The organism is Rhodococcus sp. 05-2255-1e, from assembly GCF_002259025.1.
Taxonomy (GTDB): Bacteria; Actinomycetota; Actinomycetes; order Mycobacteriales; family Mycobacteriaceae; genus Rhodococcoides; species Rhodococcoides fascians.
In genome coordinates, this window is sequence record NZ_NOZE01000051.1 from 1 (window position 1) to 50,359 (window position 50,359).

A 50,359-nucleotide genomic window follows, 5' to 3' on the forward strand; every position below is an offset into this window, starting at 1 on the left:
CGCAACGTAGCCGCTGAGCAGTACCGGTTTGCGACCGAATCTGTCGGTGAGCATGCCGCTGAGCGGGAAGGTCGCACAGGCCAACGCAATTGCGATCGCCGATGTCCAGTAGACCGAGTCCTTGGAGAATCCGAGGTCGTTGATCAGGTACACGCTGAAGTACGTCAGACCGATGTAACCGGATCCGTTCATCGCGATCGCAATTGCGTTGGCCTGTGCGACCTTCCCGCTCAGCGGCATGCTCACCGACAGATTCGGTCGCAAACCGGTACTGCTCAGCGGCTACGTTGCGTATGTCGCCATTGCGTTGCCGGTGTTCATGATCCTCGGTGCGACGTCGTCGATCATCGTGGTGGGCTGTGTGTACTTCGTCTACATGGTTCTCAACGGAGTCGTGCAGGTACCCGCGTTCCCACTGTTCACCGAGCTGTTCCCTCGGGCGGTTCGATACACCGGAGTGTCGTTGGGCTTCAACATCGGCACCATCGCCGCAGGCGGAACGGCACCGTACGTCGCCGCTCAACTGGTGGAGTCGACCGGCAACGCCATGTCACCCGCCTACTGGGTCATGGGTGTCTGCGTGATCGGCGTACTCACGGTGCTGACCATCAAGGAAACCGGACGCGAGAAACTCCCGGTGTAGTGCGGCGTAGATGCCGGCCGTAGTTCGAGACTCGCCCCACCACGTGCACTCGGCGTGGTGGGGCGTCCCGCGTGTGTGGGGTCGAGGACGCGCCGACCGGGGTGACAAACGCGAGCGCACTTGCCAGATGCGCGCAGAATAGCGACGTGATCGGTGTCTACTTTGTGCGCGTCTGGCAAACGCGCGCGCGTTTGCGGAAACGGGGGCCGCTACCCCAGTATTCCGCGTTCTTGCGCGAATGCTAGATATGGATAGACAGCGCTACGGAGCGCAGAGGCGACGCACGGCGGCTTCGATTTTCGACGCCCGACGCTGAATTTCGGCGTCGTCGGCAGGCTCGCAGTGCAGGCTCGGCGCGGTCATCCACGCCGAGGTGATGCCGAACATCATGGTGATCAGATCCTCGACGGTGAAGGCGTCGGAGATCAGTCCGTCTCGCTGGGCGTCGGCCATGGCCCTGTGTCGCTCGGCGATGACCGAGTGGATGTCGTCGGTGCCCGAGGTCGCCATACCGCCCTGCAGCTGAGTCCACAGCAGGAGGCGGTGCTCCTCGGGATGCGCAGCGAGGTGCAGGTATTCGCGCGCTGCGTATCCGCCGAGGTCGTCGACGGCGAAGGGCACTTCGTCGATGAACCGCGCGAACCCGTCCTCGACGACGGCCCGGAACAGGGCTTCTTTGTCGCCGAAGTAGGCGTACAGACGTTCCTTGCTGGCCTTGGCAGCGGCCGCGATCCGATCGACGCGGGCCCCGGCCAGCCCGTGTACCGAGAACTCGTCCCGGGCGGCGACGACGATGCGGGCGCGGGTCGCACTGGCGTCAGGTTTCATGGCGGTCACCATACCCCAACCAACTAGTTCGTTTGACTATTGGTTCTGGGTCGCCTACCTTTTTGCTCGGGACATTTTTCGTGCCCAGAATCAACGAGTACGAGTGGGGTAGAAACATGTCGCAGCTCTCCGAGCGCGAAGCGCCGGATCTGAATCCGAACTACGAGCGCCGATGGCTGGTGCTGTGCATCGTCGCCATCACGCAGCTCACGATCGTGCTCGACGGCACGATCGTCAACATTGCGCTGCCGCAGGCTCAGCTGGATCTGGGCATCAGCGACAGCAGCCGCGCCTGGGTCATCACCGCCTACGCGTTGTCGTTCGGCGCACTCCTGCTGCTCGGCGGACGCATCGCCGACTACTGGGGACGCAAGCGCTCGTTCATCGTCGGCATGGCAGGCTTCGCCGTTGCCTCCGCTATCGGCGGACTCGCTCAGGAAGGCTGGCAGCTGTTCATCGCGCGCGCCGGCCAGGGTGTGTTCGCTGCGCTGCTCGCCCCGGCAGCACTGGCCATCCTGACGGTGACGTTCACCGACACCAAGGAACGCGCCAAAGCGTTCGGCGTCTTCGGCGCCATTGCCGGTGGCGGCGCAGCGGTCGGCCTGCTCCTCGGCGGAGTGCTCACCGAATACGCGAACTGGCGCTGGTGCCTGCTGGTCAACATCCCGGTCGCAGTGTTCGCCATCGCCGCAGCGGTGCCTCTGGTGAAGGAGAGCAAGGCTCACGGAGACACCCGCTACGACCTGCCCGGCGCGATCCTCATCGCTCTCGGTCTGGCCTCGCTGGTCTACGGCTTCACCGAGGCCGAAGACGGCTGGGCGACGGTACCCACCATCTCGTTCATCGCGCTCGGCCTCGCTCTGCTGGCCGCGTTCGTCGTGGTCGAGTCCAAGTCCGCCAACCCGCTGCTGCCGTTGAGCGTGTTGCTCGATCGTGATCGCGGTGCCGCGTACATCGGCTCGGCCGTCATCGGCGCTGCTCTACTCGGTGGCACGTTGTACCTCACGTTCTACTTCCAGATCGTGCTGGAGATGAGCCCGGTGATCGCCGGCGTCGCGTCGCTGCCGATGACCGGCGGCATTTTGATCACGGCCGCGCTCGCTTCTGCACTCGTGCCGAAGATCGGACCCAAGCCGCTGATGGCCGTCGGTCCGGTCGTGTCCGCAGTCGGCCTGCTGCTGCTGACCCAGATCGGCGTCGACACCTCGTACTTCACGCACGTCCTGCCGGGCGTCGTACTTCTCGGTCTCGGCCTCGGTCTGCTGATGGTTCCGATGCAGAACGTCGCACTGATCGGCGTTCCCGATCACGACGCAGGTGCCGCATCGGCGCTGATCAACGCCACCCTGCAGGTCGGTGGTGCACTCGGTGCTGCGGTGTTCACCACCGTCTACACCTCGTCCAAGACCTCGTACCTGGCCGAGAATCCGGCACCGACTCCGCCCGCCGGAGTTCCCGCGGAAGCTCTCGCCGGACAGGAAGTGCCCAGCGACGAGATGTTGGCCGCGCTGCCGGAGCCGATCCGCAACTTCGTGCTCGCGACTATCGACCACGCGTTCTCGGCCGAGGTCTCCGGCTACGCCTGGGCATTCGGTACCGCCGCGATCCTCGTCGCGCTGGTGAGCCCGGTCGTGTTGCTGCTCGTCCGCGCGAAGAAAGACGACCTGCCCGTCGGCGACACCCCGGTACACATCGGATAACGCAGGCAAGAACCGAGAACCCCGCTGCTCAGCCGTCGAGCAGCGGGGTTCTGCTCTTCGAAGGCATCGTCAGTCCGGGTCGATCGCTTCGGCCTGCGCGGTGAGCAACATGTGCAGCAGCTCGGGAGGCAATGCCATCGGAGGCATCGCGCCGAGGGTGATGGAGTTGTCGGAATCGCCGTTCAGCTCCTCCACCTCGTCGTGCAGGCTTTCCATCTTCTCGTCCAGTGTGTTGGCCGTCTCGGCGGCCTCGGTCAGTTCCGCCAACAGGGTGGGCGGAATCTGGCCGCGGTACTTGTAGAAGATCTTGTGCTCGAGGCTCGCCCAGAAATCCATGGCAATCGTGCGGATCTGGAGTTCGACCAAGACCGGTTGGACGCGATCGGACATGAACACCGGAATTTCGACGATGAGGTGTAAACTCTTGTAGCCGTTGGCTTTCGGGTTCGCGATGTAGTCCTTGACCTCGACGACTCGAACGTCGGTCTGACTACTGAGCATGTCCGCGATGCGGTAGGTGTCGGAGATGAAGCTGCACGTGATGCGGACACCCGCGACGTCGAAGATGTTCTCGCGAATGGCGTCGAGCGTCAGTGCGCACTTCTTGCGCTGAGCCTTGTCGACGATGCTCTCGGGCGTTTTGAGTCGCGACGAGACATGCTCGATGGGGCTGTAGCGGTGGATGTGGGTGAATTCCTGCTTCAGGATGTTGATCTTGGTGATCAGTTCGTCGATTCCGAACTTGTAACTCATCATGAAGCGGGTGAAATCGTGCCTCAGCTGCACCAGGTCGACGACGGCGTCACTGTTGCTCATGCCCCCGATTGTCCACGATCGCCGGACGTGACCGCGCCGCGCGAGAATCGAAGCTGGCGTCGCTGCACGTGGCACCGAGTTCTGGGGTGAACCGCACGAGATTGCAACTCTGGCACTGATGGGTACGGTGATGCCCCCGCTCACACGAGCAAGCACGTGAACCCACCAATACCGAACCGGCGACAAGCGGATGGCCGTTGGTGCAGTGAGTAGGTGCTCGTTCTGCCCACCGATCGCCGACGCGGTAGAGCGACCCGGCAACCGGGTCGGTGTCGCGCTCGTCGGATGCCATCGCGCGCAACCGCCTTCGACACTGTCTACCGCCCGATATGGACCGCCCGAAGTGGCTCCGCTGGCCGCATCGCCAACTCCGGGGGCCCGCTCAGACTAACAGAAATCGAACGTATGTTCTAACGTGGATGTCAAAACCACGTCTTGCGGCCACCGACTGCGCGCCCCATCGAACCGAGCAACGTCAGAACCGCGCCGACGACCACCAGAATGATGCCGATAGTCGTCAAAATTGAAATGCCGGCGAAATAGCCGATGAGGGCGAGGATGATTCCGAGAACGATCATGACTACTCCTGGTGCCAAAGTGAGCCCACTATCGACGAATTGTCGATGGGACCGAACCTACTCGGGCGCGTGGACGATTGCTCACAATTGTCGCTATTTTCCGGCATCCACTTTCGCCGCGAGGAAAGCCTCCGGATCGATCAGATCCGCCTGCCCCACGATCGATCCCAGATCCGCGATGCGCTCGATCCCGGTGAGCACCATCTCCTCCTCGACGGTGCCCTCGGCGTAGCCGTAGTAGCAGGTCGACGTGGTGTGGTTGTGGTCCTTGTCGATGCGGTTGGCGCGGCCCTCGATCTGCCTGATGTCGATGGGTGTCCACCGAGGATCGTGAATCAGCGTCACGCGCGGTGCGAGTGTGGAGACCGTCCCCTCCGGGAGCAGTAACTCGTTGGTGTGCAGGTTGATCGCGCTCGTGGTGGTCGAGACGATGACCGACGCGTCGCCGGTTTGAAAACGGCGGATCGACGCCTCCTGCTGGGGACTGCTCATGCTCCCGTCGACCACGGCGACCTCGAGCCCCTCGTCTCGAAGTGTCTGGGCCAGAGCAGCGACCGACTCGCGGTAGAACATCGAGACGAACACCTGATTGCCTGCCTTGACCCACGTCCGGACTTGATCCGCAGACGCGGGAATGCGCAGGTACGAGCACTTCTGGCGAAATCGCAGCGTCGCCGCACGGGTACTCGGATTCTTCTGCAGCACTCGCTTTCCGCCGACGGCCTTCCAGATCGGCAGGCCGACTTCCTTGCGGTAGTCCACCCACGCCGAGTTGTACAGCCGCTTCTGCGCGGCCGTGAGTTCCTGACCGAGGGGCTCCCGCGGAGTCGGTGGGGACGGCCGCGAAATAGACCACGGCACAGCGCCTCCCGACAACCAGCCGTGCACAGACGCGATGTCGCGGGCTCGCGTCGTCGCGTCCTCGGGCTCCCACCGCCACGTGGTCAACCCCGTCGTCGCCTTGCCTGCCTTGACGGCGAACCCGGATTCGATGAGGAACTCCGCCCACTTCATCGTCACGGCATAGCCGAGATACTCGTCGTCACCGAGGATTTCGACGCCGCGGCTGCGTTCCACGGCACGGGCCATGTACGCGAAATGCAGCGGCTGATAGCCGGGAGTGGCAGACATCCACACGACGGATCGGGCCGCCTCCTGATATCGCCACAGAATTTGCGACTGCTGCGACTCGATGTTCATCAACGCATGCGATTCGTCGGCGATCACCACGTCGATGTCGAACCGCAGCTCTCCCAGCGAGATGGTCCGCTTGTTCTGCGTCCGTTTACGTTTGCCCAGATCGGTCTCGGGGGGAACCGACAGCAGTTTCTTGGTGGACTGATAGGTGATCAGCAACCAACGCTTGCGGTCGGATGGTTCGATGTCGGCCTCGCTGTCTGCAATGGTGCGACGCCACCCCGGCAGCGCACCCTTGGGTGCCACCACCAGAACCGTGCCGATCTCGGCGGCCGACATCTGCCGCACGGCCTCGCACACGGCCAACGTCTTACCCAGACCCGTCGAATCCATCTGCGCGAAGTACGGGAAGCCGGCGTCGAGCGCGGCCAGATGGCGTCGGACCGATTCGAGTTGGGTGTCGCGAGGCTGCATCGCCCGTTCGCGCACCTCTTCGTCGCGCCAACTGTCGTTCGCGTCGTCCTCGAGCCACCGCTGCAGGCTGTACGGCATCGACTCGTACGGCTGCAGGTACTCGGGCAATTCGGTTCCGTAATACGCGAACACGCGCGGTCCGGGGTACCAGCGCGCTCCCGCTGCGCCCGCCGCGGACCGATCCTCGAACGGCACGTCCAACACCCACACGCGCTCGCCGGGATCGGGCACCCGAAGATCGGGGGCGGCGGACTTACGGGGCGAGGTCTTGCGCGGGGCTGCTCTCTTGCGAGGTGCGGCCTTCTTCGGCGCAGCTTTCTTCGCCGCAGGCTCACCGTTCTTCGCAGCCGCGAACTTTCGCGCAGCGCTGCTCTGCCCGGCCTTGACGGTGCGGGCAGTGGTGGATCGGGCAGTGCGTTTACGAGGTGGCATCGGATCCAGTCTGTCGTACGGTGTGCACGAACACCGTAAAGGAGCCCTGTGACATACCCGAACGACCCGCGCGCCGTAGTTCTCGTCCACGACCGGGACCCGTCCCTGGCGCGTCGCGATATCGGCACCCTCGCCGCCGAATTGCGCACCAGGGGTTTCCTGTTGGACGTGCACTCCTTCGACCACAGTCCCGATGTCGCACCACCGACGCTGTCCGACGCGCAGGTGGTCGTGGTCATGGGCTCACCCGACGCCGCGTACGACGACACGCTGACCTGGCTCGCGCCGGAGATCGCGTACGTGCAGCAGGCGATCGATGCGCAGGTCCCGGTTCTGGGTGTGTGCTTCGGCGGCCAGTTGCTTGCTCGCGTGCTCGGCGGATCCGTCCGCAAGTCCGAGTACCCCGAGTACGGATTCGTCGACGTCGAGACGTCCGATCCCGAGCTCGTCGCTCCGGGTCCGTGGATGGAATTCCACGGCGACACGTTCGTCGCGCCGCCGGAGGCCACGGTCATCGCCCGCAACGCGGCTGCGCAGCAGGCCTTCGTCTGCGGTCCGCACCTCGGGTTGCAGTTCCACCCCGAGATCGACCTCGACACCTACGATGCGTGGGCGGCCGCGTGGGACCGCGACGGCGTCGAACATGCGGTGGACGTGCACGAGATCAGGCAAGACATTGCCGACTCCGAAGCAGCAGCTCGCAAGCGGTGCTCGGCCCTGCTGGACGCATTTCTCGCCCGATCCTCGGCGGTGCCCCGGTAGGGTCGAACGATGACCGAGGCCAGGCCCAGCAACTTCAGCGATCACCAGCTCGGCATCTACGCCGCCGGAATGTTCGCTCAGCAGACACCGTCGATCACCACCAACCTGGCAAGGCTGGAGGACCAGGCTGCCGAGAAGCTCTCGCCTGAGGCGCTCGGCTACATCGTCGCCAGCGCAGGAAGTGGCTCGACGGCGCGGGCGAACCGGGCCGCCTTCGACAGGTGGGCCATCACGCCGCGGATGCTGCGCAGCTCGGCCTCGCGTGATCATGCGTGCACCGTGCTCGGCACCGACATGCCTGCACCGCTGCTGATCGCTCCGGTGGGTATTCAGACTCTCGCCCATCCCCACGGTGAACTCGCGACGGTTCGCGCGGCTGCGGAACTCGGTGTGCCGTACATACATTCGACGCAGGCCTCGCATTCCTTCGAGCAGATCGCCGAGGCGGGCGGAGATGCGCCACGCTGGTATCAGTTGTACTGGCCGACGGACGAATCGGTACTGCTGAGCTTCCTGCAGCGTGCGAAGGACACCGGATTCACCACGTTGGTGCTGACGCTCGACACGACGTTGCTGGGCTGGCGGCCTGCCGATCTCGACCGCGGGTACCTTCCGTTCTTGGCCAACCTCGGAATCGAGAACTATCTGAGCGATCCGGCGTTCCAAGCCGGACTCGCTCAGCCCGTCGAGGAGAATCCCGTTGCGGCCGCGATGCATTGGGCGCAGATGTTCCCCAATCCCGGCCTGTCGTGGAAGAACCTGGCGTTCCTGCGCGAGCATTGGGACGGCCCGATCGTGCTCAAGGGCATCTGCACCGTCGGCGACGCCCGACAAGCGGCCGCCCACGGAGTCGACGGCATCGTCGTCTCCAACCACGGTGGACGTCAGATCGACGGTGCCAGGCCGTCTCTCGACGCATTGCCGTCCATCGTGGATGCGGTCGGTGACGAACTGACGGTCCTGTTCGATTCGGGTGTACGGACCGGCGCGGACATGGCCAAGGCGCTGGCGCTCGGTGCCGATGCGGTTCTTCTCGGCCGCCCGTTCCTCTACGGTCTCGCCCTCGGCGGGCAGGAGGGTGTTGCGCACGTATTGCGTTGCCTGCTGGCCGAATTCGACTTGGTGACCAGCCTGTCCGGCCATACCGGCGCGGGCGAGCTCGGTCGCGACTCGATCGAGGCGTCCTGATGGAGTGGACGAAGCACGCCATCTGGTGGCACCTGTACCCACTCGGCTTCACCGGTGCGCCGGTGCACGGCTGGGACGGTGAGTCGCAAGCGGATCTGCATCGGCTGACCAGAATCGAGAAGTGGCTCGACTACGCCCTCGAACTCGGCGCGTCGGGCATCGCCCTCGGTCCGATCTTCGAGTCGGAGAAGCACGGCTACGACACCGTCGACTACTACCACGTCGACGGTCGGCTCGGCACCGACGAGGATATCGATTCGCTGATCGCTGCGGCGCATTCCCGCGGTCTGAAGGTGATGTTCGACGGCGTCTTCAACCATGTGGCGCAGAGCTTTCCGAAGTTCCGTGAGGCTCTGGCCGAGGGCCCGGACTCCGAGGCCGCGGGGTGGTTTCACCTCGACTGGTCCGGGGACGAGCCGACGCACCGCAACTTCGAGGGCCACGACGAATTGGTCGCACTCAACCACGAGAGCCCGCACGTGCAGCAGTACGTCGTGGACGTACTGTCGCATTGGCTGGACCGCGGCGTCGACGCCTGGCGACTCGACGCGGCCTACGCGGTACCGCCGCGTTTCTGGGCCGCGGTGCTGCCGAAGGTTCGCGAGAAGCATTCGGACGCATACTTTCTGGGCGAAGTCATCCACGGTGACTACGACCGGATCGTCTCGGCCTCCACGTTGGACTCGGTTACGCAGTACGAACTGTGGAAGGCGATCTGGAGTGGGCTGAGCGAGAAGAATTTCTTCGAGCTCTCGCATGCCCTCGAGCGCCACAACGGTTGGCTCGACGCCTTCGTGCCCGCCACGTTCGTGGGAAACCATGACGTCAGTCGCATCGCCAGCGTCATCGAGGACGAGCGACATCTGCTGCACGCGTTGGTGGTTCTGTTCACCGTGGGCGGTATGCCGATGATCTACTACGGCGACGAGCAGGCGTTCCGCGGTATCAAGGAAGATCGGGTCGGCGGTGACGACGAGGTCCGTCCCGAATACCCCGACACCCCCGAGGATCTCGCCCCGTACGGCTGGCCCGTCTACCGAGTGCATCAGGAGCTGATCGCAGTTCGGCGTCGCAATCCGTGGTTGTACTCCGCGCGCACCGAGACGCTCGAGCTCACCAACACCGCGCTGCTCTACCGCGTGTACGCGGACGACAATTCGATGACGGTGGCGCTCAACCTCGGCGACGACACGATCGACTACCCGGCCCAGGGCAGTGAAGTACTGGCCGGAGAAGCGAGCCTGAACGACGGACGGGTAAGCGTTCCTCCCCACGGCTGGGCTGTCATCGGCTGATCGCTGCATACGGCTGTATTCGGCTATCTACGTCGAGCGCAAGAAAGCAGTAGAGAGACCTACAGGTACAGTCGACCGCGACACGGGGTGCCCGTCAGGGCTGAGATCACACCCGTCGAACCTGATCTGGTTAGGACCAGCGAAGGGAATGTCGTGACGTTTCGGTATTTCCTGTCCCTCGCGACGGTCCCGACCTCGAACGAGAGGCGATGCACGTGAAGATCGACGAGCAGACAGTGTTGGTCACCGGCGGCGGCCGCGGACTGGGAGCATCGATCGCCGCGGCGTTCGCCGGTGAGGGCGCACGTGTGGTGATCGACTACCGCGCCAGCAAAGAGGCAGCGGAGGCGTTGGCGGACAGGCTCGGCGACCGTGCATTCGCGGTTCAGGGCGACGTGACCGACGAGAGCGCGGTGGCCTCGGTGTTCGACTCGGCCCGTGCGCATTTCGGCACCCCGATCACCACGGTCGTCAACAACGCGCTGGCCGACTTCTCGTTCGACGGGGATGCTCGACCGAAGGCCGACACCATCACCTGGGATCGGTTCGACGCTCAGCTACGAGGCAGCGTTCGCGCGGCGCTGCTCACCACGCAGGCGGCCCTGCCGGGAATGCGTGAGGCGGGCTTCGGCCGAATCATCAACGTGGGCACCAACTTGTTCCAGAATCCGGTGGTGCCGTACCACGACTACACCGCGTCCAAGGCCGCCCTGCTCTCACTGACGCGTACGTTGTCCGCGGACCTGGGGGCGGACAACATCACCGTCAACATGGTGTCGGGCGGACTGCTGCGCACCACCGATGCCAGTGCCGCGACCCCGGCCGAGGTGTTCGACTTCATCGCCGCCTCGACCCCGCTGCAACGCGTCACCACGCCCGAGGAGTTCGCCGATGCTCTGTTGTTCTTCGCCTCGCCGTGGGCGCGGTCGGTGACCGGTCAGAATCTCGTCGTCGACGGCGGCCTGGTCAAGAACTGACATGCACCTCAACGCGTTTCTGTACGGCTGCGGACATCACAGCGCAGCGTGGCGGCATCCCGATTCGCGAGTGGAGGACCTGGGCAACATCGCGTACTACGAGGAACTTGCGCAGCTGGCCGAACGGGGCAAGTTCGACGCGGTGTTCTTTGCCGACGGGCATTCCGTTCGCGATCCGGCCGGCGCCGGAACCTGGTTTCTCGAACCGATCACGGCGCTGTCGGCCATGGCCAGAGCGACCACGCACATCGGTCTCGTCACCACGGTGTCGTCCACGTTCTACACCCCGTTCCACGCTGCACGCATGTTGGCGTCGCTCGATCACATCAGCGGCGGACGGGCCGGCTGGAACGTCGTCACGTCCATGTTCGACGCCGAAGCACGCAATCACGGAATGGACGCCATCCCGGCTCGCGAGGAGCGCTACGCGCGCGCCGAAGAATTCGTCGATACTGCACTGGCACTGTGGGATTCGTGGGAGCCCGATGCCTTGACGCTCGATCGCACGGGGATGTACGCCGACCAGGCCAAGGTGCATTCGATCGACCACGACGGCAAACACTTTCGAGTCGACGGCCCGCTGACGGTGCCGCGGTCGCCGCAGGGCAGGCCGGTTCTGTTTCAGGCCGGGGCGTCGGGCCCGGGCCGCGACCTGGCGGCGAAGTATGCCGAGGCGATCTACGCCGTCGCCTACGATCTCGTTGCCGCGCAAAGTTATTACGACGACGTGAAGGCGAGAATCGATCGAGCCGGTCGTGGCAGCGCGGCAGTGGGCATCATGCCGGGTTTGGTGACGTACATCGGGTCGACGATGGAGGAGGCTCGTCGCAAGAAGGCAGAGCTGGATCTGCTGCTGCCCACCGACCAGTCGCTGGCGATGCTGTCCACCTTCACCGGACAGGAATGTGCCGCATGGGAACTCGATGCTCCGGTGCCGTCCCTACCACCTGCGGCCGAGTTCACGGGACCGCAGGGTCGGTACGAGACCATTCTGCGCATCATCGAGAAGGATCGCCCCACCGTGCGTCAGTTGCTGGGCACCCTTGCGGCCGGCGGTGGGCATGCCACGATGATCGGCACGCCGGATTCCATTGCCGACGAGATGGAATCGTGGATCGGCCGCGGTGCCGATGGATTCAACCTGATGTGCCCGCGCTACCCGGACTCACTCGCGGACTTCGTCGAACACGTGGTCCCGATCCTGCAGCAGCGCGGCCTCTTTCGATCCGAATACACGTCGTCGACGCTGCGCGGTCACCTGTCCAGCTGAGCGGTTTGTCCGAAGACCCCACGATCGACGAACGCCACGAGGGCGTCGAGACCGCCCTCGGGCGAGCCCTGCCACAGCCGCGCGAAATTCTCCGCCGCACCGCTGATCAGCATCGCGGTGGTGGCAGGAGGTGCCGGAAGCTCGACTCCTGCTTTCTCGAATGCGCTGAGGCGTTCGACCCAGGGCTCGAATTGGACCTGCGTGAATCGCTGCATCCGTTCGGCGAACTCGGGACTCACCAGTGCGGCGTCTCGAAGCGCATCGATCACAACCCGGTGCCGTGTCAGCAACTGCCAGAAGACCTCCAGATGCGGACGCATGGTGGGGTGATCGCGAGCGGACGGATCCTGCGCCGCGACGATGACGTCGGCGTCTTCACCGATCTGTTCGGCGAGGGCCAACAGCAGCCCGTCCTTTCCCGAGTAGTGGTTGTAGAACGACCCTGCGGCCCGGCCTGCTTCCCGGGTGATGTCGACGATCTTGGTGTTGAGATATCCGGACCGGGCGAAGACGGCGCGGGCGGCATTTTCCAACTCGATGCGAGTCTGCTCGGCCTGTTGAGCGCGACCAGTGGTTGCCACCGCGGTTCCCCTTCCTGTTGACACCTCAGCAGTCAGGCTACACACTGAATCATGATTCAGTGAATGACCATTCGTCGAAAGGGCCGGACATGAAGGCAGCAGTTCTGACCGAGTTCGGGGTGCCGACGTACACGGACCACGGCAACCCAGCACCTGCGGAGGGTTCGGAGGTGATCGACGTGGCGGCTGCAACGCTCAATGCCGTCGACATCGTCATTGCCGCCGGTACCCACTACCTCAGTCCTCGGTCGCTGCCGACGGTCATCGGCATCGAAGGCGCGGGTACCACGCAGGACGGACGCCGCGTCTACTTCTCGCCCGCGCTCTCGCCCCACGGTTCGATGGCTGAGCAGGCTTTGGTCCCGACGGCTTCGCTCATCGAACTACCCGACGGGCTGGATTTCTCGACCGCCGCGACACTGGGTAACGCGGGTCTGGCCGCGCTGATGCCGCTGACCCATGGGGCTCGAATGACGCCGGGGGAGAACGTCGTGATCCTCGGTGGCACCGGGGTGGTCGGGCGCCTCGCCGTACAGGCCGCGCGACTGCTCGGCGCAGGCTCGATCACGGTCGTCGGACGTGACGAGCACGCCCTCGAATCCACCCGTGAACTAGCGGCCACGGCCACGGTTGCCATCGGCGACAACAGTGTCGACGAGCTGAGCTCTGCTATTCGGCGGGCATCCTCCGGAGCCGATGTCGTTGTCGACTATACCTGGGGCACAGTCGCTCTCGCGGCACTGCAAGCCGGTAACCGTCTCGTTCGACTGGTGCAGATCGGTGACCGAGCCGGGGCCGACATCACCGTCCCGGCGCAACTCATGCGTTCGCTCGGAGCAACCATCGTCGGATTCATGCCGCTGCACTACGGACGGAGTGTCACCTCGCAGGCGTATCGCACCCTCGCCGACTGGGCCGTCACCGGGCAGATCGCAGTGGAATACGAGAATGTGCCATTGGCAGAGGTCGCAAGTGCATGGGAGCGAGCCCCACGCACCCGTCACAAGCTGGTACTGGTCCCCTGACTCATCAGCCCTTCAGCCCGTCAGCCCAGCGAGTCGATGAATTCCGTTGTCAATCGCGCGATGTCGTCCGCATGCGAGATCGGCGACCAGTGACCCGCCGGAATGTCGTTGCGCGTGAGGTTCTTCACCCACTTGCCGGTGTCGTCGTAGTGGTACGGACGCACCGCGACGTCCTCGGTGTTGACGATGAGGTGAACGGGGATGTCGATGTACCGATCGCGCGGATTGGTCAGCAGTGGAATGATGTTGGCGCGGTACAGCTTGGTGCCGTTGGTTGCGTCCGACCACAGTGTGGGGTTCTGGGTGACGAGCTTCGGATCGACGCCCGAGAACTCCTGGAGGAATGCCGGCCAGCCCTTGGCGAACTGTCGCTTGATGCGCAACGTCGACAGGCCGGGGATGTGGAAGGTGACGGTGTACCAGGACGCTCGGGTCTGGGCGAGAACCTGCTTGATGCCGGCAAGAGTGGGACGACGCAGCCGCGACTGCGACCACTTCCCGAGGTGATCGAGGTTAGGTCCCGAAATCGATGTGTACGAACGGATTCGATCCTTCGCCTGGGGCTGGGCTGCGGCCTCCCAGACCTCGACGGCACCCCAGTCGTGTGCGAGCACGTGAACGGGAGCGTCGGGACTGACCGCATCTGCCACGGCATAGAAGTCCGCCGCCAACCGGGCCAACTTGTACGCCGACTGCTCGACCGGCACCGTGCTCTCGCCGGCTCCACGCGAGTCGTAGCTGATCACCCGAAAACGGTCTTCGAGTTGCGGCACGATGTGGCTCCACAGTTCGTGAGTATCCGGCCACCCGTGAACGAGGACGATGGGTTCGCCGTCGGGGTTTCCGCTCTCGAACACCGCCAGCCGAATGCCTTCGTTGACGACCGTCGTACGGACTGCGTTGCTGCTCACTGTCTTTCCGTTCTATAGATCGAGTACGAGACGACTGCTGCGTGCGCGGGAGACGCAGATGAGCATGTGGTCGCGCTGCTCTTCCGGGGTCAATCGCGATTCCAGATGTTCGGGCTCGCCGGACAGCACCCGCACCTTGCAGGTACCGCAGAAGCCCTGTTGGCACGAGTACGCGATATTGGGCTTCTGTTCCTTGACTGCGGTCAACACGGAGGCATCGGCAGCCACGTCGAGCACAGCGCCCGTGCTGATCAGCTGCACCTCGAACGGTGTGCCATCGAGGATCGGCGGCGGACCGAAGCGCTCGAAATGCAATGCGGTGGCAGGGCACTGGCGGAAGTCGCGGCGGACGGCGTCGAGCATGGGGGTAGGGCCGCAGCAGTAGACGGCACCGCCTGCGGGCGCGCGCTGGAGCAGTTCACCCTCGGTGGGGTACCCGTGCACGTCGTCGGTCCGGACGAACACGCGATCCGATTCCCAGCTCTCGATCTCGTCGAGAAAAGGCATCGTGTCCCGGGAGCGACCGCAGTACACGAACTGCCAATCCATCCCGAGAATCCGTGCGGCACGGACCATCGCGATGATGGGGGTGATGCCGATGCCGCCGGCGACGAACAGCGCGCTGCCCTCGGCGACGAAGGGAAAGCCGTTCCGTGGGCCACGTACGGTGACCTCGGTTCCGGGCTCGAGTGCATGCATCTCGATGGATCCACCTGCGCCGGTGGGGATTCGGCGCACGGCGATCCGGTAGCAACTGCGGTCGGACGGATCGCCGCACAGCGAGTACTGTCGACGGCGACCCGACGGCAGATGTAGATCGAGGTGGCAGCCGGGATGCCAAGTCGGCAGCTGCTCCCGCGTCGGCGAGGCGAGAGTCAGAGCGGCGACGTTCTCGTCCTCGGCGATGATCTCGCGGTCGACGACCACCAACCGCAGCGCGGAATCGGGATTGTGGCCGGCTACCGCGTCGTCGTACTCCTTGCCGGCAGTCGCATGCATGTAGCCGTTGAGGAACGTTCCGAGCATCTGCATCGAGCGATCGGCGCGAGGGCGTCCGCGCAGATCCGGTGGCGCGTCCTTGGGTAACAGCCGCGGAACGCGACGCGTCGAGAGCTTCACCGCGCCGCAGCCTGCGCGGCCGGGGACGACGCCAGGTAGCGCACGGCCTGAGCCGTCGAGCCTTCCTGGCTCGGGTGATACGACTTCTTCAGGTAGCGAGACATACTGCGGCCGACGTGCGTCAGCGCCGGCAGCGTGCCGCGGCGAACAGACTTGCGCCACAGGGCCGATCGGGGCTTGCGGACCGACTTCGGGGCGCTCTGCAGCTCGGGGTCGTTCTTCATCAGGAAGATGATGCCGCGCATCCAGATGTACCCCATCAACGGAACGACCACGACGAACGTGCGCAGGCGACGTACCTCGCGCTTGTCGAAGTAACGAAGGGTGTCGTACGCAACCGAGCGGTGTTCCACTTCCTCGGCACCGTGCCACCGCAGCAGATCGAGCATCGTCGGATGGATGCCGGCTCGGTCCAGACCGTCGGCATTGAGTACCCAATCACCGAGGAACGCCGTCACGTGCTCGATGGCCGCGATGAGGGCCAGCCGCTCGACGAGGTTGTTCTTCGATCGCAGACTCGTCACCGAATCCGATCCGAGGACCTTGCCGAAGGCCCATTCCATCTGATCGGTGAACGGAGTGGGGTCGAGTCCGTTGTTCTGCAGATGCACGAGGACGCCGGTATGAGCCTCGGCGTGTACGGCTTCCTGCCCGATGAAGCCGATGACGTCGTCGCGCAGCTTCTCGTCGTCGATGTAGGGCAGGGCCTCTTTGAACGTGTCGACGAACCAGTGTTCGCCGGCCGGGAGTAGTAGATGCAGCACGTTGAGGACGTGCGTGGTGTACGGATCGCCGGGGACCCAGTGCATCGGCAGATCGCTCCAGTCGAACTTGACGTTCCTGGCCTGAAGCATCACTTCGCCCGGGTCCGATGCGACGGCGTTGCGCTCGTTCATCGAGTCGACCTCCTCCACGTCCGCGATGTGGCCGCTGCCACAGTGCGCGACTTAGTATAAACATCGGTTACAGGTAAAAGGAACCATGTCGGTAGACAGTGAGAGACTTGTGCGATGACCGACCCCTCCCCAGAGGCTGTTCCCCCGAGCAGCGTGCCCGTGGCCTGGCCCACCGAGTGGCCCGTCGATGTGCGTCGAATCGCGGACGCCACAGTCGATGCCCTTGCTGCTGTCGTGGCGCAGGATCCGATCGCGTTCGACGAGGCCGTCGAACTGTTGGACCGCTCGGACGCGGCCAAGGCCGGGAACGTGCATGCGGAGATGGTACGGAGTTTGCTCGAAGAGGTATACAGCGATGGCTTGACCGGGGAGAACGTCCAGGAAGTACTCGGCCGAACCGTCCGCGGAGCCGAGTGGCTTCCGAGCGTGGACATCGCCGGATTCGTCGAAGTGCTCACCGGCGCGCTGGGTGTGACGGACGTCGACGAACAGTCACGTTCGCGGCCGCGGCCCGCACATGCCCTGTTGGTGGTGGCGGATCTGCTCGCAGTTCGTCGAAGCCGCGCCGAGACGTATGTGCGCCGCGCACTGGCCGAAATCCACCGCGCCCAGACGGTGGAGATGCCCTAGTGAGATCTTCGCCTGTATTGCTTGGACGCTAGAGAGGCGAAGAAAGCCCTACCAACGCGAGGGGTGTGTCGAGCTCGCAGTTGTGCAGGCAATGAGGGCGTTTTGGCCTACACGACTGCGAACTCGGCACTGGGTTGGGGCTATCGATGCAGCAGATTGGCCCCGGCGATGATGGCCCGGATCGACGACAGGGTTGCGTCGAGCTCGATGGACATCGACCATTCGCGGCGACCGTCGTGCTCGGCCAGGACGAAGGTGGCGGTCTCGTCGCCGATGCGCTGCTGGTGGAACGAGAGGATCTCGATGCGGAATCCGGCGTCGTGGAGCATCGACGTCAACGCCTCGATCGGTCCGTATGTTGTTGTGGCACAGGCGAAGATGGTGTCACCGATACCGAAGGTGGCGTCGAACGACATCTTGCCCCCGGTGGCCCCAGTGCCGGACCACGAGCCCAGCCGAAGAGGGCCGGTGGTGGGCGAGAAGCGGTCGACGAAGGCCGTCCACGACATGTGTTGCCCGGAGATCTCGTCGCGCATCGTGCGCGGCAGGGCGCAGCCGAAGCGGGCATGGAACGGATCTGTGGCGAAAGTCGAAGCAAGTGAATTCATGAGGGTGGTCCTGGCGAATGTGAAGGGAGGACCGAGAGAGCACGACGACCCGCAGCGAGGGGTCGGTCCGAATCAGACCCCGCTACGGCGGCGTACTACGAGAATGCGCTTCACGGAGCCGACAGTAGCCCCGGCCTCGGGCGTCCCGCAAGTATCGAACGAATACGGATCTCTAGGACACGAGCTAGATGTCCGCATATATGGCACGATTCGTTGTAACTTTGGCCCCATGGACCCCGTGCGTAACCCTTACGCTCCCGGCGCAGGCCAGCGCCCACCCGAGCTCGCCGGTCGAAAGAAGCAGCTCGACGCCTTCGATGTCGTCCTCGAACGCATCACCCGCGGCAGACCGGAACGCAGTGTCGTACTCACTGGGCTGCGCGGCGTCGGCAAGACGGTGCTGCTCAACCACCTCCGATCCGCGGCCATCGCGCGCGGCTGGGGCACCGGCAAGATCGAGGCTCGCCCCGACCAGGAACTGCGCCGGCCCCTGTCGTCGGCGCTGCACATGGCGGTACGCGGCATCGCGGCCTCGCATCGAGACCCCGAACGCGTCGACGAGTTTCTCGGCGTCCTCAAGGCCTTCGCGCTGCGCGCCACCGCGGACAAGGGGATGCGCGAACGGTGGCAACCGGGCATCGACGTCCCGGCGAAGACCGGCCGCGCCGACTCCGGTGACATCGAGATCGACCTCGTCGAACTGCTGCTCGACGCCTCCGCGCTGGCCGGGGACGTAGGTGTGGGTATCGCCATCTTCATCGACGAGATGCAGGACCTCGGGCCCGCTGACATCTCCGCACTGTGCGCGGCCTGCCACGAACTCAGTCAGGACACCGCGCCGCTGATCATCGTCGGGGCCGGACTACCGCACCTACCGGCTGTGTTGTCGGCATCCAAGAGTTACTCCGAGCGCCTGTTCAGCTACCACCGAATCGGCAGGCTCGAGCGAGCCGCAGCAGACCTCGCGTTGATCGCGCCGGCCGACCGCGAGGACGTCGAATTCACCCCCGAGGCACTCGACGCGCTGTACGCAGCCGCCGACGGCTACCCCTACTTCGTGCAGGCCTACGGCAAAGCGACGTGGGATCTCGCCGCCGACAGCCCGATTTCCGCCGAGGACGTGCGTGTTGCCGCTCCGACAGCAGAGGAGGAACTGGCCGTCGGATTCTTCGGTTCGCGCTACGAACGCGCGACGCCCGCCGAACGCGAATACATGCGCGCGATGGCCGAACTGTCGGTGGACGACGGTTCGGTGCCGACCTCGGCCGTGGCCACCGAGCTCAAACGCAAGCCGGCGTCGCTGTCGCCTGCCCGCGACGGCTTGATCAAGAAGGGCCTGATCTACTCGGCCGAGCGCGGCACGATCGCGTTCACGGTGCCGCATTTCGGGCGCTACCTGAGAGCGCAAACCGACGAGCCCGCCGCGGTCTGAGGCGTCGACCCTACGACTGCGCTCGCGCCCCGGTCAGCTTCTCGAGGCGGCGGACCGCTGTGCGATCGGCGCGGTCGACGTTGACGAGGCTCGAGTCGCCGTCGTAGAAGTCCATGAGGCGCTGATCCATCACCTTGCGCCACAAGGGCGGAACCATCGAGCAGAAGATCATCACCGCGTATCCGGCCGGGAGTTGCGGGGACTCGTCGACGGTTCGTAGTGCTTGGTAGCGGCGTACCGGATTCGCGTGATGGTCGCTGTGGCGTTGCAGGTGGTACAGAAACAGGTTGCTCCACAGGTGATCGCTGTTCCAGCTGTCGCGGTGCGAGGGCTTGGCGTAGCGACCGTCCGGACGCCTGGTGCGCATCAGGCCGTAGTGCTCGAGGTAGTTCGCTGCCTCGTACAGGACGATGGCGATGGCGGCCTGAATCAGTAGGTACGGCAACACGATCCAACCGAACACTGCGATCAGTACCCCGAACAGAACGATGCTCATCGCGGCCGCGTTGAAAAGGTTGTTGCGCAGCGTCCACGGTGTCGAGCCCGACCGCGCGAGTCGACGGGTTTCGAGATCCCAGGCCGAATGCAGACCGTGGATCATCGTGCGTGGCAGAAACTTCCAGAACGATTCACCGAATTTCGCCGACGCCGGATCCTCGGGGGTGGCGACGCGCAGATGGTGGCCGTGGTTGTGCTCGACGTAGAAGTGGCCGTACAGCGTCTGCGCCAGAGTGACTTTGGAAAGCCACCGCTCGACGTTCTCGCGCTTGTGCCCCAGTTCGTGCGCGGCATTGATGCCGACGCCGCCGACGACGCCCACAGTGACGGCCAGACCGATCCTCTCCGGTGTGCCGAGTGGGCCGTGGGCCCACAGGTAACACGCGGCCACCAGGCCGGCGTATTGCAGCGGCAGGAACAGGTAGACGCACCACCGGTAGTACTTGTCCTTGTCGAGTGCTGCGAGAGCCTCGTCGGGTGGATTGCTGCGATCGACGCCCGCGAACTTGTCGACCAGGGGCAGCGCGATGCCCATGATCATCAGCCCGAGTGCCCAGAATGCGCCGGGTCCGAGGAGTGACACCAAGCCCCACGCCAGGAACGGGCTCAGCGGAATCGTCAGGCCGAGCGGCCAGAGATAACGCTTGGGATCGCGCCACGTCGGCGAGGCCCCTGCGGCGTCCTTGTCGGGCATGCGTGAACTCACTCCTGATCTTCGAGGCTGCCCACGCGGTACGAGGGGATGCGGTGGTGGTCTGTCACAAGTACATCGCCACGCCTCTGAGGATAGTTACCTAGACGAATCTGTGGGGTTCGAGCGATGGGCCGTCGAAGGCGTCGCGGTCCTTGTACGGTGACCGAATGCAGCATGTCGAGTCGTCGTTCGCCGGGGTACACGGAACTCGTATCGTCTACGACGTCTGGACCCCGGACGCCGCCGCCGATAATTCCCCTACCGGCGTTCTGGTGCTGGCCCATGGCCTGGCCGAGCACGCAGGACGGTACCGACACGTGATCGAGCGGCTCGGCTCGCTCGGCCTCGTCGTCTACGCACCCGACCACCGCGGGCACGGGCGATCCGGCGGCAAGCGAGTCTCCTTGGCGAAATGGTCGGACTTCACCGACGACCTGCACACACTGTTCTCGATCGCGGCTGAGGAGCACCCCGGCAGCCGCACCCTCCTCCTCGGACACAGCATGGGCGGTGCCATCGCACTGTCCTACGCCCTCGACCATCAGGGTGATCTGGACGCACTGATGCTGTCCGGGCCTGCGGTCAACCCGTCCGTGGGCCAGCCGAAAGCGTTGGTCGCGGTGGGTGCAATACTCGGCAGGTTCCTGCCGTCGCTGCCGGTGCTGAAACTCGACCCCAACGACGTCTCCCGCGACAGTGCCGTCGTCGACGCCTATGTCGCCGATCCGCTGGGCTATCACGGCAGCGTCACGGCCGGGCTCGCGGCAGCACTGTTGCAGGAGAGTCGTACGTATCCCGCCAGATTGCCGTCGCTGACCATTCCGGTGTTGCTGCAGCACGGAACCGCGGACCGGTTGGCCGATGTCTCGGGCAGCGAGCTGATCGCCGAACTGGCGGGATCCGAGGACCTGACCTTGAAAACCTACGACGGGCTGTTCCACGAAGTCTTCAACGAGCCGGAGCAGGAACGCGTGCTCGACGACCTGATCACGTGGTTACGTCCGCGGGTCGGCGGCGGGGCTGTAAGTTCCTGACGGGTCCAGCGGAAGAACGGGGTTACGACCATGGCCAGACGAGCGCTCGTATTGGGCGGCGGCGGTGTAGCGGGCATTGCGTGGCAGACAGGCGTCCTTCTGGGACTGGCCGAGGCCGGGGCCGATGTCAGCGACGCCGAGATGTTGCTCGGAACGTCGGCCGGTTCTTCGGTGGCTGCTCAGATCTCGAGCGGCACCCCGGTGTCGGAGTTCTTCGAGCGTCAGGCGGACGAGTCGAAGCAGGACAACGAGCCACACGCCGAGGCCACCATCGACGAGCTCGTCACCATGTTGGCCCGAGCAGCCCAGAACTCGGACGGCAGCGCGCTCGACACCCGCAGGCGCATCGGTGCCGAAGCTCTGGCGACATCGACGATCAGCGAACGGGAACGACGAGCCATCATCGCCCGCCGACTGACGAAGCACTCGTGGCCCGACCGCGATCTGCGGATCGTCACCGTGGACGCCCTGACGGGGCGCCATCGAGTACTGGACCGGGGATCGGGCGTCGAGCTCATCGACGCCGTGGCCGCGAGTTGCGCTATCCCGGGCATGTGGCCGCCGGTGACGATCGGCGATCACCGCTACGTCGACGGCGGTATCCGTGCGAGCGAGAACGCCGATCTGGCGGTGGGTTTCGAGAAGGTGCTGGTGCTCAAGGTCGGCGCACTCGACCTGGAAGGCGACCCCTTCGAGGTCGAACGGGGAAAATTGGTCAAGGGCGGCTCGAAGGTGGAAGTGATCGTTCCCGACGCGGATTCGTCGGCTGCGATCGGACCCGACCCCACCGACATCGCCGTACGCGCAGCGGCGGCAACAGCGGGCCGGGCACAGGGCACCGCCATCGCCGAGCGTATCGCCGAATTCTGGGTGGGCTGAGACCCGCGAACGGGACTCAGCCGAACAGGGCCGCGCCGTTGCTCCAGCACACGGCGCGGACCCACTCGTCACCGAGCCCGAGACGGCTCACCGCCTGCAGCGAGTCCAGGTAGGGGTACGGGATGTTCGGGAAGTCGCTCCCGAACAGAATGCGATCCTGCAGGTCCAATAGCCGCGGCATCTCCTGCCGGGGAAACGGCGCAGCGGCTTCGGAGAAATCCGTGAAGGCCATGGTGGTGTCCAGGCGTACGTTCTCGTATCGATCGGCCAGATCGAGAAAGTCGACGTACTCGGGCATGCCCATGTGCGCGACGATCAGCGGTAGCGTCGGAAACCGCTGCAGCAGAGCGGCGATCGGCTCGGGGCCGGTAAACGAGCCGGGTGCCGGTCCGGAGCCGCAGTGGATGACCACCGGAATCTGCGCATCCGAAATGGTGCCCCAGACGCCGTCGAGCAGCGGGTCGTTGGGCGAGTAGTTCCCGACCTGGATGTGCGACTTGAAGATTCGGGTTCCGTTCGTCACCGCCTGCTCGACGTACTGCATGGCTCCGTCCTCGGGATAGAACGTCGCAGTCTGCAGGCAATCGGGGGTGCGAGCCGCGAAGTCGGCACCCCAGGAGTTCAGCCAGGCCGCCATCGCAGGTTTGTGCGGGTAGATCATCGACGTGAATCGCCGCACGCCGAACCCTCGAATCACCTGCAGCCGCCGGTCTTCGGCGAAGCGGTACGAGATGGGCCAGACGCTGCCCGTCAGCGGCCCTGCGCTGTCGAAGTAGCTCCATACCTTGTCCATCACGTTCTTCGGCATGAAGTGCGTGTGGACGTCGAACAGACCGGGCAACGCCAGCTCGGTCCAGAACGCGACGATGCGCTCGGTCTCCGCCGCCAGTTCGGCGTCGGAGCGAGGGTGCTCAGCGTGCGACATGCGCGTCGAACCACTCGAGGGTCTTGGTCCACGCGTCGCCTGCGGCTGCGGCATCGAACACGGCAGGGCGGTCGTCGCAGTGAAAGCCGTGCTTGCCGTGGGGGTATCGGGTGATCTCGGTGCCGACCGGTGCCGTGGCGGTGATCTCCCGCAGTGTCTCGACGTCCTGGAACGGAATGCCCTCGTCCAGATCTCCGAAGAAGCCGTGCCACGGTGTCTGGAGAGCGTCGCCCACCGAGGCCATCGCGGGATAACCGAAGCGGCCCTTCGTGATTCCGCCACCGTAGAACGTAACGGCCGCACCGAGTTGCCGTCGAACCGCGGTGTGGAAGGCCACGGTCCCGCCCATACAGAAACCGACGATCGCGATGGACGAGGGCTCGAACCCCAGTTCGGCCAGTGCACTCGCCGCCGCGTCCACGTCGGAGTCCACCTCGTCCGCCTCGAGTTTCCCGATGGCCGCCATGGCGGAATCCATATCCGAGTAGTCGAGCACGCTCACACCCTCCTGGCGGTGGAACAGATGCGGAGCCACGGCTACCCAGCCTGCGGCCGCGACCCGATTGCAGACGTCGACGATGTGGTCGGTGACCCCGAAGGCTTCTTGGATGACGATGACGCCGCCGCGGGCGGTGCCGTCGGGCGAGACGACGGTGAGGGGAGTGGTGTTCACCCCTCGATTGGAGCACATCACCAGGAGTGGATGCCGGTAGCGGCGGTGAGTACGGCAGTTTTGTACCGTGGCAGGCAGGGAACGATCCCGACCGAGAGGACACTTCATGCGCGCGGTACAGATCTCCAGTCTCGATGGACCCGATTCGGTGACCGTTGCCGATATCGACGAACCCACCGCGCGTGACGGGTCGGTGGTCATCGAGGTCAGGGCCGCGGGCGTCGCGTTTCCCGACGCGTTGCTCACCCGTGGGCTGTACCAGTACAAGCCCGAGTTGCCGTTCGTTCCGGGCAGCGAGATCGCCGGCATCGTGCGGTCGGCTCCGGCCGATTCCGGCTTCTCGGCCGGAGACCGCGTGGCAGCGTTGACGGGGCTCAGCGACGGTATGGCAGAGGTCGCCGTCGTCTCGCCCGACACGGTGTTCGCGTTGCCCGAGTCCGTGTCGCTCACTGCGGGCGCGGGCTTGCTGTTCAACGATCTGACGGTGCACTTCGCGTTGCGCGAGCGCGGCCGCTTGGCGCAGGGCGAGACGGTGTTGGTGCACGGCGCGGCGGGCGGGATCGGAACCTCCGCGCTGCGAATGGCTCCGGTGCTCGGGGCAGCGCGGGTGATCGCAGTGGTGAGCTCGGAAGCAAAGGCAGACATCGCGCGAGCCGCCGGAGCCACCGACGTCGTACTGGTCGACGGCTGGAAGGACGCGGTCAAGGAGCTGACCGGCGGCCGTGGCGTCGACGTGGTCGTCGATCCGGTGGGCGGTGACCGGTTCACCGACAGCATCCGTTCGCTCGCGCCGTCGGGCCGAATCCTGGTGCTGGGCTTCACCGGTGGCGAGATCCCGACCGTCAAGGTCAACCGGTTGCTGCTGAACAACGTCGATGTCGTCGGCGTCGGGTGGGGCGCGTGGTGGATGACGCGCCCCGGCTACCTGGCTACTCAGTGGGCCGAGATCGAGCCGCTGCTCGCGGACGGTTCGCTCGTGGCTCCCGAGCCGTCCGTCTTCCCCGTCTCCGACGCGGCAGCAGCGATCGCCTCGCTCGAAAACCGAACGGCAGCAGGGAAAGTGGTTCTCGACTTCAGTCTGTGATCGGGTGCGCGGGCTGCCGGATCACTCCGGCAGCTCGATGCCCCGTGCCTCGGACAGCGCTGCGATCTCGGCGGGAAAGACGTTCTTGAACACGAACGGGTCGGTGCCCAACGCCCAGTTCGGTGCGAGTTCGATGGCATACCTCTCGAAGTAGCCGAGCTGCTTGGCCACCAGGATCAGTTCCTCGGGGCTCGACGTCTTGTACTGCTTGCCCATGCCCACCAACGCCCGGATGAAGTCCGCCAGGCTGAAGTGGGCGAGGGTGGCCGAGAGCATCGGCGCGAACACCGACTGCAGAATCGCGCCGACTTCGGCGTCCGAACCCATCTGCGGGGCAACGATTCCCAGACGTTTGACGGTACCGGCGAGGCGGGTGAAGTCGCCGTCGATCACCGTGGCGTGGAAGAGGTCGAGCAACAACGCGCGCCACTGCTCGTCCACCTCGCCCATGACGCCGAAGTCGAGAAAGGCCACTCTGCCGTCGTCGAGCACCCAGACGTTTCCCGCGTGCACGTCGCCGTGGAACAGGCCGTGCAGTACCAGGGCCTCCATCCAGACCTTGGCGGCACGGCGGACGATCAGCTCCGATTGCTCACCGGGCCGGTACCGGTCCAGCGGCGAGCCGTGCATGCGTTCCATGCAGATCACGCGTCCACCGCAGTAGTCGAGAAACACCTCGGGTGCGGTGACGTGCGTGTTGTCGCCGAATGCCCCGATTGCACTGCGAAAGCTGTGCTGGCGCTTGGCTTCCACTGCGCTGTCGAGTTCTGCGAACGTCGCGGCGTGCAGGTCGACGATGATGGCCGACGCGTTGGCCGTGGCGAAGAACGGAATGAACTTCTCGAGACCGCGCGCGATGAGATACGCGATTCGCAGGTCGATCTTCATGCGATGGTAGATGCCTCGCCGCTGCACCTTCATGACCACTTCGCGGCCGTCGTCGCGGCGCACGCACAGGTGTACCTGGGCGACCGACGCCGACGAGAGCGGTACGTCGTCGAACGAGGAGAACAACTCCTCGACGCTCCGGCCCAGGTCTGCCTCGATCACCGCGCGGGCCTGCGACCCGGGAAACGGCGGCACCTCGTCCAGGCATCGCAGACAGGTGTCGGCGAGGACCTTGGGAAACAGTCCGGGCGACGAACCCATCAGTTGCCCCACCTTGACGAAGGTGGGGCCGAGCACGAAGAACGCGTCGACGACGGCTTTGGAGGCGTGAACCGGCCAGCCGCGCCGCGGCGCACGAACCCAGCGGCCGACTGCGATGAACTGAAAGTACGTCAGCACCGATCCGATCACGATCAGTCGCAACAACTCTCGTATACCGAAGGTCTTCAGCTCGGGTGCCGGCTTCGGCGTCGTGTCGTCAGGTGTCATGCGTGCACCCCCGCCGACACGCGTGCGGCCGAGGCTTCGAGTCGGGCCAGCACTCGGTCGAATCGTGTGGCATCGTCGAAAGCCCTTGCCAGCACCAACGCCCCCTGGATTCCGGCGACGATCTCTTCGGCCAGCTCGGCCGCCGCGTCGCCGTGTCCGAGCCGCTGCAGCACCGGAGTGAGCGCCTCGATCCACTGAGTGAAATGCGCGGCGACACGGCTGGAGAAGGTGGCACGCTCGAGCCCGAGCGTGAACGCGCCGAACAGGCACACCAGGCGATTGGACCGAAAATAGCGGGCGGTCTGCTCGAACATGTCGTGGGTCGTCGACGCCGCGTCGTCTCCGTGCCGCAGCGGCTCGAAGACGTTGTGGTGGAACCACAGCTCGACGTCGTCGAGGACTGCCTCGGCCATTTCCTGCTTTCCCCGCGGAAAGTAGTGGTAGAGACTGCCTTTGCCGAGTCCGGTGCATCTGCTGATGACCGCGAGGGACGACCCGTCGAACCCGTGGTCGCGGAACACTCCTGCGAGTATCGGCACCACGTCGTGGCGATCGCTCATGAGCCGGTACTGTACCAATCGGTACAAGCCCGGTGCATCGGGGTCGCCGGGAGTGGAGCCCGCGGAATGACCCAGCTCTTGGGAGTGGAGCCTGCGGAATGACCCAGCTCTCGGGAGTGGAGCCTGCGGAATGACCCGTTGACGTGGGGGCAGTGAATACTGCAGTGGTGAAGCGATCCACAGTTCTGGCCGCCACGGCGTTTCTGGTCGGTGGGTGTACCTACCTCGCTGCCGAAGCGATTTCGGCGCGCGGCTGGACCGACCGACCGTACAGCTACGCGCGCAACAACATCAGTGACCTCGGGATTCCGGACATCTCACCGTGGCACCCGGTGATGAACACCGGCTTCGTGGTGGACGGGGCTCTGTTCGCCCTGGCGGGTTTGGGGCTGTCGGTGTTGTTCGAGGGTCGAGCGCGCTGGATCGTGCTGGGCACGTCGGTCGTGCACGGCGTCGGCAGCATCGTCGTCGGGCTGGCGCATGCTTCGGTCGACGGAGCATCGACTCCGCATGCAGCGGGCGCGGGTATGGCGATCATCGGTGGAAACCTGGTGCTCCTGGCTGCAGGCCGGTACGGCGGACGCGTCGGCGCACCTCGCTGGTACACGACGGCCAGTGCCGCGGCCGGTGTTGCGGGGCTGGCCGGTTTCGCATTGTTTCTCGCCGATACCGGCATCCTCGGCGGCGGAGCGTTCGAGCGGATTTCCGTCTACACCATCATCGGATGGGAGATCGTTACCGGCGCAGCACTTCTCGTGCGGTCCCGGCTATCGAAAGTTCGGTGATTCCTTGGCGAGGAAGGCCCGTACGCCCTCTCGGCCGTCGGCCGACTCGAAGGCTTCCTCGAACACCGGCAGTGCGCGTCGTGCCGGTTCGTGTGGCGACTGCCCGAACGTGAGCGCGAGAGCTCGTTTGTTCGCATGCACGGCCGAGCGGGACTTCGCGGCCAGCACGTGTGCCAGGTCCAGTGCCATCGACAAGGACCCACCGCGTGGAGCCACCCTGTTGATCAGACCCCATTCCAGAGCGGTCTCGGCAGAGATGGGCTCGCCGAGCAACACCAGTTCGGCTGCGCGCGACTGACCCACCCTCCGCAACGCACGCATGGTCCCGCCACTGCTGGGGACGAGCCCCAGATCGATCTCGGGCAAGCCGAGGCGGGCACCCGCGTCGGCAACCACGAGATCGCAGCACAGCGCCATCTCGAGCCCACCGCCCAGGGCGAACCCGTCGATCGCTGCGACCGTCGGGAGCGGTAGGTCGACCAGTAATTCGAGGGTCGCGTTCTCGACATTGCTCTTGCGTTCGAGGACGTCGCCTGCAGCCTGCATCGCGGGCATTTCGGAGATGTCCGAACCGGCACTGAACACCCGGTCGCCGGTGAGCACGACGGCCCGGACGGTGGAGTTGTCGGCCAGCTCGCGAAGAATCGCCCGCAGACGTCGCGTCGCAGGCTGGGTCAGGGCGTTCACCGGAGGGTTGCTCAGCGTGATCTGTGCGACGGCCTGGTGTGGAAAGGACAGGACGGGTGACGACTCGGTGGGCATGAAAGAACCGTAGAGCGTTGACCTGGCGATTGGGAGTCTGCCACGACGGCATGTACCGTGGGTATCACCCGACGCGGGGTGGAGCAGCTCGGTAGCTCGCTGGGCTCATAACCCAGAGGTCGCAGGTTCAAATCCTGTCCCCGCTACTACGAAGATCAGGCCCGGCACCGATGGTGCCGGGCCTGATTTCTTTTCTGGGTTCGCCGGGATGGCTCCGGTCAGGGCTGAAGTCTGAATTGCACGACGGCCGTGACGTTTTCGATCGCGTCGTCGAGTGCCTTCAAGCGCGACGGGGCGTCCGGTGCCGACAGGATGTCGAGTCGGTCGGACTGGCCCATCGGGATCAACGAGGCCAGCGACCAGATCTTCTCGGCGGCCGAAATCGGGAGGCTCAGAAAATCCGGAACGCCCGGCGTCACGATGTCCCCGGAGGATTCGAGCCGACCGATCAGCTCGTACAGATCCTCGACCTTGGCCCAGGTGGCGGCGAATTGCGTGTCGGCGATGACGGCATCGACGTCTGCGTCGGGCCACGCGCGGACGTCGGCCAGTGGATAGGGGTCGTCCGGGAGCCACGCGTCGATGCGGATCCGTTCACCGCCGACGCATTCGAGCAGATACCTGCCGTCTCCGATGGCCTCGTGACCGATGATGTGGGCGATCGTCGCCACATCGTGTCGGACGTCGCCGCCGCCCGCCTCGTGCCCCCGGGCAATGAGAACGACGCCGAAACGGGGATCGTCCATCTTGAGACAGTCCTGTACCAGTGCCTGGTATCGAGGCTCGAAGATGTGCAACGGGAGACGTTCGCCCGGCAGCAACACGCTGCCGAGCGGGAACATCGGGATGACGCTCACGGGCGCTGGAGCGGCATGGCTGCCGGGGTGATCTCCGTCGGCGCGCTGTGGTCCGCGTCGCTCGAGTCGGTGTGGTTGGCGGCCAAGAACTCGTCCAGCAGTCGGAAGAAGAAGTCCGGCTCGTCGAGCTGCGGGAAGTGGCCGGCGTCGGGAAAGATCTCGACGCGACTGTTGGGTACCTCGCGTCGGATGTTGTCCGCATGCTTGGCGGGGATCATGCGGTCCTTGCCGCCCCAGATCAGCAGTGAGGGAATGGACTCGAACTTCTCGAAATGCTGCTTGGCGCTGACGGTTTGGCCGCGAGGACCCACGACGGCCCGCGTCGACGCCAGAAATGCCTCCCGCGTCGACCGGTCTGCGACCGATCGGAACGAGCGCCACGTCTCGGCCATGCTGGGGCCGGGCTCCACCGGAACCCCCCACTTGCCCAGTCGAGCCAGCACACCTTCGGTGTTCCTGCGGAACCAATCCGAGGCCAACATCGGAAGCACCAGTTCGCTGCCGGGTAGCGTCGCGGCTTTGAGTAGCAGGCTCACCTCAGGGCCGAGCCCGCCGCTGCTGACCAGCACGAGGCGATCGACCCGTTCGGGAAAGAGGTACGTCATCTGCATGACGATGCCGCCGCCGAGCGAGTGGCCGACCAGTGGTGCCGAGTCGATGTTCAGGTACTCCATCAGGTCGCGGATGGTGGCCGCGTGCGAACTGAGCGAATAGTCGCCGGACGGTTTGTCGGAGTCACCGTGCCCGAACAGGTCGGGTGCGATGACCCGATACCGGTCCGACAGTCGCTCGATCTGCGGGCCCCAGGACTTGTGTGATCCGAGCAGCCCGTGGACGAGAATCACGGGCGGCCCGTCACCGATATCGACGTACCGCAAGACGTCCTTGTGTAGTTCCACCGACTGCAGTTCGTACGATGCGCTCATGGTCGACCTCCCTGTCTCGGTTCGGGCCGGTGGCTCGGCTAATTAGCCGTCCGGCACAAACGTACAAGCTGTGCCGCCACCGCGACAGGCCGTCGCGGGTGATATTCCCAGTCAGCGCGCGTTGTCGACGGTGTCGTCGATGATGTCGGCCAGTTCCTTCGCCATCGGTCCGCGCAACATGTTCGCGTGGTGGCCGGTGATATCGACGAATGTCAGCTCGCCGTGAGCGACTGCTCGCCACGACCGGAGGTCCTTGACGTTCTCGGTGGTGCGAACCACAGTCATCGACCCCGACCACGGAGTCGGCACATGCTTGTTCAACGCCACGTACCCGATGCTGGCGAACACCAACCATTCCATGGTCGTCGGATACCGCAGCAGCCCAGCGAATTGCATACGCAGCCACAGCGCGGCCGTACCGACACGGCCCAGATGGAAGCCGGCGTCTTCTCTGGTCGGTGCGGGCGGCGCTGCCGGGACAGACGTACCCCCGGGAAGCCGGTCCAGGAGATGACGGAACAGCCGGGTGTCGAGAAGTAGAAGATGCGGGGTACCGACGCCGGAATCTCTGATCTTCTCTGCCATCGCGATGGCGATCCAGCCGCCTAGCGAGTGGCCGACAAGGTGGAACGGGCCGTCGGGGGCCACCGTGCGGATCGCGTCGACATACCGTGCCGCAGTGGCTCTGATGGTCCGGTCCGGTCGCCCGCGTTTGCCTCGGCCGTGTGCCTGCAGGGCATAGACGGGACGGTCTGCGTCGAGGTGCTTGACCAGATCGAGAAACGCCATCGCGCCCACGCCGGCACCACCGATCAGGAAGATCGGAGCTCCGGTACCCCCGGTGCGCAGCGGGACCAGAACGTCGTGGACACCTGACGAGCGCCGACGTGCGGCGGCGGTGTCGCGAAGCCGAGCGTCGACGGTGGTCGCCAGCGTTCGCACGGTGGTCGACGCGAACACGTCCTGCGGATCGAGTTCGATCTTCAGGTTCTCGCGCAAGTGGGCGAGCATCGCCGTCATGGTCAGAGAGTTGCCACCGAGTTCGAGGAAATCCTCGTCCCGCCCGATGGCGTCCAGTCCGAGTGCAGTGCGAGCGGCCTCCGCGACGATGTATTCGGTGGGGCCGACCGCGGTGCGTTCGACGCGTCGGTCGGACGGCTCGGGCAGTGCTCGGCGGTCGATCTTGCCGCGTTCGTTGCGGGGCATGGCGTCGAGCGCAACGATGTGGGTGGGCACCATCCATTCCGGCAGGGTTCGGCGCAGGGCGGCCCTGATGTCGGCCTGGCTCGCCCGGACGGCCCGGTCGGAGCAGATGTACGCGACGAGGTCGGTATCGGCGCCGGATCTCCTGCCGATCACCACGGCATCGTCGATGTTCGGCAGCGCGCGCAGTGCCGCCTCCACCTCGGCCGGTTCGACGAGGTAGCCGCGTACCTTGACTGCGTCGTCGATACGCCCGGCGAGCTGCAATGTTCCGTCCTGATCGAACCGGCCCAGGTCGCCGGTGCGATACCGGAACAGGCCGTCGCCGAGGGCAGCGAATTTCTCCGAGTCCACGCCGACATCCTCGAGATAGCCGTCGGCCAGGCACGCCGACGTGACGCGCACCTCGCCGATGACGTCGGGTTCGCACGGGGAGCCGTCGGCAGCAACTACCTCGACGAGCTTTCCCGCGACGGGAGTGCCCGCGGGCAGAAAGCCGGACGGTAACGCACGGTCGAGGGGGTACTCGCTGAACGCGACGGCCCCGGCCTCGGTGGTCGCGTACCAATTGACGAGTGTGGCGCGGTTGGCGGAAGCCAGGCGGAAGCGGCGCGCGTCGTCGGCGTGCAGTGATTCTCCGTAGGTGGTGACGACGCGCAGCGTGGGTACGGTGACCTGGCCTGCAACGGCGCGCAGCAGCGACGACGAGCAGTGCAGCGTGGTCAGCGAGTGGTCCGCTACCCACTCTGCGATGCTGCCGACCGTGCCGGATCGAGGGTCACGGCAGTGAACGGTGGCACCGCTGAGCAGCCCGGCGAACAGAGTGTTCAGGCCCGCGCCGAAACTGACGGGAAGGGCATCGCCGACGCGATCGTGGGAGCCCAACCCCAGCGCGGTCGACACCTCGTACGCCTTGGTCAGGCACATGCGATGACTGAGTACGACGCCTTTGGGCGTACCCGTGGATCCGGACGTGTAGTTGATCACCGCGGTGTGGCCGCCCGAGACCGTCGGCAGCGGTACGCAGGAATCGACCGCTGCGTCGACGGTCGTCGAATCGAGGATCGAGGCCTTGGCCTGCTCGACGATGCGGTCGCGGCGCTCGAGGGGAAGTTGCGGATCCAGCGGAACCAATGGATGGCCTGCAGCGATGACGGCCAGCATCAGCACGATCGAGTCGACCGACGCGTCCGCCTCGACGGCGAGGGGCCGGTGATCGGACGGGCGCAGGGCAGCGATCTTGCGTGCCTGCGAGTACACGCGATGCAGCAGTTCGTCGAAGGTCAGTGACGTACCCGCCGCGTGCAACGCGGCCGCGTCCGGCATGGCGTGCGCTACCTCGCGGTAGCGAGCCATCAGCGTGTCGCGGCCGTCGGGACGGCACAGCGGGGCGAGCGCGGATCGTGTCGACACAGGTCCCGTCGGCACAGATCGGCTCGACACAGATACCGTCGGCACAGATCGGGTCGGCGCGTACGCGTCCTGAATCGTCATGATTCTCCTTGCACGAGCCCGACCCGCGAGGTAAAGGTTCGTTTGCGGTACACAAACCTACTTGAAGACTGTTTTACCACCCCTAAAGTAGACGCGGGCCGTCTTTCCGCGCAAGCCGAAAACCGGACATTTCGTAACGAACGGGTGTCGTTACGAAATGCCCGGTGTCGGGGCGACCCTGATCAGAGGTCGGCTATCGCCTCCAGCGGTTTGGTGCGCGCGGCCCGAACGGCAGGCCACAGAGCGGCCAGCACTCCGACCACCGCGGACCCGAGAAGCATCGCGACGACCTGCCCCCAGGGCACCGTCATGGCACCCAGGCCCTCGTCGCGCAGGGTCTGAACGAAGCCCCACCCGAAGGCGATGCCGAGGGCGACGCCGACGATGGCACCGAACAGGGCGATGAGCAGCGACTCGAGGTAGATGATGCGCCGCACCTGCGGTCGCTGCATTCCTATCGCCCTGAGCATGCCGATCTCGCGTCGGCGTTCGACGACCGACAGGGCGAGGGTGTTGACGATGCCCAGCACTGCGATGACCACGGCCAGGGCGAGCAGTCCGTACAGCACCGCGAGCAGTGTGTCGATCTGCTGGCCTTGGCTGCCCTTGAATTCTTCGACGTCCTGTACCTGCACCACCACGGACGGTTTGGTCGCGGCTTCGAGGTCGGTCCGCAACGTACCGAGATCGGTTCCGGGCGCGGCTTTGACGAGGACCAGCAGATCCGACCGCGTGATGGACGGCGTCACCTTCTCGTAGATGTCGCCCGAGACGATCCAACTGCCGATCAGTGGGTTGTCGGTGAACACACCGGTGACGGTGACGGGAACCGAAGCTCCGTCGACGGAGTCGAACACGACCTGGGTGCCGATGTCCCAGCCCTTGGTGGACGCTTCGGTCTCGGACACCGAGAAGCCGTTGCTCTCGAGGTCTGCGGTGCCCCGAACCATGGACAGGTCGAGCAGCCCTTCCGGGGAGCCGTCGATGGCAGCGCCGAATTCTTCTTCTCCGGCGATCGTGACGAACACCGGATGCAGCACAGCGGTTCGTTCCACCCCGTCGACCTGTTGTGCGGCCGCCGTGGCTCCGGCCGGGACACCGATCGACTGTGGACCGGACAGGATGTAGTCGGCTTCGACGCCGGTGTCGACGAGCGAATCGACACTCGCCTTCGCCGTCGACCCGAGTACCCCGATGACGGTGACGAGCATGAGGCCGAGCATCAACGCGAATGCGGTGGCTGCCGTGCGGCGCGGATTGCGCACCGAGTTGGTTCTGGCCAAGCGGCCGATGGCACCGAACGGCCGGGTGAGGACGGCCCCGAGCGCTCCCACGACGGGCCGAGACAACGACGGTGCGGCCAGGGCCGTGGCCACGATCGCCGCCACCGCGCCGACGCCGACGGTTGCTGCGGCAGCGCCGCCGGTCGACTGAGCGCCGATGACTATCGCTGCCGCTCCGGCAATACCCAGTCCGACGCCGATGAACGTCCGGGTTCGCAGGGTGTCGCCGGCGGACGCGAACTCCTCGCGCATTGCGGCCACCGGTGGAATCTTGGCTGCTCGCCGCGCCGGTGCGTAGGCGCTGAGGACGGTGACGATGATGCCCACCGCGAAGGCGACGACGACGGTGCGTGGTTCGAGGGCGAGAGGGCCCGACGGCAACCCGAGGTCGAAGGCATTGAGCAGAGCGCGCAATCCGTACGCAAGTCCCACGCCGCCGGCGAACCCCAGCACACTTCCGATGACGCCGACGACGACCGCTTCGAGTACGACCGAGCGACTGACCTGCCCACGGCTGGCTCCGATGGCGCGAAGCAGCGCCAGTTCGCGTACCCGCTGAGCGACGATCATCGAGAACGTGTTGTAGATGATGAACGTGCCGACGAGCAGTGCAATGGCACCGAACGCGAGCAGGAAGTACGTGATGAACGACAGTGCCGACTCGACCTCGGCCTTGGTTTCGGCCTGGACGTCGGCAGCGGTCTGCACTTTCAGATCCGGGAACGCGGCGGCGATCTCGTCCCTGAGGTCGCTCTGCGTCTTGCCCTGTGCGGCGAGATCGTTGCCCGCGACGTCGATGTACTGCACGTGCGCACCGTCGGTGAACAACTCGTTCGCCTGGCTCTGCACAAACTGAATCCCGATGAAACCACCGGATTCTGTTGCAGTGGAATAGATTCCGGAGATCGTGATGTCGGTGATCCCCTTGGACGGCACGAGTACCTGGGTCGCGTCGCCCACCTTCAGGCCCGCTCGATCGGCGCCACCTGCGTTGATCGCGACCTGGCCGGGCGCGGTGGGGGCCGAGCCGGAGACGAATGTCGCCGGATCGCCGAGCCGCTGCTCGTCCGGCAGGTAGGACTCGCCGATCGTCGGTGCTCCGCCGGATTGCACTGCGGCACCGTCTTTACCCAGCAGAACGAGTTGTCCTCCTACATACGGAGAGACAGCACGCACGCCGGGAAGCGCCGAGATGGCGGCGATGTCCTCGTTGGGTACTCCGCTCGATCGCGCATCCTCGGGGGCGACTCGAACGTCGGCTCCCTGTGCGGTGTCGGCGAACAGTGACGAGAACGTGCGCTGCAGCGTGTCGGTGAAGACGAACGAGCCTGCGACGAAAGCGGTTCCGAGTACGACGGACAGAACTGTCAGTGCCAGCCGAACCTTGTGGGCGGCAAGGTTTCGCAGCGACACCTTACGCATGGGGTTGCCCGACGTGGCCCGCGTCGGGGCCTTGTCGGGATTCGATTTCTTGGCGACCGAGTGCGACATCAGTGGACCGTTTCCAGCTTCTTCATGCGCTCGAGGACGGCGTCGGCGGTGGGCGACGCCAGTTGATCGATGACAGCTCCGTCGGCCAGGAACACGACGCGGTCGGCGTAACTGGCCGCTCGTGGGTCGTGGGTGACGATGACGACGGTCTGATCGAATTCGTCTGCGGCCGTGCGCAGAATCGACAGCACCTCACCGGACGAACGAGAGTCCAGGTTGCCCGTCGGCTCGTCGCCGAACACGATGTCGGGTCGACCGGCCAGTGCACGAGCGCACGCCACGCGCTGTTGCTGCCCACCCGAGAGTTCGCTCGGGCGATGGCCCAGGCGGTCGCGCAGTCCCAGTCGGTCGACGACGGTATCGAGCCAGCCCTGATCCGGGGTGCGTCCGGCGATGTCGAGCGGCAGAGTGATGTTCTCGAGCGCGGTCAGGGTGGGCACCAAATTGAAGGCCTGGAACACGAAACCGATTCGGTCCCTTCGTAACCCGGTCATCTCCTTGTCGGACAGCGCCGTCAGCTCGGTGTCACCGATCGTGACCGTGCCCGAGGACGCGGTGTCCAACCCGGCCAGGCAATGCATCAGTGTGGATTTGCCCGAGCCGGACGGGCCCATGATGGCGGTGAATTCTCCGCGGGCGAACTCGACGTTCACCCCGGACAGTGCGTGCACCTGGGTGTCGCCAGAACCGTAGACCTTCGATACGTCGACCGCACGTGCGGCAATGTCGCTCATGGGTGCCAGTGTTTCAGTGTTCGGGCCCGGTCGCTATCAGGGGAGACCCTGAACTCGACCCCTATGATGGGCGTCATGCGCATCGGAGCACATGTCCGCGACAGCAGCGACCCTCTGGGCACGGCCGAGACGCTCGGCGTCGACCTGGTCCAGATGTTTCTGACGGATCCGCAGAAGTGGAACAAGCTCACCCCGCACCCCCAAGGTGAGGCTCTGTTGACCGGAGACGTCGATGTGGTGGTGCACTCGTCCTATGTTCTGAACGTGGCGAGCCTGAACAATCGCATCCGAATCCCGTCCCGCAAGGCGGTCGTCGAACAGGCCGCAGCAGCTGCCGAGATCGGTGCCATCGGTTTGGTGGTGCACGGCGGTCACGTCCGGGAGGGCGAGGACACCGCCAAGGGAATCGACAACTGGCGCAAGCTGTTCGAGCGTCAGGCCGAGCAGGGTGGTTTCGGCGTACCGATCTTCGTCGAGAACACTGCCGGCGGTGACTCGGCGATGGCGAGGCGCTTCGACGACATCGCGCGGTTGTGGGACGCTATCGGGGAGTTCGGTGCCGGTTTCTGTCTCGACACCTGTCATGCGTGGGCCGGCGGCGAAGACCTGATCGACGTGGTCGATCGCATCAAGGCGATCACCGGACGAATCGACCTGGTGCATCTGAACAATTCACGCGACGAGTTCGACTCTGCCCGCGACCGGCACGCGAACCTGGGCACCGGAACCATCGACGCGGACATTCTGACGGCCGTCGCGCTCGCCGCCGATGCGCCGGTGATCCTCGAAACTCCGGCCGAGGGAATCGACGACGACGTGAGGCTGCTGAAAAGCCTGTAGCGAATCCGGCGGTTACGAAAGCACTGCCGTCAGCTCGGTGGTCGCTGCGGCCCACAGCCGGACCAGTTCGTCCATTCCCTCGATGCCGGTAGACCAGGTGATTCTGGCCGACACGAGCCCTGATTCCGTCTCGCCGATCGCGATGTCGATGGCGTAGTCGCTGGGCTCGCCATGGCTGGCGTCGGCTTCGGATACATCGTGGCGGAACAGAATCTGCGCTCCCGGGCGGCAGGCCAGCGCCGGGTAGTTGCGGGTCAGCGGGTAGTCGCGGCCACCGTGAGGTGCCGAGTCCAGCCGTCCGCAGACGTCGTCGACGAGGTATGAGGCGCGGGCGGGTTCGGTGAGGGCGTCGACCGGAACGGCGGGGAGCCGGACGGGATGGACGAATCCGGTGTCGTCGACGTCGATATCGACCAGTACGCCCGACGACGAGCCGCGGCGGTTGTCTCGTTGCCACGTGGACACCGCAGATCCGAGCGCGGCGAGCAGCCGAGCGTCGAGCCGGTGGGTGTTCGCGGGAACGGGCAGCGTGACCGTGGTGCGCTCACGGAGCGGAGACGGCGTGACCTGCAGCGGACGTTCGGCCGGGGTCAGGACAGCGACCCAGTAGGGAACCTGTTCGGCGACCTCGGTGCAGAAGGTACGTCCGAGCTGAGCTGGGCTGATCGTCTCGCGATGGGCGAGTTTCAGCGGTGCGAACACGGTCACGCCGAGGAACCCCACTTCCGGTGAAGATTGTCCTAGCCTTACCTAATTCCCTCAGGCTAGCTCGAGTCCGGCCGGTGTGCCAGGACGCCCCCGTCGGATCCCGATTCCACCGCCCGGCGCAGTGCGGGAACGCCTGGTGAGCTCGGTAACGTTCCCGTCTCCAGGTCCTCGAGCAGGTCCTCGGACCAGCCGAGCAGACCCGTCACGTCGATCCGGTGCGGGGGCTCGACCTCGTAACCGATCAGGCGGTCGTGTCCTTGGCGGAGCAACGAAGCGGCACCTACGCGGTTTCCCCGCATCAGGTGCGTCAATCCGACGGCCAGTTGCGCGAGGCCCTGCCACAGCTCGCGTTCGTCCGGGACGCAGCTCTTCCACGTGCCCTCGAGTACCTCGTGGGCGTGAAACGGCATACGTGCGTCCAGGAATCGCTGCGCTTCGGTGAGCGCGGGGTCCGGTGGAAGACGGAGATCGTCGGGAACCCGGGGTGTTCCGGTACCGCCGCGGGCCAGCGGGCGGCCGAGGCCGTCGCGCGGCCGGGCGTTGAGGGGCTTGCCCTGCGGGTCGCGCTCGCGTTCGGCCATGGCGGTCACCCTAGTGGGATGACCGCCATGGCCCACACGATGACGCGAGTGAGGTCACCGACGTGCGGACAGGACGGTCACCGACCCGAGTGCGATCAGCGCTGCCGCCGAGGTGGCGACCATCGTCGTCGAGACGGCGATCGCGTCGTTGCCCAGTGCACCGACGATCGGTGCGACGATCGCCCCGAGCCCGAACTGTGCGGCACCGAGTAGTGCAGCTGCGCCGCCTGCCGCTTCACCGTGGCGGGACAGCGCCAGCGCGGGCGCGTTGGGCATGACGAACCCGACGGCCCCGAGTACGAACCACAGCGGGACGACGAACCCTGCCATGCCGCCGACCTCGGTGACCGCCAGGACGACCATGACCGCGCCGGCGACGACGCCGAAGGACAGCGCCGACAGGACGATCCGCACCGGTGCGAAGCGTCCCAACAGCAGGACGTTGAGCTGGGATGCGCCGATCAGAGAGATCGCACCGGCCGCGAAGACGATGGCGAATTGCTGCTCGTCGAGGCCGAACTCCTCCTGGAGGACGAACGACGAACCGGCCACGTACGCGAAGAGCGCCGACATGGCCAGGGCGGCGACCATGACGAGGACGACGAACTGCGTGTCACGCAGCAGCGATCGGTAGGTCCGCAGAACCGGCATGACGCCACTGGCCCGACGACGCTCGGGCGGCAGGGACTCGCGCAGCGACACGATTGCCAGCGTCATCAACGCCACGCCCATGATCGCCAACGCGGCGAACACCAGCCGCCACGATCCGACCAGAAGTACCGCACCGCCGAGCGACGGTGCCAGAACCGGAGCGACGCCCATGACGAGCATCAGGCGAGACAGAACGGTCGCGGCGGCGCGTCCGCTGAACAGATCTCGGACGATGGCCATGGCGACCACGGCAGCAGCTGCGGCACCGAGACCCTGAATCACACGCAGGCCGCCGAGTACGGCGATGTTGGGAGCAACGATGCAGGCGAGCGACGCCAGAATGTGCACTCCGGTGCCCACGATGAGGGGCAGTCGTCGGCCGACGATGTCGGACAGCGGCCCGATGACCAGCTGGCCGAGCGCGAGGCCGACCAACGTACCCGCGAGCGTGAGCTGCACTGCAGACGACGGGGTGTTCAGATCCTCGGCGATGGCAGGAAGTGCAGGCAGGTACATGTCGATGGTCAGTGGACCGAGGGCGATGAGCGCGCCGAGTACGAGGATCACCCGGAGGCGCTCGCGTGACGTCGGCTCGGTTGTAGGAGCCGACGTGCTGCTCTCGCGCGTATCGGTCACCTGCGCGCTGGTTACGGATGTGTTCGATGCTGGGGCCACCCGAAGGTCAGCAGCGCAGGAGCTGATTCTGTTCCCGTTGCTGACTACAACTTTCGTGTTCTATGCCACCGCGTCGGACAGTCCGGTGAGTGTGTCCACCTCGTGGCTGGTCAGACGCAGTGTCGGCGCGTCGAGCAGAGCCAGTACCTGAGCGAGCGAGCTCGCGCTCGCGATCGGTGCGGTGATGCCCGGTCGAGCGAGCAACCAGGCGAGAGCCACACTCGACAACTCGGCCGAGCGGGAGTCGGCGATCTCCTGGAGACCCTGCACCACAGCCAGGCCTGCATCGGAGAAATAGCCCGTCGTCAGTCGCTCGCGCTGGGTACCGGCCAGATCCTCCCGGGTGCGGTACTTACCCGTCAGGAAACCGGCGGCGAGAGAGAAGTACGGAAACACCCCGAGGCCGTTGTCGACGGCGAGGGCTTGCAGTTCACCCTCGTAGTCGCGACGGGCAACGAGGTTGTAGTGCGGTTGCAGTGCGATCGGTGCCGCAAAACCGTTGTCTTTCGCCAGGCCCAGCCACTCGCGGACCCGCGCGGGGGAGTAGTTCGAGATGGCCACGTGCCGAACTTTGCCTGCCCGGACCAAGTCGTCGAACGCGGCCAGGGACTCGACCAACGGCGTCTTGTCGTCGTCGTAGTGCGCGTAGTAGACGTCGATGTGATCGGTCTGCAGCCTGGCCAGGGAGGCGTCGGCCGCGGCCCGAATGTTGTCGGGTGCCAGACCGCGGAACTCGGGATGCTGGCTCACCTTGGTCGCGAGAACGACGTCGTCGCGGTTGCCGCGGGCCGTCATCCACTTGCCGATGATCGTCTCGGATTCGCCGCCCGAGTTGCCGTCGGCGAAGGCAGAGTACGAATCGGCCGTGTCGACGAAATTGCCACCTCCTGCGGTGAACGCGTCCAGGATGTCGAAGGACGTGTCCTCGTCGCTGGTCCAGCCGAAGGTGTTCCCGCCGAGGGCAAGCGGAAAGATGTCCAGATCGGACGTGCCGATAGCAACCACGAACTACTCCTTAGGTCGGCGAACAACTCGACTGTACGAGTAGGCCGGGATCAGTGCCAGGTGTGGTCCACCAGCGCGGTCCGTGGCCCGAATTTCGGCTTGGTCGCCTTGCCGCTGAGATACAGGAGCCGAATCGCGCGATGACGATGCGGTGCCAAGGGCTGCAGATACTCGACCATCTCCGCGTCGTCGATCGGTCTACCCAACAGTGACCACCCCACCACCGCGGCCAGGTGGTAATCGCCCACCGACAACGCGTCGGGATCCCCCAGGGCGCGCTGAGCGGTCTCGGCCGCGGTCCAGATGCCGACGCCCGGGATCGCGCGCAGCCTGCGTTGCGCATCCTCGGGCGTCATGTTCGACGCCTCCTCCAGCCGTCCGGCTGCGCGCGCGGCACGGACGATGGTCTTCGACCGAGCCGGGTCGACGTTGGCGCGGTGGTAGTCCCACGACGGGATGCGTCGCCACACGTCGGCCGTGGGAAACACGAACATCGTCCTCGGGGTCGGGCCCGGTGCGGGGTCGCCGAACTTGCTCACCAGGTATCGCCACGAGCCGAACGCCGAAATGCCGTGTACGCGTTGCTCGATGATCGCCGGTATCAGTGCCTCGAGCACCAGCCCGGTCCGGCCGAGGCGTAGGTGCGGAAGTTGTCTGTGTGCCTCGCGCAGGATCGGGTGTTCGGGAGCGAAGCTCGAGGCGTCGTCGTCCCGGCCGAGCAGAGCCGGGGCAGCGTCGAGCAGTTCGTCGGCACCGGGTCCCCAGGCTCGCACCATGACGCTGCTCGGTGAGGCCTGCACCAATCGGTACGTGACCGGGCCGGAAATCATGCGCGACGTCCGCCACACGGCACCGTCCGGCGTGGACTCGTAGGTGGGGTCGCCGCGGCCCCGACGCAGCGGTGACAGGGACATTCGAATATCGACGCGCTGATCGAAGTCGACGAGGCGGGTGACGCCGTGATCGATAGGGCCGGAGGAGGCGTTCTCGGTCATCGCTCGGGTCACCTCCGTCGCAGTCGTGGTCGGCCGGTCCAGTGTGTCCCTGCCAGGGCCATATTCAACACCCTTGCGCAGACACGGGTGAAAATATATTGGACGAATGCCCACATCACCGGATCGCGACGCAGTGCTGCGTGAGGGCCGCTCGTGTTTGTCCGCTTCGCCGGAGAACCGGCGGATCCTGGTGATCTCGGGTGCGCGAGGCATCGGCAAGTCCACGGTTGCCAACACCATCGCGGGCGAGGCGACAGCGCTGGGTTTCCGGGTGGTGGATCTGCCGTGCCTCGCGTACTCCCCTGCGGCCGCGCTCGATCAGGGGCTGCTCGATGAGGGGCTGCTGGGTGATCTGCTGCTGGGTGATCTGGTGGTGGACGACGCGACGCCGACGCTGCTGGTAATCGACGACCTGCATCTGTTGCCCGCGGGCTCGCGTGACCGACTCGCTCGTGCGGTGAAGGCGGCGGTACGTAGCCCGCATGTCCGGTGTATCGCCACGACCGTCGACACCGTCCCGCCGCCGTTGTGGCGGGAGTTCGCCTTCCATCGTGTGCGACCCCTGCCCGACGACACGGTGCGCGATCTGTTGAACGGAACGGAAACGTCAGTGGCGCAACGGCAATCGATCATCGAGCTGTCGCAGGGAAACCCTCTCGTCGCGACCGAACTCGCTCGCGCTGCGCCGATCTGGGGCCGGGATCCATCCGTCGGCGGCGCGATCCTCGACCGCGCCCACCTCACCGATACGCTCGCCGACATCGGCGCGTTCGAGGTCGCCGGGCTCGACGAGGAGTCCAGGCGTCAGATTCTCGGCGATGCGTTGCGACACATCGTCTCTCGCGAGCACGGTGGCGACTCCGCGGCCGTCCACCCACATGGCGACACTGTCGCACAACTGTGGATTCTTGCCTCCTCGACCGCCGAGGAGCGCACCGCCGTTCACCTCGAATCGGCTGTCGACACACAGCTGACGCCCGACGAGCGTCTGGTGCATCGAGCACTCGCAGCCCGAGCGCCCGACGCGCGCCTCGTCGCTGCGCTCGACGAGCGGGCGCACGACCTGGCGTCGCAGCATCGCTACCGCCGGGCGGTGGCGTTGCTCTGCCGTGCAGTAGCGCTCGAATCCGATCGTGGACGCGCCCAGGCCCTCGAGGTGCGGGCGGCGTCCATGGCGGCATTCGCCGGCTTCGTCGATCTCGCGGTAGCGATCTTGGACCGTATGCGGTCGGGACATCCCGATGCGGCCCTGTCCGAGACCGTTCCGGCCCGGGCCTTTGCCTCCGTGGCCCGGGGAGGCGACCCCCGTGCTGCGTTCGGCGTCGTCGTGCAGGCTCTCGATCGATTGCCGGATGCGGTCCGCCCTGACGTCGTCGACCAGTTGATCGGTTCGGTTCTGGCGTACAGCGCACTGAGCGGTGACAGTGAACTCGTTGCCCAGGCCCTGCAATGGGCGGTCAAATACGAACAGCATCTCGATCCGGTCAACGTGCTCGTCGCGCGGTCTCTCGGCGTCTCGGGTTCGAGAGTGCACGTGCGGGCACTCGACAGCCCGGCGCTGCTGAACGCGGTTCGAGCCTCGCTGCGCACCGGAGACCCGTGGAAACCGGTACTGCTGCAGCTGGCGTTGCCCACCTTGCTGTGGGATCCGAACGACAGTTGTCGGCTGTCGGACGTGCTGGACCCTGTCGCAGGTGGGTTTCCGGCCGCCGAGTCTCTGACCCGGCTGCGGCACCTCGCCGCACTCGCCGCTCGCGGACAGTTCTCTGCGTTCGCCGAGGCCGTCTCCTCGGGACTGCCGGATGGCCTTTTCGACGAGCAGGAGTGCCTGCTGAGATCCTCGGTGGCAGCTGTCGCTGGTGGCGAGAAGAGCTGTACCGCAGCCGAATCGGTGGCACTGGGCCGCTTCGACGTCGCCTACGAGCGGATGCGCCGCCGCGATCTCTCGGCGGAGCACTGTTCGATCACTCCGTACGGACCACTCGAAATACTGGATTACGTCGAATCCTGTGTACGGCTGCGGCGGTCGGACGAGGCGCGCACGTATCTCGACCGACTGCGCCGAACCCGGCCCGATTTCTGGGGAGCCCGCCACAGTGCGCTGCTGACTGCAGCCGAAGCGATGCTGGCAGAGGCCGGAGCCGAGGCGCTCTTCGAGGCGAGTCTGCATGAACTACGCACCGCTGGATGGTGTTTCGATGCGCCGCGGGTTGCGCTGGTCTACGGCGAGTGGCTGCGCCGCCACCACCGGGTGGTCGAAAGCCGCGGCCGGTTGAGGTACGCCGCAGATCTGTTCGCAGAACTGGGCGCACGCACGTGGCTGCGCCGAGCCGAGGACGAACGACGGGCTGCAGGAGCCGGCCCGCACCCGCGTGAGGGTGATGCGGGCTCGGGGTTGACCGGGCAGGAACTGCGCATCGCGTCGCTTGCTGCTGCCGGTCTGACCAACAAGGAGATCGGCGAACAGCTGTATCTCTCGGCTCGTACTGTCGGCGGTCATCTGTACCGAGTGTTTCCCAAATTGCAGATCACCACGCGGTCCGCGCTGCGGGACGCACTCCTTCGTTACGAGGGCGGCGGACGGTGAGTGAGCACGTACTCGCCGGCTCTGGTTCGATCTCCTTGTCGACGGCACAGGACGGACGGCCCTTGCAGAACAGGAGATCAGCGTGACCCGATCGGACGAAAAGTCGTCGCCCCGCATGTCGGTGTCGAGTGCGACGGCATTCGTCGGAGTTGCGTTCGCGTTCGTGGTGGCGATGATGGGCACCACCATGCCGACGCCGCTCTATGCGCTCTACGAGGTCGAGTTCCACTTCTCCGTCTTCGTCGTTACCCTCGTGTTCGCGGCGTATGCCGTCGGTGTGCTCGCAGCTCTGTTGGCGTTCGGCCGCTGGTCCGACTCGTTGGGACGACGCCCGATGCTGTTGGCGGCCATAGCATTCGGATTGATCAGCGCCGTGGTGTTCGTCACCGCCGGCTCGCTGACGGCCCTGGTGATCGGCCGCGTGTTGTCGGGAATTTCGGCCGGCATCTTCGTCGGTACCGCGACGGTGACGTTGATCGAGTTGGTACCCGACCGATGGCGTGACCGTGCATCCGCGATCGCTACCGCAGCGAACATCGGGGGCCTCGGCCTCGGACCGTTGGTGGCCGGAGTGCTCGCGGAGTATCTACCGCAACCGTTGCGTCTGACGTTCGTCGTCGACATGGTTCTGCTCGCGGCGGCAGCAGTGGCGGTGTTCCTCGCACCGGAGACGGTGCGGGTAGACGGCGGAGCACGCCCGCACATGCAGCGGCTGTCCGTTCCACCGGAGGTGCGCGGCACCTTCGTGCGCGCCGCGATCGGAGGTTTCGCCGGCTTCGCCGTACTTGGCCTGTTCACTGCCGTCTCGCCGGGATTCATCGGCGGTGTGTTGGGAGTCGACAATCACGCCGTCACCGGGGTGGTGGTGTTCACGGTCTTCGCTGCGTCGGCGACAGCCCAGATTGCTTTGCGCGCAGCCGATCCAGCGTCGGCGCAGCGGTGGGGATGCGCGCTGCTGCTGCTCGGTCTGGTGTTCCTGGCCGCGTCGCTGCTGCTGACCTCGTTGGCCGTTCTGGTGGTAGCGGCGCTGCTCTGCGGCGTCGGTCAGGGCATGACATTCGCCAACGGCATGTCCACGATCGGTGCCGAGCTACCTCCGCACCGTCGGGCAGAGGTCACCTCGACCTTCTTCGTCGTGTTGTACATCGCCATCTCGGTACCGGTGATCGGGGCCGGAGCCGTGGCGACCGGATGGGGCCTGGTGACGGCGGGAGTGGTGTTCGCCGTCGTGATTGCGCTGCTCGCGGCGGTGGCGTTCGTGCTGTTGACCATCGATCTGCGCAAGTCTCGGGCTGTCGTGTCCTGAAACGGTCGACAGTGGGCCGGATTCGTACTCGATTCGGGACGGCGGGTAGGAGATGATGGTTGTCGACAGGAGGTCCTGACGATGGCCGAACGCTCGTTGCTTGCGGACTTTCTTCGGGTGCGCCGGGAATCGCTGCAACCCGAGCAGGTGGGTCTGGTGCGCGACGGCAACCGCCGAGTGCGCGGCCTGCGACGAGAAGAGATCGCCCGGCTCGCCGATATCAGCGCCGACTACTACCTGAGGCTCGAGCAGGGGCGCAATCATCAACCCTCCGAGCAGGTTCTGGCTGCGCTGAGTCGGGCTCTGCGTTTGGACGCGGACGAGCGGGCGTACTTCCACCGGGTGGCGCGCGCGCAGTCCGGCCCGGCCGTGGTCGAGGCGCTTCCGCCGCGAGTGACCGAGGCGTCGGCCCGGGTGTTGGAGCAGTGGGTCCACACGCCGGCGTACATCACCGACCGCCATCACGATCTGCTTGCGCTCAACGCTCCGGCCGCGCTGATGACGCCGGGCCTGAAAGTGGGTACCAACCTGATGCTCGATGTGTTCGCGCACGAGCACAGTGCCGCCTCGCCGGAGGACTGGGCCGTCACGGCGCAGCGAATGGTGTCGGCACTGCGATTCCACGCGGCACCGGGTCACCCGCGACTGACGGAGTTGGTGGGCCGATTGTCGGTGGAGAGCCGCGCTTTTCGCAGGATGTGGGCCAAGCACGACGTACGGCCGTTGTCGTCGAGCATCTCCGTCGTCCCGGTGGAGCCGTTCGGTCTGGTCGAATTCCGTTCGCAGACTTTGGAGATCGTCGGCGAGGGTGGGCAGTTCATCACCACCTACTTCGCCGATCCCGGTAGTCGGTCGGCATCGGCGATCCGGCATCTGGTTGCCGGAGTCCCCAGCCGCGACACTCAGTTCGTTGTTCCTCGGTCCGATTCGGACGATCGGACCGCGTCGGCCAGTTGACGTAGAGCTGCCCTCGACTGTGCTGTTCGGGGCCGCAGCACCATCAGTACGTGGTCCTCGGCGGCAGGCATCAACAGGTAGTCGAGCATCAACGGACCGACGACGGCATGTTCGATCGTCACGGTTCCGGTTTTTCTCGCGCTGGTCTCACCGGCCCACTTCTGCGCGAATGCCGAACTACGGGTGGATAGTTCGCCGACGATGCGGCGAAAGGAGTCGTCTGGCTCGTGCCGATCCAACGACTCACGAAGCATGGCGACCACCTGATCCGCCGACGATTCCCACCCGGCAGGCGGGTCGGCGGCGGGATCGTCTCGATCGCCGCAGAGCGAACCGGCGTCGACGAATGTGAACACGGCCAGATTGACCCCCTCGGCGAAGCTCGGCGACACCGCACGAGCGAGCATCGTGGACGATTCGACGGTCAGATGCCGATCCAGCAGTACCGCAGGCGAATACGCCCAGGACTCGAGCGCCTCCACGTTGTGCATGATTCGACCATAGATCCAGGCGGTTGCCGGTCCGGTAACCCTGCCAGGGCCACCTTCGACCGGCGGTGTTCGATCCTCCCGAGGTGAACGAAAGCGTTGGGGCCGACTATCACTGGGCTGGATCGGTCGTGCGGAACTTCCTCTGGTAATCCGACGGTGTCACCCCGAACTTGGTGACGAACGCACGCCGAAAAGCAGCGGGCGTGCCGAATCCTGCGTCGGCAGCGGCCCGGGCCACGGAATAGCCGGACTCGAGTGCGGCTACCGCGATATCGAGACGCATCGCGGTCACGTAATCGAGAGGCGTCGTGCCCAGTTCCTCGCGCACGATGCGATTGAGATGTCGCACACTGACATTGGCGTGTGCCGCGAGAGCGCTCAGGTTCGCGGGTCGTGTCGGGTCGGCATGGATGTAGTCGGTGATAGCGCGAGAGACCTGGGTCCGCGGCGGTGGACCCTTCAGCGACACCGAATACTGCGACTGGCCGCCGGAGCGCTGCATGTACACCAGCAGTAGTTGCGCGACCGTTCTGGCTATCGGGGCACCGTGATCACTTTCGACCAACGCCAACGCCAGATCGATTCCGGCAGCGACCCCGGCCGAGGTGTAGATGTCGCCGTCGCGAACGAAGATCGAATCCGGTTGGACACGCGTGTCGGGAAAGCGTTCCGCCAGAGCCGCCGTGAACTTCCAGTGAGTGGTCGCACTCCGGCCGTCGAGCAGACCGGATCCCGCCAGCGCGAACGCCCCACTGCAGATAGACGCCACCCGCCGCGCTCGGGGCGCGAGCAGCGCCACCGCGTCGAGCAACGCCGGGTCCTCGAAGACGGCCGGAGCCGATTCGCTACCGGGAACGATGAGGGTGTCGAAGTCGCCGCTGTCGGCGACGGCGGCGTTCACCGACACCGTCATTCCCATCGAGGTCACCACGTCACCGCCGTCGATCGAGAGGAAGACGATGTCGTAGCCGTCGACTCGCTGGTTCGCTTCGAGGAAGACCTCGGCCGGGCCGACGAAGTCGAGCATCTTGACCTGGTCGAAGAGCAGAATGCCGATGCGCCGACGCTGGCTCGGACCACGCCGAGACGGGTCGTCGTACACCCGAGTGGTCGAACGCGTCACGATGCTCGGATTCCGGCCTTCATGCCCACGGCACCCGCTTCACCGCGGGTCTTGACCTCGAGCTTCCTCAGGATGCTTGCGACGTGGAACTTCACCGTGCTCTCGCCGATGTTGAGGCTCGCGGCAATGTCCTTGTTGCGCTTGCCGTATGCGAGGTAGCCGAGAACTTCTCTCTCGCGACGGTTGAGGGCGGCGAGAAGTTGTTCGTCGGCTCGTGCGGGAGGCGGGTCGAGAGGAATCGCGATGCTCACGCGTGATCCCCACCCGGCGGTGGATTCGAACGAGATCGATCCCCGGAGGGTGTGCACGCGTCCGGAGAGCTGTTGGGTCAGAGTCCCTGTGTCGCAGGCGTGCAGGCCGTCGTTGCGGACTTCGAGCAGCAGGTTGGTTCCGTCGCAATCCCACGCGATACGTACCCGTCGAACATCCGGCTGAGCCACGTAGGCGAGTACGACGGTCCGAACCACGGCTCGCGCCCCGCGTGCGATCTCGCCGGGGACCGGTCTTCCGTCGACTGGGGGAGCGACATATTCGACGTCGATCGAGGACTGGTCCAACACAGTGGCGAGCTCCCCCTGCAGCCTGGCGAAGGCGGTGGTCACTGCTTCCTGCCCCAGCTCACGGTTTGCTTCTTCGATGGAGCGAAGCTCGATCAGTGCCGCCGACGCGGTATCGCTGGCGGTTGCGCGTGCTCGCGCGTCATCGAGGTCCTTCGAGCGCAGCGTGGACAGCACGGACGTGAGGGTATCGACGTGGGCGTCGACCATCTCCGAGATCACCCGAGCACGCTCGCTCGAGGCCGCCAGGGATTCGGCGAGATACGCAGGACTCGCCTGGACCACCTGATGGCGTATGGAGGTGGCTACGATTCCGAACGCAACGCCGACGTCGGAATCCGGATCGAACTGCGGCGCAGCCGATTTGGGCACCAGAACCAGCAGGGTGTCGGTCGTGTCGTCGAGTTGCGTCGCGAGACGTCGCTGTGCACCGGCCAGGCGCCCCAGGCCGTCCAGAGCTGGGCAACCACTCTGCTGCACCGACTGCTTGAGGTCGTCGAGCTCCTTGATCGTCACGCGGCTCGTAATCGACTCGTCGCCACTGACTTTTCTCGGACGGCCGGTGCATTCTCTGGTGAAAATGATCATCGCCGAGTGCGGATACCGCTGCGACGACCACCACGAAAAACGAGCAGCTATCTCGACCAGCGGACCGGTCAGGACCTCCCGAAGCGCGGCGAGCGAGTCGGTCGGTTCGGACCTGGCGGGGGTCGACGGGGCAGGTCTGCTCACGTGCGCATCCTAGTACTCGGAGCGGCGTCGTGTGATGTCCGTTCGGCCAGTGATTGCTAGCCGTTGTGCGTGGTTCTTTTCTCGCGGTAGGACGACAACCTGGACATCGGATTCATCGACGAAGGGAACACCGTTGAGGACGACCACCGAAACCCTCGCGTCGACTCTCGGCTGCCCGGAAACGAAGCGCATGATCGACTTCGCGACCCGGTGGATGCCCTACGGCGGCGGGCCGGCCGAGGACATTCTGGTCGGGTTCGGAATCAGCCCGACCGAATACTTCACCAGACTCGCCGCAGTGCTTCGCGAACCCGACACAGAATCGACTCTCGACCGCGACACGATGTCCGCGTTGCTCGAGGTGTGCCGCCGCAGGCTCTGGCTCGGCGAGTGAATCGTCCTCCGTACATCACCTGACCCCAGGAGTGCTTGTGTCACAAACCGTTCATGCCGTCGTCGCGAAGGCGAAGGGTGAGCCCGTCTCGATCGAGACGATCACCATTCCCGATCCCGGCCCGAACGATGTCGTGGTCACCATCGCCGCGTGCGGGGTGTGTCATACCGATCTGCATTACCGCGAGGGCGGCATC

The 50,359-nt window shown here is 65.5% G+C and carries 47 protein-coding genes, 1 tRNA gene, 2 pseudogenes and 1 riboswitch; of the genes and pseudogenes, 21 read left to right on the forward strand and 29 right to left on the reverse strand.

Annotation, left to right across the window (positions count from 1 at the left end):
- The coding region (locus CH262_RS26970; RefSeq protein ID WP_373453802.1) for an MFS transporter at window positions 1–240 on the reverse strand (240 nt) is incomplete at its 3' end.
- On the opposite strand from CH262_RS26970, the pseudogene CH262_RS26975 reads away from it, so the two are divergent.
- Window positions 194–643 (forward strand): annotated as a pseudogene (locus CH262_RS26975) (MFS transporter); the annotation flags it as partial. The gene CH262_RS26970 and the pseudogene CH262_RS26975 sit on opposite strands and share 47 nt — an antisense overlap.
- Window positions 644–904: 261 nt before the next feature.
- On the opposite strand, the gene CH262_RS26980 reads toward CH262_RS26975, so the two are convergent.
- A complete protein-coding gene (locus CH262_RS26980) occupies window positions 905–1,471 on the reverse strand; it encodes a TetR family transcriptional regulator (protein ID WP_027495174.1) in 567 nt (188 codons plus the stop codon).
- 80 nt (window positions 1,472–1,551) lie between these two features.
- Between CH262_RS26980 and CH262_RS26985 the strand changes: the two genes are divergently transcribed.
- Window positions 1,552–3,171, forward strand: coding sequence for an MFS transporter (locus CH262_RS26985; RefSeq protein ID WP_256989012.1), 1,620 nt, complete (start codon window positions 1,552–1,554; stop codon window positions 3,169–3,171).
- A gap of 69 nt (window positions 3,172–3,240) precedes the next feature.
- On the opposite strand, the gene CH262_RS26990 is transcribed toward CH262_RS26985, so the two are convergent.
- The 3 genes from CH262_RS26990 to CH262_RS27000 form a co-directional block, all read right to left on the reverse strand.
- The gene (locus tag CH262_RS26990; protein WP_032373497.1) at window positions 3,241–3,987 is read right to left on the reverse strand and encodes a GTP pyrophosphokinase; all 747 of its coding nucleotides are present in this window, start codon (window positions 3,985–3,987) and stop codon (window positions 3,241–3,243) included.
- 422 nt (window positions 3,988–4,409) lie between these two features.
- On the reverse strand, window positions 4,410–4,565 hold the full coding sequence (locus CH262_RS27920; RefSeq protein WP_094611554.1) for a DUF6131 family protein: 156 nt from the start codon (window positions 4,563–4,565) through the stop codon (window positions 4,410–4,412).
- 93 nt (window positions 4,566–4,658) lie between these two features.
- Window positions 4,659–6,608 (reverse strand): helicase-related protein, encoded by a 1,950-nt coding sequence (locus tag CH262_RS27000; RefSeq protein WP_256989013.1) that lies wholly within the window; start codon window positions 6,606–6,608, stop codon window positions 4,659–4,661.
- Between the two features lie 48 nt (window positions 6,609–6,656).
- Between CH262_RS27000 and CH262_RS27005 the strand changes: the two genes are divergently transcribed.
- The 5 genes from CH262_RS27005 (at window position 6,657) to CH262_RS27025 (ending at window position 12,100) form a co-directional block, all read left to right on the forward strand.
- Window positions 6,657–7,370 carry a type 1 glutamine amidotransferase gene (locus CH262_RS27005; protein WP_094718883.1) on the forward strand — a complete coding sequence of 238 codons (714 nt, stop codon included), beginning with the start codon at window positions 6,657–6,659 and terminating at the stop codon, window positions 7,368–7,370.
- Between the two features lie 9 nt (window positions 7,371–7,379).
- Window positions 7,380–8,558 carry an alpha-hydroxy-acid oxidizing protein gene (locus CH262_RS27010; RefSeq protein ID WP_094718884.1) on the forward strand — a complete coding sequence of 393 codons (1,179 nt, stop codon included), beginning with the start codon at window positions 7,380–7,382 and terminating at the stop codon, window positions 8,556–8,558.
- Window positions 8,558–9,853: an alpha-amylase family glycosyl hydrolase gene (locus CH262_RS27015; protein ID WP_094718885.1), complete on the forward strand. Its 1,296-nt coding sequence runs from the start codon at window positions 8,558–8,560 to the stop codon at window positions 9,851–9,853. The genes CH262_RS27010 and CH262_RS27015 overlap by 1 nt, the downstream gene beginning before the upstream one ends.
- A 73-nt stretch (window positions 9,854–9,926) precedes the next feature.
- A riboswitch (TPP riboswitch) is annotated at window positions 9,927–10,019 on the forward strand.
- Between the two features lie 43 nt (window positions 10,020–10,062).
- Entirely contained in the window at window positions 10,063–10,830 is a 768-nt protein-coding gene (locus CH262_RS27020) for a 3-oxoacyl-ACP reductase (RefSeq protein ID WP_094718886.1), read from the forward strand.
- A 1-nt stretch (window position 10,831) separates the two neighbouring features.
- Window positions 10,832–12,100 carry an LLM class flavin-dependent oxidoreductase gene (locus tag CH262_RS27025; protein WP_032385134.1) on the forward strand — a complete coding sequence of 423 codons (1,269 nt, stop codon included), beginning with the start codon at window positions 10,832–10,834 and terminating at the stop codon, window positions 12,098–12,100.
- On the opposite strand, the gene CH262_RS27030 is transcribed toward CH262_RS27025, so the two are convergent.
- Window positions 12,085–12,681: a TetR/AcrR family transcriptional regulator gene (locus CH262_RS27030; protein WP_032385133.1), complete on the reverse strand. Its 597-nt coding sequence runs from the start codon at window positions 12,679–12,681 to the stop codon at window positions 12,085–12,087. The genes CH262_RS27025 and CH262_RS27030 overlap by 16 nt on opposite strands.
- A gap of 89 nt (window positions 12,682–12,770) precedes the next feature.
- Here CH262_RS27030 and CH262_RS27035 point away from each other — a divergent pair, with 89 nt between their 5' ends.
- A complete protein-coding gene (locus CH262_RS27035; protein WP_032385132.1) occupies window positions 12,771–13,706 on the forward strand; it encodes a quinone oxidoreductase family protein in 936 nt (311 codons plus the stop codon).
- 20 nt (window positions 13,707–13,726) lie between these two features.
- Here CH262_RS27035 and CH262_RS27040 read toward each other — a convergent pair whose 3' ends face one another.
- The 3 genes from CH262_RS27040 to CH262_RS27050 all read right to left on the reverse strand — a co-directional run bounded on the left by CH262_RS27040 (window position 13,727) and on the right by CH262_RS27050 (window position 16,632).
- Complete coding sequence (locus CH262_RS27040; RefSeq protein WP_032385131.1) at window positions 13,727–14,617, reverse strand: alpha/beta fold hydrolase; 891 nt, start codon at window positions 14,615–14,617, stop codon at window positions 13,727–13,729.
- A gap of 12 nt (window positions 14,618–14,629) precedes the next feature.
- A complete protein-coding gene (locus CH262_RS27045) occupies window positions 14,630–15,649 on the reverse strand; it encodes a PDR/VanB family oxidoreductase (protein WP_230591057.1) in 1,020 nt (339 codons plus the stop codon).
- Window positions 15,650–15,732: 83 nt separating this feature from the next.
- Window positions 15,733–16,632 (reverse strand): metal-dependent hydrolase, encoded by a 900-nt coding sequence (locus tag CH262_RS27050; protein WP_027495186.1) that lies wholly within the window; start codon window positions 16,630–16,632, stop codon window positions 15,733–15,735.
- A 114-nt stretch (window positions 16,633–16,746) separates the two neighbouring features.
- On the opposite strand from CH262_RS27050, the gene CH262_RS27055 reads away from it, so the two are divergent.
- Window positions 16,747–17,262, forward strand: a complete 516-nt coding sequence (locus CH262_RS27055) for a hypothetical protein (RefSeq protein WP_052056549.1) — start codon at window positions 16,747–16,749, stop codon at window positions 17,260–17,262.
- 140 nt (window positions 17,263–17,402) lie between these two features.
- On the opposite strand, the gene CH262_RS27060 is transcribed toward CH262_RS27055, so the two are convergent.
- On the reverse strand, window positions 17,403–17,870 hold the full coding sequence (locus CH262_RS27060) for a 2-isopropylmalate synthase (protein ID WP_032385129.1): 468 nt from the start codon (window positions 17,868–17,870) through the stop codon (window positions 17,403–17,405).
- Window positions 17,871–18,099: 229 nt separating this feature from the next.
- Between CH262_RS27060 and CH262_RS27065 the strand changes: the two genes are divergently transcribed.
- Entirely contained in the window at window positions 18,100–19,302 is a 1,203-nt protein-coding gene (locus CH262_RS27065) for an ATP-binding protein (RefSeq protein ID WP_032367752.1), read from the forward strand.
- Window positions 19,303–19,312: 10 nt separating this feature from the next.
- On the opposite strand, the gene CH262_RS27070 is transcribed toward CH262_RS27065, so the two are convergent.
- Entirely contained in the window at window positions 19,313–20,494 is a 1,182-nt protein-coding gene (locus CH262_RS27070; protein WP_052056547.1) for an alkane 1-monooxygenase, read from the reverse strand.
- Window positions 20,495–20,661: 167 nt separating this feature from the next.
- Here CH262_RS27070 and CH262_RS27075 point away from each other — a divergent pair, with 167 nt between their 5' ends.
- Both CH262_RS27075 and CH262_RS27080 read left to right on the forward strand, forming a co-directional pair.
- On the forward strand, window positions 20,662–21,528 hold the full coding sequence (locus CH262_RS27075) for an alpha/beta hydrolase (RefSeq protein ID WP_032385128.1): 867 nt from the start codon (window positions 20,662–20,664) through the stop codon (window positions 21,526–21,528).
- A 30-nt stretch (window positions 21,529–21,558) separates the two neighbouring features.
- The gene (locus tag CH262_RS27080; protein ID WP_032385127.1) at window positions 21,559–22,407 is read left to right on the forward strand and encodes a patatin-like phospholipase family protein; all 849 of its coding nucleotides are present in this window, start codon (window positions 21,559–21,561) and stop codon (window positions 22,405–22,407) included.
- A 16-nt stretch (window positions 22,408–22,423) separates the two neighbouring features.
- Here CH262_RS27080 and CH262_RS27085 read toward each other — a convergent pair whose 3' ends face one another.
- Together CH262_RS27085 and CH262_RS27090 are read right to left on the reverse strand one after the other, a co-directional pair.
- Window positions 22,424–23,332, reverse strand: a complete 909-nt coding sequence (locus tag CH262_RS27085) for an amidohydrolase family protein (protein WP_179275122.1) — start codon at window positions 23,330–23,332, stop codon at window positions 22,424–22,426.
- Window positions 23,319–24,005, reverse strand: a complete 687-nt coding sequence (locus CH262_RS27090; protein ID WP_256989014.1) for a dienelactone hydrolase family protein — start codon at window positions 24,003–24,005, stop codon at window positions 23,319–23,321. The genes CH262_RS27085 and CH262_RS27090 overlap by 14 nt, the downstream gene beginning before the upstream one ends.
- A gap of 106 nt (window positions 24,006–24,111) precedes the next feature.
- On the opposite strand from CH262_RS27090, the gene CH262_RS27095 reads away from it, so the two are divergent.
- Window positions 24,112–25,089 carry an NADPH:quinone oxidoreductase family protein gene (locus tag CH262_RS27095; protein ID WP_027495194.1) on the forward strand — a complete coding sequence of 326 codons (978 nt, stop codon included), beginning with the start codon at window positions 24,112–24,114 and terminating at the stop codon, window positions 25,087–25,089.
- Window positions 25,090–25,110: 21 nt separating this feature from the next.
- Here CH262_RS27095 and CH262_RS27100 read toward each other — a convergent pair whose 3' ends face one another.
- The gene (locus CH262_RS27100) at window positions 25,111–26,466 is read right to left on the reverse strand and encodes an ABC1 kinase family protein (RefSeq protein ID WP_032385125.1); all 1,356 of its coding nucleotides are present in this window, start codon (window positions 26,464–26,466) and stop codon (window positions 25,111–25,113) included.
- The gene (locus CH262_RS27105) at window positions 26,463–27,026 is read right to left on the reverse strand and encodes a TetR/AcrR family transcriptional regulator (RefSeq protein WP_048318808.1); all 564 of its coding nucleotides are present in this window, start codon (window positions 27,024–27,026) and stop codon (window positions 26,463–26,465) included. Before CH262_RS27105 ends, CH262_RS27100 begins: the two co-directional genes overlap by 4 nt.
- Window positions 27,027–27,193: 167 nt before the next feature.
- Between CH262_RS27105 and CH262_RS27110 the strand changes: the two genes are divergently transcribed.
- Window positions 27,194–27,811, forward strand: a complete 618-nt coding sequence (locus tag CH262_RS27110; protein ID WP_032385374.1) for a DUF998 domain-containing protein — start codon at window positions 27,194–27,196, stop codon at window positions 27,809–27,811.
- Here the strand turns inward: CH262_RS27110 and CH262_RS27115 are convergent.
- Window positions 27,794–28,573 carry an enoyl-CoA hydratase/isomerase family protein gene (locus CH262_RS27115; protein WP_032385124.1) on the reverse strand — a complete coding sequence of 260 codons (780 nt, stop codon included), beginning with the start codon at window positions 28,571–28,573 and terminating at the stop codon, window positions 27,794–27,796. The genes CH262_RS27110 and CH262_RS27115 overlap by 18 nt on opposite strands.
- 72 nt (window positions 28,574–28,645) lie before the next feature.
- Here CH262_RS27115 and CH262_RS27120 point away from each other — a divergent pair.
- A tRNA-Met gene (locus CH262_RS27120) sits at window positions 28,646–28,719 on the forward strand.
- Between the two features lie 72 nt (window positions 28,720–28,791).
- Here the strand turns inward: CH262_RS27120 and CH262_RS27125 are convergent.
- From CH262_RS27125 to CH262_RS27145, 5 genes are all read right to left on the reverse strand, one after another.
- Window positions 28,792–29,430 (reverse strand): LON peptidase substrate-binding domain-containing protein, encoded by a 639-nt coding sequence (locus tag CH262_RS27125; protein ID WP_027495199.1) that lies wholly within the window; start codon window positions 29,428–29,430, stop codon window positions 28,792–28,794.
- On the reverse strand, window positions 29,427–30,356 hold the full coding sequence (locus CH262_RS27130) for an alpha/beta fold hydrolase (protein ID WP_027495200.1): 930 nt from the start codon (window positions 30,354–30,356) through the stop codon (window positions 29,427–29,429). Before CH262_RS27130 ends, CH262_RS27125 begins: the two co-directional genes overlap by 4 nt.
- 111 nt (window positions 30,357–30,467) lie before the next feature.
- Window positions 30,468–33,053, reverse strand: coding sequence for an alpha/beta fold hydrolase (locus tag CH262_RS27135; protein WP_080731789.1), 2,586 nt, complete (start codon window positions 33,051–33,053; stop codon window positions 30,468–30,470).
- A 182-nt stretch (window positions 33,054–33,235) separates the two neighbouring features.
- The gene (locus CH262_RS27140) at window positions 33,236–35,758 is read right to left on the reverse strand and encodes an ABC transporter permease (protein ID WP_032382474.1); all 2,523 of its coding nucleotides are present in this window, start codon (window positions 35,756–35,758) and stop codon (window positions 33,236–33,238) included.
- Between the two features lie 68 nt (window positions 35,759–35,826).
- Window positions 35,827–36,561, reverse strand: coding sequence for an ABC transporter ATP-binding protein (locus CH262_RS27145; RefSeq protein ID WP_032367760.1), 735 nt, complete (start codon window positions 36,559–36,561; stop codon window positions 35,827–35,829).
- A gap of 75 nt (window positions 36,562–36,636) precedes the next feature.
- Between CH262_RS27145 and CH262_RS27150 the strand changes: the two genes are divergently transcribed.
- A complete protein-coding gene (locus CH262_RS27150) occupies window positions 36,637–37,401 on the forward strand; it encodes a deoxyribonuclease IV (protein ID WP_027495204.1) in 765 nt (254 codons plus the stop codon).
- Window positions 37,402–37,413: 12 nt separating this feature from the next.
- Here the strand turns inward: CH262_RS27150 and CH262_RS27155 are convergent, their stop codons facing one another.
- The 5 genes from CH262_RS27155 to CH262_RS27175 all read right to left on the reverse strand — a co-directional run bounded on the left by CH262_RS27155 (window position 37,414) and on the right by CH262_RS27175 (window position 42,016).
- Window positions 37,414–38,109 carry a hypothetical protein gene (locus CH262_RS27155; RefSeq protein WP_143547187.1) on the reverse strand — a complete coding sequence of 232 codons (696 nt, stop codon included), beginning with the start codon at window positions 38,107–38,109 and terminating at the stop codon, window positions 37,414–37,416.
- A 56-nt stretch (window positions 38,110–38,165) separates the two neighbouring features.
- Window positions 38,166–38,690: a DUF309 domain-containing protein gene (locus CH262_RS27160; protein ID WP_052056652.1), complete on the reverse strand. Its 525-nt coding sequence runs from the start codon at window positions 38,688–38,690 to the stop codon at window positions 38,166–38,168.
- A 54-nt stretch (window positions 38,691–38,744) separates the two neighbouring features.
- Window positions 38,745–39,977 carry a multidrug effflux MFS transporter gene (locus CH262_RS27165; RefSeq protein ID WP_032385123.1) on the reverse strand — a complete coding sequence of 411 codons (1,233 nt, stop codon included), beginning with the start codon at window positions 39,975–39,977 and terminating at the stop codon, window positions 38,745–38,747.
- 99 nt (window positions 39,978–40,076) lie between these two features.
- Complete coding sequence (locus tag CH262_RS27170; protein WP_032385122.1) at window positions 40,077–41,021, reverse strand: aldo/keto reductase; 945 nt, start codon at window positions 41,019–41,021, stop codon at window positions 40,077–40,079.
- 50 nt (window positions 41,022–41,071) lie between these two features.
- Entirely contained in the window at window positions 41,072–42,016 is a 945-nt protein-coding gene (locus CH262_RS27175; RefSeq protein WP_256989015.1) for a DNA-3-methyladenine glycosylase family protein, read from the reverse strand.
- Window positions 42,017–42,122: 106 nt separating this feature from the next.
- Here CH262_RS27175 and CH262_RS27180 point away from each other — a divergent pair, with 106 nt between their 5' ends.
- The 3 genes from CH262_RS27180 (at window position 42,123) to CH262_RS27190 (ending at window position 46,866) form a co-directional block, all read left to right on the forward strand.
- A complete protein-coding gene (locus CH262_RS27180; RefSeq protein WP_094718887.1) occupies window positions 42,123–44,603 on the forward strand; it encodes a LuxR C-terminal-related transcriptional regulator in 2,481 nt (826 codons plus the stop codon).
- Between the two features lie 115 nt (window positions 44,604–44,718).
- The gene (locus tag CH262_RS27185; RefSeq protein WP_094718888.1) at window positions 44,719–45,909 is read left to right on the forward strand and encodes an MFS transporter; all 1,191 of its coding nucleotides are present in this window, start codon (window positions 44,719–44,721) and stop codon (window positions 45,907–45,909) included.
- 81 nt (window positions 45,910–45,990) lie between these two features.
- A complete protein-coding gene (locus CH262_RS27190; RefSeq protein ID WP_094718889.1) occupies window positions 45,991–46,866 on the forward strand; it encodes a helix-turn-helix transcriptional regulator in 876 nt (291 codons plus the stop codon).
- On the opposite strand, the gene CH262_RS27195 is transcribed toward CH262_RS27190, so the two are convergent.
- From CH262_RS27195 to CH262_RS27205, 3 genes are all read right to left on the reverse strand, one after another.
- Window positions 46,812–47,357, reverse strand: coding sequence for an MmyB family transcriptional regulator (locus tag CH262_RS27195; protein ID WP_045841620.1), 546 nt, complete (start codon window positions 47,355–47,357; stop codon window positions 46,812–46,814). The genes CH262_RS27190 and CH262_RS27195 overlap by 55 nt on opposite strands.
- 109 nt (window positions 47,358–47,466) lie before the next feature.
- Complete coding sequence (locus CH262_RS27200; protein WP_256989017.1) at window positions 47,467–48,480, reverse strand: GlxA family transcriptional regulator; 1,014 nt, start codon at window positions 48,478–48,480, stop codon at window positions 47,467–47,469.
- Complete coding sequence (locus tag CH262_RS27205) at window positions 48,477–49,769, reverse strand: helix-turn-helix transcriptional regulator (protein WP_256989018.1); 1,293 nt, start codon at window positions 49,767–49,769, stop codon at window positions 48,477–48,479. Before CH262_RS27205 ends, CH262_RS27200 begins: the two co-directional genes overlap by 4 nt.
- Window positions 49,770–49,902: 133 nt before the next feature.
- Between CH262_RS27205 and CH262_RS27210 the strand changes: the two genes are divergently transcribed.
- Both CH262_RS27210 and CH262_RS27215 read left to right on the forward strand, forming a co-directional pair.
- Complete coding sequence (locus CH262_RS27210; protein WP_230074136.1) at window positions 49,903–50,163, forward strand: DUF3263 domain-containing protein; 261 nt, start codon at window positions 49,903–49,905, stop codon at window positions 50,161–50,163.
- A 37-nt stretch (window positions 50,164–50,200) separates the two neighbouring features.
- Window positions 50,201–50,359 (forward strand): annotated as a pseudogene (locus CH262_RS27215) (alcohol dehydrogenase catalytic domain-containing protein); the annotation flags it as partial.

Excerpts from the sequence above, each read along its gene's own strand:
- CH262_RS26980 (WP_027495174.1), bottom strand. The coding sequence starts at position 1,471 with ATGAAACCTGACGCCAGTGCGACCCGCGCCCGCATCGTCGTCGCCGCC.
- CH262_RS26990 (WP_032373497.1), bottom strand. The coding sequence starts at position 3,987 with ATGAGCAACAGTGACGCCGTCGTCGACCTGGTGCAGCTGAGGCACGAT.
- CH262_RS27920 (WP_094611554.1), bottom strand. The coding sequence starts at position 4,565 with ATGATCGTTCTCGGAATCATCCTCGCCCTCATCGGCTATTTCGCCGGC.
- CH262_RS27000 (WP_256989013.1), bottom strand. The coding sequence starts at position 6,608 with ATGCCACCTCGTAAACGCACTGCCCGATCCACCACTGCCCGCACCGTC.
- CH262_RS27010 (WP_094718884.1), top strand. The coding sequence starts at position 7,380 with ATGACCGAGGCCAGGCCCAGCAACTTCAGCGATCACCAGCTCGGCATC.
- CH262_RS27015 (WP_094718885.1), top strand. The coding sequence starts at position 8,558 with ATGGAGTGGACGAAGCACGCCATCTGGTGGCACCTGTACCCACTCGGC.
- CH262_RS27020 (WP_094718886.1), top strand. The coding sequence starts at position 10,063 with ATGCACGTGAAGATCGACGAGCAGACAGTGTTGGTCACCGGCGGCGGC.
- CH262_RS27025 (WP_032385134.1), top strand. The coding sequence starts at position 10,832 with ATGCACCTCAACGCGTTTCTGTACGGCTGCGGACATCACAGCGCAGCG.
- CH262_RS27035 (WP_032385132.1), top strand. The coding sequence starts at position 12,771 with ATGAAGGCAGCAGTTCTGACCGAGTTCGGGGTGCCGACGTACACGGAC.
- CH262_RS27045 (WP_230591057.1), bottom strand. The coding sequence starts at position 15,649 with ATGCAGATGCTCGGAACGTTCCTCAACGGCTACATGCATGCGACTGCC.
- CH262_RS27050 (WP_027495186.1), bottom strand. The coding sequence starts at position 16,632 with ATGAACGAGCGCAACGCCGTCGCATCGGACCCGGGCGAAGTGATGCTT.
- CH262_RS27055 (WP_052056549.1), top strand. The coding sequence starts at position 16,747 with ATGACCGACCCCTCCCCAGAGGCTGTTCCCCCGAGCAGCGTGCCCGTG.
- CH262_RS27060 (WP_032385129.1), bottom strand. The coding sequence starts at position 17,870 with ATGAATTCACTTGCTTCGACTTTCGCCACAGATCCGTTCCATGCCCGC.
- CH262_RS27065 (WP_032367752.1), top strand. The coding sequence starts at position 18,100 with ATGGACCCCGTGCGTAACCCTTACGCTCCCGGCGCAGGCCAGCGCCCA.
- CH262_RS27070 (WP_052056547.1), bottom strand. The coding sequence starts at position 20,494 with ATGCCCGACAAGGACGCCGCAGGGGCCTCGCCGACGTGGCGCGATCCC.
- CH262_RS27075 (WP_032385128.1), top strand. The coding sequence starts at position 20,662 with ATGCAGCATGTCGAGTCGTCGTTCGCCGGGGTACACGGAACTCGTATC.
- CH262_RS27080 (WP_032385127.1), top strand. The coding sequence starts at position 21,559 with ATGGCCAGACGAGCGCTCGTATTGGGCGGCGGCGGTGTAGCGGGCATT.
- CH262_RS27085 (WP_179275122.1), bottom strand. The coding sequence starts at position 23,332 with ATGTCGCACGCTGAGCACCCTCGCTCCGACGCCGAACTGGCGGCGGAG.
- CH262_RS27095 (WP_027495194.1), top strand. The coding sequence starts at position 24,112 with ATGCGCGCGGTACAGATCTCCAGTCTCGATGGACCCGATTCGGTGACC.
- CH262_RS27100 (WP_032385125.1), bottom strand. The coding sequence starts at position 26,466 with ATGACACCTGACGACACGACGCCGAAGCCGGCACCCGAGCTGAAGACC.
- CH262_RS27105 (WP_048318808.1), bottom strand. The coding sequence starts at position 27,026 with ATGAGCGATCGCCACGACGTGGTGCCGATACTCGCAGGAGTGTTCCGC.
- CH262_RS27115 (WP_032385124.1), bottom strand. The coding sequence starts at position 28,573 with ATGCCCACCGAGTCGTCACCCGTCCTGTCCTTTCCACACCAGGCCGTC.
- CH262_RS27130 (WP_027495200.1), bottom strand. The coding sequence starts at position 30,356 with ATGAGCGCATCGTACGAACTGCAGTCGGTGGAACTACACAAGGACGTC.
- CH262_RS27135 (WP_080731789.1), bottom strand. The coding sequence starts at position 33,053 with ATGACGATTCAGGACGCGTACGCGCCGACCCGATCTGTGCCGACGGTA.
- CH262_RS27140 (WP_032382474.1), bottom strand. The coding sequence starts at position 35,758 with ATGCGTAAGGTGTCGCTGCGAAACCTTGCCGCCCACAAGGTTCGGCTG.
- CH262_RS27145 (WP_032367760.1), bottom strand. The coding sequence starts at position 36,561 with ATGAGCGACATTGCCGCACGTGCGGTCGACGTATCGAAGGTCTACGGT.
- CH262_RS27150 (WP_027495204.1), top strand. The coding sequence starts at position 36,637 with ATGCGCATCGGAGCACATGTCCGCGACAGCAGCGACCCTCTGGGCACG.
- CH262_RS27160 (WP_052056652.1), bottom strand. The coding sequence starts at position 38,690 with ATGGCCGAACGCGAGCGCGACCCGCAGGGCAAGCCCCTCAACGCCCGG.
- CH262_RS27175 (WP_256989015.1), bottom strand. The coding sequence starts at position 42,016 with ATGACCGAGAACGCCTCCTCCGGCCCTATCGATCACGGCGTCACCCGC.
- CH262_RS27180 (WP_094718887.1), top strand. The coding sequence starts at position 42,123 with ATGCCCACATCACCGGATCGCGACGCAGTGCTGCGTGAGGGCCGCTCG.
- CH262_RS27185 (WP_094718888.1), top strand. The coding sequence starts at position 44,719 with ATGTCGGTGTCGAGTGCGACGGCATTCGTCGGAGTTGCGTTCGCGTTC.
- CH262_RS27190 (WP_094718889.1), top strand. The coding sequence starts at position 45,991 with ATGGCCGAACGCTCGTTGCTTGCGGACTTTCTTCGGGTGCGCCGGGAA.
- CH262_RS27195 (WP_045841620.1), bottom strand. The coding sequence starts at position 47,357 with ATGCACAACGTGGAGGCGCTCGAGTCCTGGGCGTATTCGCCTGCGGTA.